Below are 55345 nucleotides of genomic sequence, written 5' to 3'. Positions count from 1 at the left end.
TTTCCTTAAAGGGAGAATTTGAAAAAAAATGCTGTAAATGCTGATACTGCTGAGCATCAGGATATTCAGCAGTATCAGCATCATTCAGTCGGTAGACAAGCAAATAAGGATAAAAAGTTCCACGGCGACGTGCATTCCATGCACGATGAAATTCATATTCGCTGCCGGAAAGAAAGGGAGAGCCATCTGGTTTTCGGTATTCTGTTTTTGGGAGAGGGGAGCCAAACCTATAGCGAAAAATTCCTACAAAAATTTCACAAGATTCTGGAACAGGCAGAAAAGCGTTTACGGATGTTTGTGGTGAGTAGTGCGCTTCAAGTGGAATTCCATAATTCCAGTCCCAGGCAATGACCTCAAGTTGTATAAAATTGCCAAAAACTGGATTTTGGTTCAACTCTTTGGCAAGTTCGTGAACAGAGGTTCTTTCATCTTTACAATCACCGGGCGAGGAGAGAAAAATGCGTATCGTTTTCATGTTACGTGTTTTAATATTTCTGCTTGTGCAATATAGAGGTATTTCTGTATATGATAAATTCCAAAATTGTCGTTATACTTTTTTAACCTTAGTTATTAAAGTCTTTCCTGTATAAAACGGAAAAATAATATGTTCAAATTGTAGAGAACAATCTGTAATGAAATTACCATCGTCTTTCAATTTATATTGAAGGAGAAGAATAAGAGCAGAGAGATTTATACTAAAGTTGATAGGACAGACTCAAAATAACTTGGGTAATTGTTAAGAATGTTTTTTGTTTTATCCATGTGGGAATTAAGTGCTTCCGAGAATGAATTGCCAATGAAACCATCCGTTTGCACGCCTAGAGATAATTCTTGAGAAATCACTCGATCAGCAAATCCTAATTCATAACAAGATATAGATAATATATCTGGCAATCCATATTTGAGTGATTTTTGAAAAATTGATAAAGACGAATTAAGGCGTGGATTGAACTCATTTTCCTCCGAAAGGAATTGAGATATAGCAGCAAGAATCAAGGAGCATTCAAATCCAAGTATACCCTCGCAAAAATTCATAATGTCTTCTTCTGTCAACGCGCGGCGTTGGCTTTTTCCCCACTGCTTACTCCCCTTTTTTGCTTTAACATATTTAAATATGGATTGATATGATTCTCCTGAAATCCACATTGCAGCAACCTGAGCGGCGAGAAGGTTTGGTTCTACAGAATGGAAAAAATTATTTTCTAACTGTGTCTTAAATAAATTCCATACATTCTCTAGCCATTGCTGATTTGATTCCAAAGTTAGTAATAATTCGCGTTTATTGCTTACCCATTCTTCTATCTCTTTAGCACTCTTGATTCCCAATAGTGTTTTTGAATAAATCGATTGTTTCTCTGAAGAAGGCTCTTCTTGATGTATGTGCTCTGCAATAGTAGTAAAAAGGGTTGTTATGGCTTGTTTTACTTGATCGGAAGCCAAGTGGTATGCAAGAGTTGATAGGGCAAGATTTTCAGCAGATGTTCTGAACTCATCAAATGAGCTGGAACCTCGATTTGCCATTAAATAACTTTCAATAGCAAAAATCAAACTTCGCCTCCATTTCAGCTCTCTCAGCAAAAATTGGGGGGTAATTTTATACTTTGGATTTGCTTTAACAATATGATCAGCCCAGATTTCCCAAACATTCTCATCAGACAATAACAATCTGGAAAGGGATTCTGGATCAAGCGTTATTTCAGCTTTACCATCATCATTTTTAATAGGAGATAACACTCCTAAAAGTGAGCTTGTTGTATCTTCGGAGCGTTCAGGTGAAAGCAGCTCTACCGACGAACGAAATTTCCAAGATGTTTGTCTTTTGTTACGCTCGTCAAATATTTCGGGGTCAGAAAAAATTACCAGACCTTCTGTGTGCATCCCAGAGCGCCCAGCACGGCCAACTAAATTTTGAAAATCTCGAACCCTTATTCTTTCTCCGCCCTGATGAAGGCTTGTAACAATAAGGTACCTGATGGGTAAATTGATGCCTTGCGCCAATGTTGAAGTACATACAACAAAATTGATTTTCCCACTTTGCATAGCAAACTCAATAGCTAGGCGTAATCCATGTGGAGTGGTGCGGTGATGAACAAAAATTCCAAGGAGAGCCGCTTTATTCAAACTGGATTGCTCTCCAAAATGAGCCGCTACAAGTTTATTCAATCGTGTTATTTCTTCATGATTTGCGGAAGTCGCTGGGCAAGAAAGAGTAAATCCACGTTCATATACTTCAACAGCGCGAACTGCCATATTCGATGCAGTATCTCTACGGCCGCAGAAAACAGCAACAGCCCCTTGAGAGGCCAAACGAATTCCAAGATATAACGCTATATCATTGGAATTTTTGTTTTCAGGAAAATAACGCTCGTTTTTTTCTCTTTCACGACGATTAAGTAAGTGCCTTTCTATGACACGAGGCACAAAATAATCGTACTGACTGTATTCGTTTGACTCAAAAAACATAAGTTGACCAAGTCTTTCGATCCAGCTCGCGAACGCTACAGCTCGTGAGGTCGGCAACAATCCTGTGCCATTAACTACTTTTGCGTTTTGTCCAATTAGCCAGTTAGCTATTGATTGTGCATTTTGTATGACAGCAGAAATTAATATGGTTTGTGATTCAAGAGGGAGAATATTTTTAATTTCTGTAAGAAGTAATTCATATGTGATTCCTCGACTTCCCGTATCAAATTGATGCCCTTCATCGTAAATCACCAATCCAATAGACGTTAAAATAGATGGTGTTTGCCGCAAAACGTACAGAAGTTTTTCTGGAGTCAATACTAATATGTATTGCGTGGAAGGAACTTCAGAGCCAAATAGCTCTGCGATTTGCTCTAGGAAATCAAGCTGCAAAGCATCCGAAAATTCATTAACTTTAATGTTATCTTCTCTAAAAGCTTGGCGTAACGATGTGCCAATTTCATGGCATAGTGCTCTAAAAGGAGCGACAACTACTGCCAATTTAGTACGCTCAGCGAGAAAACTGCTTCGAAGTATTATTTCTATGGAACGTGTTTTTCCTGCGCTGGTTGGCATTTGTATAATTCCGGATTCGCCGGAAAACAAGCCTGCTTTACCCAAGAGAATCTGAGATGGCCATAGCTCTTTTGGAAATTCTGGCCTACGGATAGCATTGGCCCACTTGTCTGCAGTAATGGCAGTAAATTTAGGTAGAGTTGTCCAAGCCGATGAGGAAATTCGTAAGCGAACGATAGCCACGATAACATCGACAAAAAGTAAATCACGTGAAGTTGCACCTTGATATGCTTGTTGTCTAAGTAGATCAAGCGCTGAGGCCAATTGAGGAAGATTTGAGCCATCATAAAAATGAAATGCGAGTAATCTGGCTACATTACCCAGCTTATCTTCGAAGAAAGGATGTGGATCATTTGGGTAACTTTCCCAGCGCCCCCTTAATACCCAATGCAATAATTTACCGGTAGGGATATCTTCTGGTTGATTTTCAATTTGTCTTGCAAGGACAAGGCTACTCCCTGGACGGCCTGCAAGATAATATGAAGATGCAGCTAGCACCTTCATTTCACGTTCTATGTTTGCAGAGAAACCTGATTGAATAAAGGCATCAAAAAAACTTGCTGAAAAACTAAGTTCCTCAATAGTATCGGCAGGTAATAGCATTTCCGCATTATGGGCATTACTAATAGCAGCAGCTGCATCGCCCAGCGTTCCTATGGTTAATAAAAACAGTTCTTGTGGTTCGGTATTTTCTGGAACTGAAAGATGTAATTCTTCTGGCAAACCAAATTCATACATCTTTCCTTTTGATCTGGTAATTCCAAACAAACGATGGCTGTTAGACTCACGCTTCATTAGCGGCACTTTCGTATAAAGCATGAACAAGCTTCATCAACTCAGTTCCTCGGACAACTAATATGTGTAAATTTTGTGCGTTTTGATGTCCGTTTGTTGTTGTACCGCTCTGTATAGCTTGTTCGTCATATGCTTCGTCAGATAAAAGAGCCGCAGCCCCAGACTTATAAACATAGGGATGGTCCGATTGATTTTGAAATCTTTGAACAGTGAGAGCCTCCCGATTTTTATTGGCATGCAACAATCGTCGTTTTATTGCATTTAGTGTGATTGCCCGTCTCAAGTAATCCTTCGAAGAGTCATCAATAGCGGCCTGAAGACAACCGCTATACTTTCCTCCAGATGCTTGTGCTTTCACCTCAAAAGCTAACAATGTATCTTCTGGTGAGTACGATTCTTTTAGAATCCTAAATCCTAAAATATCAACACCTTTTACAGATTCATCCCTGTTGGCTTTGTCTGCATACTTGCCTCTTGGCACCCAGTAATTCAGCACAAACTGCACATAATCCGCTATTAGTAATTCAGCGAAATCACCAGAACGAACTCCCGGTCCGGGGGCAATGCTTTTGTCAGGAAATACTATCTGAGTAAGATAGTCAGCACGCGAAAGCCCCGTTCCTTCTCGAAGGATGTCTATCTCTGAATCTGGGCAGTAGTGTTGTCGAAAGTGCGTAGCCCAAACATTTAGAAGCTCTGCTGTTTGCGGAGCAGTAAGCTCCCAAATCTCGATTGGCTGTCCATCAGATGACAAAATGGTATGAGTAGATTTTGAAAGGCAAGATAAATGTGGCGGGATGAAGAAGGTGGAATCTTGCATGGTTGCGAATAGTAAAGAATAGTCTAATGTTTTTTAACATGATTTTTCAATACAATCAAATACTTCTCTATGACTAATCGTTAATTGCGTTTCGAATATCCTCGAAGCCATGGAAGCATGCGCCATCGATTTGGTGAAAAAAGGGAAAAAGAACAATGAATAATTCCGAGCAGTAATGAACTCCCAGGCCCATATCCCTTATAGGCCTTTTTTATTCTCCAACACCTTGACCGAAAACAGCCGACACCCTATCCTGTAATTGTCCCTGTCATGCAGGGATCGGGTTTGACAGCCCGTGCGTTGGCGGAAGCCGCTTCAGGCGGTTTTTCCGTTTCTACACGGCCGTCCAATGGGCAGGCCGTGCGGGGCACTTTCGAGTGCGCCGGTCAACGCCCGGTCTGTCAACCCGTACGGTCCTGCCCGCCCTTAAAGTGGGTGGGAATCAGGAAGAGCCCTGCGGAGACGCCATGACACAACCGGACACCTCATTTTTCGATGCCGTTGAGAACCTGAGACAGGAGTTGTATCTCATCAAGCAGCAACTGCATTTTTTTGCGGGCCTGACAATCCATGAACATGCCCAGCCCCTTACTATCGATCCAGAGACATTCAGCGTCACTATGTCAAGGCTTGCAGAACAGGTAGAGGCGGCTATCATAAATACAGAAGCTCTTAAAGCTTATAAGGATAGCTAGAAGTTCTTGCCGGGTTATCTTTATTTTCTCGGTTAATATACGTACAACATGAAATAATTCCGCCAGAAAGCAAGCTGTATGAAAAAAGGCGTACTTACAAACAAACTACAGTCTGTTTTTATGGCATGTTTTGGTGTCGGAATAATTCTGTCTCTTTCAGGGGGGTGGACTGCTGCCAATAATCTTGATCGCAAAAACTATGAGCGCAAGAGCGAAAAACTCATTAATGCACACCTTGCCTGGATAAAGGTGTTGCAGGAAAAAGGCGATCTTATGATGTCTGTTTTTCTCAAGAAATAGATAAAAATAGCTGCTGATGGAATGTTTCCTAAATTGGAGTAGTCCAGATTTGATTGTACATATTATTTCATGAAAAAAAGTGTTGTTTTCTATATTATGCCGAGACGCAAAAATTCCGAGACCGATACTCAGTCAAAGCCATGGAGATACTGCGTAAATTGTCCGTGCTAAGGCAGGGCAACTAACATCGTTAGACGCAGCATTATGCCCAGTGATAGCATTTCGCAGCTCGTCTGCTACCTGTTACGGCCTTTCCGTTAATAAATTTACCTGCCTCACAGTTAACCAGTGAATCTGGCCTAGTAGGAGAAAGACGATTCAAGTCAACGCCAAGGCCTGCCCCATCACCACTCTCATTTCAAATCCTGCCCAAAAGTCATGACGACTCACTCGTGCCTCCTGTGACTGCTTGATACAATGGAACCAGCCCTCGATTAGGCACACAGCGTTTTCTTTCCAAAACCTGCCTTTGTTCTTTTTTCAAGAACAAAGGAACAACGACAATTTGTTCGCGTTCGTTTTCCGGACCAGTTTTTTTAGCGCGTTTGCGCAAGCCACCACTTTTTTTCTCTGATTTTTTCCTCTATATAAAAAACTTCTGCTTTAGAAACTCTATAAACCCCGAGGTGGGCGTCGAGATAGTATTCATCAGCATCTCATCCCTGCATCAAGTATCCAATCGTACCCTGATCATTTTTTCTATGCCCTTCCTTGAATGAGATCACCACATTTCGCATCAGACAGTGCTGGAGATGGCTTCTCCCATGGGGGTATCTCGTCATTTAGGACGAAAGATCCCATGACCGCACACGGGCTTCGGTCCGGCACTAATATTCCAGGGCACCCGCGCTGCCCTGACCGGCCCGAGAGGGCTGGACGCGCGGCGGATGGATTCCGTGATTTCCGTGTCTTTCCAGAACACCGGAGAGAAACCTGTATCCGCAAGGAACAGGCATGTCCCTGCATTGGCAAGAAAGGCGCCGGGACATGAATCTGGCGTATTTAAGAAGGGAGCCTGACCCCGCCATTTTTTTGCGTTCCAGGAGATTTTTATGTGGAAGAAAAACCTGACTGACATCCTCAGCAAGCATTCCTCAACTCGGCAGAATGGAAAGACGGCATCAGAACACACCCAGACCCTTTTCAAGGAAACGGTATTGGCCTCAATAAGGCGACTTCATGCGAGGGATACAAAGCCATCACCCCCACTAAACTGGTGACAAGCATATCCAGGCCATCGTGCATGAATGGTGGTATGTGCAGGAAGAGGCCATCAAGACCGTTGAGTGCGACCTTTCCCGCCTGAGCCGTTTTTTCGAAATGATGGAAAAGAAAGGTACCATCAAGCCGGTAAAGCATTGCCTGCTTAAGGTACCCGCAGAAAAGCTGATTGTCGCTATAGAGTTCAGAAGCGCGGGTTCTTAATTTTGTCTAGAATTTTGAAGTTACCGTCTTCATCAACCTTAAAAAGGTGCACCTCTTCAATTCTGGCAACTACTGTCCACCACTCAAGATAACTGCGTACATCCTGCTCGGAAATATTCGCAACCAGCCGATACAGATCCCTGCCTGCCTTCGTCAGACGGACACCGTAAAACTCAACCCCCCTCTCGGCCCTACAAAGCCCATGCCATAATTACCCATGCTCGTACGATACAACTGACTGCTGTCCAGGCTGTTGCGCTGATAATCGGATGTGATATCCACGGTGTGTGAAATCAACTGAGCATCTTCCAGCAATTTCAGGTCGGCTTGGCTGATTCCTTGCACAGGATCAATCTGACCTTCTGCCATCGCCACAAAATCGCCATTGACAACATGTTTCGTAAGCCTGTCGAATAAGATTGCCTCGGTTTCATCCACTGTCTTGAGAATATCCAGTGACCTAAGGCCAATACTCTTTGGGGTTTCAACTTCCGCGGCCAATAACTTGCCCCAGAATTCCTGCACATACTCCTCAGAAATAAATTGTGCCTCTTGTCGCCAACGGGACAGAAAGGTTTCTGAAACTGATCCGAGTTTGGTATCTATTTGTTTCCCCTGCATCTCCTGAAAAGCTGATTTCAGACACAACAGAAGGTTTTCGATTTCCTGCGTCACCTTGGCTGACAAGAGATTTCTGGCAGGGTTTTCAATGATGGTCTGGCTTCCGTCTTCATTTACGACCAGGAAGGACTCCCCGGCAAGGATACTCTCAGCGTCCCTCTGGGCCTGTGCCATGGTTAGAACAGCATGAGCATCTCTTTGTGCCTTTTCCTTGCCCATGAAGAAGTCAAAAAGCCACCCGATGCCGGATGAGGCTTTGTTCGCCAATTCTGTCACATTCAGTGCCAGTTTCACGATATTCGAAGCATCCTCACTCATGGTGTTTCCCTGAATTCCAATGAGAAGATTTTACCGTATGAACGCAATTACTTACCCGTCTCCCCAGTTATACCCGGCACTGTCCCACTGGTTCACGTTCGCCGGCACAGGATCAAGGCCGTCCTTCATGCGCGCATAGCTGTTCTGGCCAGACAGGAGATCCGGCTGTTGTACCGTACTTTTCTCATGCTTTTGGGTGGGACCAATACCGACACAAACAGGGATGCCCACATTCTGCCTTTTAACAACACCTGTCCAACTTGTGTATTGCATGTGATGACCTGAAGACGCGTTTCCGATGTTTGCCATGTTATAGCTGTATTGGCTCACAGTTTTTTCCTTTAGAAGCTTGAAAACATCTGAGCATGGTTTTTTGTTAGCACAAGTTGCTGTTTCAGATTAAAGTTGTGATTGTCTTGTACAATTGTTTCCAATTCGACAACATGGATCACTATGCTTGCATTGGACATAACTTTACCTGTGACACCCGATCACTTTTCATGTGATGAAATAGAGACGCTTTTTCGTGAGCGAACCCGTTATTTCAGTGATTCCTCAATCGTATTCCTGGTTCACAGTGAGAAGTTGGCTGCAGACAATCATCCAGAACAGGCAAAAATATTCTGGCTGATGGCCCAGGTACTCATGCACCCCAACAAGTACCGAAATACTCTGCAGAAAAAGCAGCTCAGAAAAATATACGTGCCTTATGAAGAGATTCCTGATGCTGACCTGGCATTTCTGGAATCTGTTGTCACTCAATTCACTGAGCCATTTCTTAAAGCAGTTACCTATGACTTCCTTTGGAATGGTTATGCACTGCGGGGAAGAATTTTTAGTGAAGTCGTTGAATTTGCCCGGCAAGCAGTGGCTTGTTATCTCGCTATTCCGCTAAACAGCGAAACTCTTGAAAAGCAGTACCTCTCTTTTTACGAGCATGTCCTTTACCTGTCAGCACGGTTGAAGTTGGATGAGGCGAATCGCCTAGCGCGTCTTGAGCTTTTATCGGCACTCAACAAGAGCACTGGCGATGTCATGGGCTTGCCATTATGGATTAATGCATTAATGCTTCAATATCCCCCGGAAATTGAAACTGGTTCACGTATTTCACGATACTTTGAAGTGGCACAGAAACTGCGCGAACTGGGACGGATGCAAAGTGAGGATGAGGTAGGTTTGAATCTTTCATCAGATTTTTTTCGGAATGCTGCCGTATGGTTTAAAAAATTAAAAAATACGGAAGAAGAAGTCAAATGTAAAGCCGAGCAGTTCAACTGCATTGTGAAACTGGCTGACAAAGTAGTCGATAGGACAAATAGCACTTCAGCTACGACTGGGATTCTAAGTGAAGCATTGTCATGCTTGGGCGAAATCCCCAAAGCTGATCGCCCACGATTTGGGCTGAATGCTGCTTATGAAATGATACGGAGACGCTATACTGAAGCTGAAGATTCAATTTTCGATGACCTGGCTGAGATCAGTGTTCCGGGCATGGACATTTCTGAAGTCTATGCGCATACCGTCAGACAAATTTCAGGGAAAACATTACAGGAAGCAATCCTTTATTTTCTGTCATACCCCATTCCCAAGGCCGCCGAATTTGAAGATGCAGCCATTGTGTCATTGATGAGTACAGCGGAAATATTATTCGGCACAAGAAGAATAGGACCTACGAGAAATACATTAGGAATAGTACCCCCTTATGATTCTCAGAATCCTACATCCGAACGCAGTCTCAAGGCCATCCATGCAAAGAGGTTGATGCATTACGAGAACCACCTGCATTCAATCGTATTAGCACATATCATGCCTGCGCTCGAAGTCCTGTTTTTGGAACATCAGCTCTCGGAACACGATTTCCGGAATCTTGTCATGCATTCAAGGTTTATACCCAGGGACCGGCTTCATGCGTTCGCAAGAGGACTAACGGCAGGATACTACTCAGATTTTATTGGCGCTTCTTCCATTCTCATCCCTCAACTCGAAAACGCGGTGCGGCTTTTTCTAAAGGTGAACAGGGTGGATACCAGAACATACGAAAACGGTATAACCATGGAAAAGGGATTAAGTGCAATGCTGGATGATCCCAGCATCGAACGAGTTTTTTCGCCTGATATCCTTTTTAATCTCAAATGTCTTTTTGGTGATACTCTTGGACCAAATATGCGAAATAACATCGCGCATGGTTTATTGAGTGACGATGAATTGAATTCTACTTTTTCTGCTTATTCGTGGTGGTTCATTCTCAGGCTTGTTTATCAAGGTATTATTTCTTGAATTGCTCATCAACATTCTCATTCTCCAGCTCAAACGGAACCCGCATCAGGAAATTCTTCAAGTATGCCCCCTGTAACCAGTCATCCACTTCGCTTTCATGCAGTACATCGGCCGAGGAATGGCGACCTGCTGTCATTGGCATCGGTTGTCAGGATCGTAAAGCGGTCACCATCTTTTTCCGTCTGTTTGAAAATCCCGGCCAACCATGTGAGCGGGATGCCATTTTCCCTGGAGTGATAGCGTTCCTTCTTGCGTGATTCGGGGTCGGTTTCCCCACTCATAGAAGCCCGTCGTCGGGATCGCAATGCGGTTCAGCATCACATCGTCCTTGAATATCCGCTTTTCAAAAACCGTTTCGGCCTCTGCGTTGATATTTACGCCCGATTTCCAGTAGAACGGGATGCCCCATGCCATCTCGTCCGGTTGCCTGTCCGTGTCTGAGAGCTTCACCACCTGTGCCTTGTTTGTCGCGAAAACCTCGTCTGTGTGGATATCGCTGCTTCCGGCAAGAAGTATCAGTTCCCTGATCTCGGGTAGGTCGGCATCGAGATCAAATCGTCAGCACATCATACTCTCCTTCATTTTTCACGCGTCTGTGCCGCCGGTAAAGCACCACCATAACCGATACGACAATGATAATCGCCACGGCCACAATGATCGGCTCCACTTTCTGGGATTACTATATCCCCGCTGTAATACCCGATGGCCGTCAGTGTCGTTGCCCATACCGCTACATAGATGGCGTCGACAACGACAAATGGCACTGCGATGTCCAGCTCATGCCCAAAAACATTCAACAGGCAATAGTGTGCCTAATGAAATGTCACGGCATAAACGCCTTTCATCATCGTTCGGAAAACGATTCGTGCGAAAGTCGTGCAACAAACCGTTAAACGAATCGTGCTGTAATGCATTGTTTTTAAATATATTTTCTTTTTCAAAGGAGCTGACAGCCGTCTTTTTTTCCTGTATAACATAATTGATGGACCATAAATGGCTTGCTGCTTGTGGTCATGGAGCGGGGGTCTGCAGGCCCTTTTTACCAACCTTTGTGCAGAGGGAAAAAATGAGAAACACCACAATGAAAGGTGCCAAAAGCATGAGAGGAGGCCATCATGGGCATCCTCGATGACTTCGGCACTGATCCGGATGACTTTGATCCGGACAAGAAAAAAACCGATCCATTTCGGATCGATACCGCCGACATGGCCAAGCAGCCTGCCAGCTATGGCACAGCACTTGGCAATGCCTTTGCGGCCAGTGCCGGGGGCGATGGAGGGGCATTGCCCTCCTTTTCGGTAACGGATGACACCTACACGCCGACGAAAGCGGCACCAGTGGCGGCAGTCGCTGAACCCCTTAAAATGGGCCAGGGTGCCGGTATGGAGGCTGTTCCCGGCATGCAAACTGCCAAACCCGCTGCAGGAACAGCAGCTACCGCGAAGATCGGCATGCCCGCCATCAAGATCCCGGAAGTTAAACCGGCAGCCAACCCGGTTGCGACAGCAGGTATCAATGCGGCTCCAGCTTCGGTAGACAATCATGCTGACACTGGTTTTGACAAAGTCCTCGGCTATCTCAACCGCACCGCGCAACCCGAGCAGATCGAAAGCGAGAATGCCGTCGCATTGGGACGAGAGATCGCAGATGAACGACAAACTGATCCACAAACCGTTCAGGCTGTTGCTCCCAAAAACGATGGGCAAACAGCAAACGTGAGTAACCCAGACCTCTTTCTCGCCCGTGTTAAATCCGAGCGGTCGCGTAACGATAGTGCCAATGCCCTTTACAGCCTCTTTAACGCCACATCCGAAGAAGCCCACGCCATGGCAGATGTCAGGAATGCTAGCTTCAACCCGGCCACCATTAACCAGTACAGTAATTGGGAAAAAGCGCATGCACGTGACACGGTTTCCACGGCACTGAACAACAGGGAAGCCATCCGCTTTGATCCAGACATGGCAAAAAAGCAGGCTTACCCTATCTTTGACCGAAACTACCAAACTGCCTCCTTTGACAGTGATGCCTTGAGCGGCATTCTCGAAGGCACCTTCTCCGGCAAAGAACTCAAAGGCCAGGTACGCGACCACATGCTAAGCGGTTCGCAAATCAGCTATAAGCAGGCCAAACAGGTTGCCGACGGCATGGCGGCACTGGACAAGACTGTCTATGGCAAGACCGTGAAAAACCTTGTTGCCAGCATCGGGATGGGACAGGTCAACTTCAGCCGTGACATGGTGCATACGGCGGCACAGGTTCTGTCAGCTGCTCCGCCACCGGAAATCGCCATGTTCCACTACCAGCAGATGTATAACGCCAACATCCACGATTTGTCCGGATGGGCAAAGGAGGTGGAAAACATGAACAGCTTTGCCGTCAATGCAGGCAACAACGTATCAGGTGCACTCGGCGAAACCGCCCACATGCTCCGTTCCCAGCGCTCGGATGATTACAACAACCTGAAGTACCTGACACTCGACCCGGCCCAATCGGCCCTACTAAGAGGGGACAAGATTGTGGGGGACATCTTTGAGAAATTCGTACCGGCGGTTGCCAGTATGGCCATTCCCGGCAAGGGCGTCCAGGCAGCCAACATGGGATTTTGGGCGCAGAACTTCCTGAAACTCGGCTGGGCCGCCAAGATGGGGTTTAACAGTGGCGCCTCGGCCAGGATGGAAGCCATCAGGCGCGATCCGAGCATGGTGGAGAGGAATCCCGAATGGCATAAGTACAAACGGGAATCCTTTTTACCGGAAGCGCAGGCAAGAGAGCGCTTCATTGAACTGGATTCATGGCAAAGCGGCGTGTGGTCCGGGATGCTGAGCATTGGAACCTACGTCGGATCAACCGGGTTCAGGCACGTCACGACTACCGGGGTGGAAAACCCGCTTTTGCAATGGACACAGCGGTTTATTTTGGGAGAAGCAAAGCATATGAGCCGAGAAGCCGTTGGTATTGAAATGCCTGATTATGATCAAACAGAGAAAGGAGGTGCGAAAATAAGAAATCGATAATCGTCATCAAAACTTTGGACATATATCTCCTGTCATGGTGCGCCCGCTCGGCCGAGTGGGCGCATTTCCGTTTCTCGGGTAAGATAGGCAGACTGATCCTTTTGACAACATCTGCCATGAAGACCACATCCATACTCTCCCTCCTTTCCGTCCTTGTCCTGTCCCTTCTGCTTTCTGTTAGCACAGTCTTTGCTGGTGGCTTTGAAGATGGCATGGCTCTCTATGAAAAAGAACAGTACAGCCAAGCGTTCCCGCTGATTGAAAAGGAAGCGAAGCGGGGTAATGCTGAAGCCCAGCGGCAGCTTGGCAAAATGTATGACCTGGGACAGGGCATCAATCAGGATTACAAAAAGGCTTTCGAGTGGTACAGCAAAAGTGCCAAAAATGGCAATACCCGGGCATTGTATAACCTGGCCATTCTTTATGATGATGGTCTTGGCGTAAAGAAAAACGCAGTTGAAGCGGTCAGACTATACACCCTTGCCGGTGAACAGGGAGTGGTAGAAGCCCAATATAACCTTGGGCGCACCTACCATGATGGCACAGACATCCCTCAGGATTATAAAAAGGCTTTTTACTGGTACCACATGGCAGCCGAGCAGGGAGACAGGGAAGCCCAGTTCGTGGTTGGTGCGCTGTACCGCCTGGGCAAAGGTACCGGCCAGGATTTTGAAAAGGCGCGTTACTGGTATGAAAAGTCCGCTGCGCAGGGGTATGACAAGGGTGAGTACGGGATCGGGGTCCTATACCATAAGGGCCTGGGGGTAAAAACCGACCTGGCGGAAGCTGCCAAGTGGTATAAAAAAGCGGCCGCCAAAGGCAATGTGGATTCGATGGTACTGCTAGGCGCAATCTATTCGACAGGCGGTGCCGGTCTGAAGCAAAGCTGGGATGAATCCTTCAAATGGTACAGCCTGGCGGCGGAGAGTGGCGACAAGCGCCAGGCTGCGTTAAGCCTTGGCATCATTTACCTGAACGGTTACGACAGGGATATCGACAATGAAAAGGCCAAATACTGGCTTACGGTAGCTACCGAAAACGGGGTGACAAAGGCAAATTACTGGCTGGGCCTGATGCACCAGTATGGCTTCGGTTATCCAAAAGATATCAATAAGGCGCGGGAGTGCTACCAAAAAGCGCTGGATGCTGGCGTGAAGGACGCGCAGAAAAAATTGAATGAGTTGAAATAAGAGGGTGATTTGCCGTCAACAAAAAATGGCTGGAAACACTATCCTCATATAGACCAACAAAAAAGCCAAGAAAACACTCCTGGCCTTTCACTTTCAAACGCTTGCAAATCCAATGCAATATCCCTGACCTTGCATCACTATGTCAGTGCAGGGTAGGGGTATAGGTGACATCCTCAAACTGCACGGGACGATTGTAAGACGTCCCTTCCTCAAACCGTCTCAGCGCCTCTTCTGCATCCGCGATATGCCGGTCTAGCAGGTAGTCTCCCGTCAGCCTTTTTAACCGGATAGCCCATTCAAGGAATTGCTTCACCTTAGGTACCTCATGCTCCTGCAGGGGAGCGGCAAGGAGTGGTGTGGGCAACTCAATCGCAAGACGGATCAAATCACCATACAGCTTCATGGCCTCGGTTTCATCCGGTGTTGCCATGACAGGTTCCTTTTTTTCGTTATCTCTATTCATTCTCATACCTTTCATTTTTGCAGACAGGAATCCATCCTGTTCTTCATCAATCAATGCGTCATGCTGTGACGCTTGAGCGCGGCTTCGGCATTTTCCAGAAATTCCTCCGCCGCCTGCTTTAGCCCTTCGGATTGCCTGAGCACCTGTAAATGAATATCCGCCTCCCGGAGAGCGTGAAGGATCATATTCGCTGTCTCCTCGGCAATATCCTTGGCATGCCTTATTCCCTCTTCCAACTGGTGGACCTGCTCCACAGTTAGCCTTTCACCGTCCAGCACGTTTGGCAGGAAAGACACAGCCGACACCAGCCCCACTATCGAGTCTTTCTCGATAGTGATACCGGGAGCATGTGTTACATTTTCATTAGCCATTGTTAAATCCTCTATATGTGATTAATTGTGGTCAGGCGGATCGGCATGTCGCAAGCATCCCGGTCCGCCGCTTTCCATGGAAAAAACAACCATGTCAAATCCAAATTAGCATACGAAATCCACTTGTCAAATCAACTTCCCGAACAGAACACCTGTTGTGCGTGTTGAATTCCCAAAAGACAAGAAACCTGTCGCTATCCCCATCCGAATCCTCCTCCAGACAGCAGGCGTTTCAGTTCCCGTATCACCGCCGGCATCCGTAACATGATTCCTGTAACCACGAGAAAGGAGGAACAGAAATTATGAAAAAAAATCACAAGATATTGCGTATAAAGGAGGTGCAGGCAAAGCTAAAAATCGGGCGTACGTTAATCTACGAACTGGACCGCCAGGGCATCCTCAAAAAGATCAACCTGACACCCCGGTGTGTCGGCTGGCTCGAAGAAGAAGTCAATGCATTCCTCGAACACAGGATACGCGAGCGTGACAGCAAAGGACGATAGGGTAGTAGAAACAAAAAAAGAGGCCTGGAATCAGGCCTCAGACTGCTGACAAACCCCATTTTTTTCGAAGTGGGGTTTTTTCATTGGCGCATTATCGGGAGATCAAAACAAAATTAAAATAGCAATCACATTTTCCATTAAGCCCCCTTGGCCGAAATATCCCAATGACAAGGCCGAATCTTCCCGGGAAATGGCGCAAAAAAGCAAGGCTTGCTGCCTCAAGCAGGCGTGCCATCTTCTTCATGTTCTGACACGCTGCCGCTAAAAGCGCCTGCCCCTTCACTTTCGATAAACCACGGTAACGCGCATAACGGTGACCGTGCAACTCTTTCGCATCCGCAAAACTGCGCTCTACCGTTTCCTGTCGCCGACGGTAAATCGCCTTGCCCTTTGCCGTCAGGCGATTGTCATGAACCTGTTCCTTGAAGCCCTGCCAAATATGCCGGGTGATCAGTTTTATCTGGTTGCGGCTCTGGGTACACTGCATAAGAAAGGCGCAGTCCGTACATTGCCCTTGTTGAGAGGCATATTCCCGGTACCCTGAACGGTTGGTCGTACGGTAAGGTAAAAGCTTTCCATTGGGACAGAGATAACAGTCTCCTTGAGGGTCATAGCTGTACTGCCGCTTGTAAAAGTAGCCCGCCTTGTGATTCGGACGACGGTAACCGATAACGCCGTATATGCCTCGCTCTATGAGTCCCTTGGCTATGTGTGGTGTGTCATAACCTGCATCCAAGCCTACGGCCTGTATCTCAAATCCAAAACGTGACTGCATCCTGTCAAGACGCTTCAGGTAAGGAACACTGTCATGGACATTTCCCGGCGTCACATGGGTGTCTGTGATCAGGGCGTACTTGCCGTCAACGGTGCGGTGGTCCAGGTAGTAAAAACCTTTGGGCTTGCCATCACGAACAAGGTAGCCAGCATCAGGGTCTGCCGGGCTGACTTTGATTTCTTTTTGTGAGGGCGGTTCGTCGTCTCTGTCTGAAAGGGGATTTTTGCCATGGGAATAACGGTCGGCTTCTATGGCGCTGTTGAGTTCTGCAAGGTAGGCAACGGGCTTTTGCTCAACAAGGTGACGTTCGTGACGGTTCTTGTTGGCCGAGGCTTTGAGGTGTGTGCTGTCACTGTAAAAAACGCGACCGCCTATTAATCCATGACGGATGCACTGCTCAACAATCTCGTCAAAAATGACTTGTTCTATGTCTGTGCCAGCAAAGCGACGACGGCGGTTCTGGGAAAGGGTGCTGGCGTCTGGAACACGGTCTGTCAGGCGTAAGCCTAAAAACCAGCGGTAGGCTACGTTAACCTGAATCTCACGCTCTATCTGGCGCTCTGATCTTATCCCGAATAGGTACCCAATGAAGAGCATCTTGAATAAAACTACGGGATCAAGGGCGGGCCTGCCATTGTCCGCACTGTAAAGATGGGCGGTGTGCTCTCTGATAAAGTCAAAATGGATGTGGCGGTCTATCAGTCTTAATAGATGGTCTTTGGGAACCAGTTCTTCAAGGGTGACCATCTCCAATTCGTGTTGCTGCGGTGTCGGTGTCTTTAGCATCAGAGCCTGCCTTTTATGCGGATATCTATAAGCAATTCCATTAAAGCAAAATCCCAGGCTTAACGCCAGGGACTTTGCAATACTTTGTCAGCAGTCTGAGGCCTGGAATCAGGCCTCTTTTTTTGTTTCCTTTCAGGTTGCTACCGTGATAACCAGGCCAACGAAAGTGCAAAAAAGCATGGCCCAGATTTTGCGCTTTCGCGCACTTGCTTATTATTTAAGCGTACAAAAACGCCGAATTCACTACCCCAGTTTCGGCATTTTTGTACACTTTCTTCATATTTTAGCTGCACAAAAACGCCGAATTTACTGGCCCAGTTTCGGCGTTTATGTGCGCTCGTCTCTTACAAATGACGTTTCTGGCAAAGCCCGGCCATGAAATAAAGTGTTTTCCTTGTCGCCTGCCAAATCCATGATTTCAAACGTAAAAGACGCCCATGGAAGAGGGCAACTCGCTCCTGTAGATTTTCCTGTTGGTCCCTTTCCTCTGCAACCCGGATAAGCCACTGCTGCCGCTTTTCCGTCTCCCAGTCAAATCCCTTGAAATGTGTCTGTTTCATTTTTTCCTTGCTATCTATATTCCTCATCCAAGCTAACATGGAAAATCCGGGATGCAAGTCAACCTGCCGCCCTTCAAAACCTCGCCGGAATACCACGGCATTCGCCGGCATAACCTCTTATGGGCGTACTACACTGGATACCGCCACTACTCGGCATGCAGCGACCTCGTTCAGCAGAAAAGAAACCTTTGCCCAGTCATACCTGAGCAGAGTTTTTACCGCTTGCCGACACTCGGCATATTTTTTATTTCACCAAGGAGGCTATTAAAAAAACGCACAAGTAAAAAAATCAATCAACACAGAGTTTTCCTGATAAGCCCTATTCATCAGCGTTACCAGGCAAAACACCAATCCAAACCGCTCCCAATTTCACTTTGTATCGTGAAAAGGCGGTTTTTTTAATGATCTGGCATGAAAAAAGTGAGGGGATAGCGCCCGCCAGGACAACCGGTGTGAACTAGCATACCGGCGCCAGGAGACTCACGGCTGCTATGGCAGTGCATCAATCATCAAGGGCATCCTCGCTGCCCTTACTGCTCCGGTGGAGCAGGCGCGAGGCGGAAGGGCTCCGTTATTTTTCAGGTCTTCCTTACGTGGGAAGAGACCTCTTACCGAGAGGTAGAGGCGCGCTGCTCGTAGTAGCAAGAAGGCACAGCAGATGCGAATCTATTATATTTAAGCAGGGTGCCTGACCCCGCCGTGAAAAATTACCCCGGGACTGTTCAGCAGTGCCGGGGTAAGGCGAGAAGTGTTTTAGGTGTTGGGGAGGGATTTTCCGGAGAGAAAATCAATCATTCAGCAGTTGTTTCAGACTCTTGTAGCTTTCTGTGAAAGGCGTGACCATTTTTTTTATCTCACCTCCTGCTAGTAGCTTGATGTCACCTAGATAGTGTCTACATGAGATATAAGAGATAAAACTCCCTCTGTTTGCCAGATGGCAGATGTTATGAAGCGATGATCATTATAGGAAGACCACCCTTTAACAGGAGATTCCATGAGACCAGCGTACAGACGCCACGACATATCCGACCAGGCCTGGGCTTTACTTGAGCCCCACCTTCCAGGACAGCCTGGTCAATGGGGCAGGATAGCCAAAGATAACCGCACCTTCATTAATGCTGTATTCTGGATATTACGCACAGGCGCCCCCTGGCGTGATCTTTTGCCGGAGTACGGAAAATGGGGGAGCGTTCACCAGCGCTTCATCCGCTGGCGCGACAAGGGCATATGGGAGCGCCTGCTGGAAATCCTGATAGATGAGCCTGATTTTGAATGGCTTCTGATAGATGCAAGTCACATCAAGATTCACCCGCACGCGGCGGGGGCAAGAGGAGGCAACCAGGGCATGGGGCGCACAAAAGGGGGCTCAACTCAAAAATACATCTGGCCGTGGATGCGAATGGTATGCCGGTCAGATGTCTTGTCACATCGGGTACCGTTGCAGATTGTACGCAGGCTTCACGGTTAATGGATGGGATATCCCCTCGCCATCTGGTGGCGGATCGGGGTTATGATTCAAACGCCATTCTTGACCATGCAAAATCCCGCAACATCATACCCGTCATACCCCCGAAAAGAAATCGCAAGGAGAAAAGAAGCTACGATCGGCAGATTTATCAGAAGCGTCACCTGGTGGAAAATGTCTTTCTTTATCTCAAACGCTGGCGGGGTATTGCCACAAGATACGCAAAAAATCTCGCGACATTTGCTGCCGCTGTGCAGGTGCGCTGTATCGCCCTTTGGTTGAATGCGTTAACCATACTCAAGTAGACGCTATCTAGGTAGGAAAGGTCGCTGAAGGTGCTGTCTGCCATGAGTAATACCTGCAGTAGTGCCAGCGATTCAGGTGAGATGATAAGCAGTGGAAAATTAGCGTAACAGATATTCCTTTCGAGCTTGTTCTGGTTCGTGGAGAGCAGTGAGTTGCGAAGGTTTTTTGCCTCCCTTTCCATTTCTCCCAGCAGGTTCATCATCCTGTTCATAACCATGCTATCAAGGCTTTTAGCGTAAGCCTGCTCTGACATGAGATAGAAATCCGCAGCCAGGTTTTTTTTGATTTGTGCTGATGCTACATCTGGAAATTCAATAGAATGTGCAATACGCAGGTTCAGGACCCGGTTCAGGTACTTGATGGTTTTGCCATTTGAGGTACGAGCAAGGAAGAGACGCATAACAGTCAGGTCGTTTTTGCTTAGTTTCTTCATGTATTTTCCCTGTTATGAAAAAACTCAGGGTACGTCCTGACGTATCGGGAAAATTTTTGAATCAGGCACTTTTTGCTGGAGGATTTGCTGCAACTTACTTCATTCCGGCCAACGCAGAATATGTTCCTTGACTCTCTTCATGAAAGCCGCTCTAGTGCATGTGTGCGGAGCGATGCGTACAAAGTTTAGACAAACCTCTGGAGAAGGTTGAGAGCACAGTATGATTCCATCATTTACCTCGTATTACTTATACGGCGGAGTTTTTATTTAAAATGGAATGGGTTAATACAAAAAGTATTGATAATGTTTCGCTACAGTAAGATTTTGAATGAATTGACGATATGAAAGATACGGAGAAGAAATTGCTTTCTCAAAGCGATACCCAGCGTAACGGGATATTGCATACGATGACGATGGAAGGGTTGGAAGATGTTAAGGCCGACCGGTATATGACGAGCGAAGAGATGCAAAAATCCATGGCGAACTGTATCGCAAATCGCAAGGGAGATAAAAAGTTAAAGTGATGTTTGGTTATCTGGTGAATAATGTGAGCAAAACATGAAGGAGGAAATAATTGTTGGTGGGAGCTATGAAGGAAAATACAACGGTAGAAAATGTCGACAACTTATCCGGTCACTGAAAAGACCAAGGGGAGTGACACTCTGACAAAGTACCTCTCCCCTGAAGGATAAGGTCTGTTTATTTTTTTGCAGTTTGGGGATAAGCTTCATAGAAGCTTATCCCTTCTTTTCGGGTATATACCATGAAAACAGTAAAGCAAATACTTTGTGGCTGTCTCATCTTCCTTGCTGCATGCAGCGCTTTTGCGGGTAACAAGGAAGAGGGCAAAGCCCTGTACGACCAGAAGAAATATACCGAAGCATTAACACTTTTCCTCAAGGCAGATGCCTCCAGGGATGCTTGGGTGCAAAACCGTCTTGGCGTGATGTACCTTCGGGGCAAAGGGGTTGAAAAAGACCCCAAGGTGGCTTTTGACTGGTTTCAAAAGTCTGCCGCCCAGAACTATCCTGATGCGTTCAGCAATCTCGGCAGGATGTATGAAAGCGGGGATTATCTCGGACAGGATTACAGCAAAGCCCTTGCGTATTATGAAAAGGGAGAGCAGATGGGCTCGTCCCAGGCAGTGATTAATCTTGGTTTCATCTATGACAAGGGAATCGGCGTCAAACCCGATCAGAAGAAATCGCTCGACTATTATGTCAAGGCGGCAGGGATGGGCAATGCCTCTGCACTGTGCAATCTTGGCCTGAAGTATATGGAGGGCGACGGCGTACAGAAAAACTATGAAAGTGCAAGGAAACTCTTTGATACTGGATCAGATCATGGCAATGCCTGTTGTCTGAATGGCCTTGCTGACTTGTATTCCAATGGATTAGGGGTGAAGCGTGATCTTCCGGGGGCATTCAAGCTTTATGAGAAAGCGGCGCAAATAGGCAGTGAGGATGCGCAGCGCAATCTCGCAGTGGCTTACGAGCATGGTCTAGGTGTGAAGAAAAATGCCGTTGAGGCTTTCCGGTGGTATCAGGAAGCCGCTGAAAACGGCAGCCCAACCGCCATGGAGCGTATGGCGCGAGTCTATTTCCACGGCCAGTTTGGCCAGAAGAAAGATGAGACCAAAGCTAAAATATGGCTGGAAAGAGCGGAGAAACAACGGTACGCGGATCGTTTGCCTCCTCCCGATGCCGGCAATATCCTCATCATGCGCATGTTTGAGGAACAATAGAAGTAAACCCATGCTCTGACTTCTTGGAGTGCAGAACGCATTTCTCTATCATGATAATTTTATAAACAGCATTAGTCTGACTCTAAAGAAATATAAATGTTGGTATATTTGTTGGTATGTCAGTGTGTTTGATTTTAGATAGGCAATATTTTATGAGCGTTTCATCATGTTATTCGGTAGTCGCCGCCACCAGAACATCATCCGGAGACATCCGGTAAAGTACAAAAACCCGTATAAAACATAGCGTTTATACGGGTTTTTTGTTTTTCTTCGTTCGGTGATGTTCGTTGACATTCAGAATTATTGTTAGAACTCATTTCATAAATCGGCATGAATACCCTCGTTATTCAAGCCATTGATTTGCTTATAAAAACGGTAAATTGTGTGGATGAAAAGACGACGCGCAGAACAACTTACAGACGAACAATGGGCACTTCTGGAGCCTTTGATCCCGAAATCCGAGAGCCATCGTACCGGTCGAGGCCGTCCGGAAGTACACACAGACCGGGACGTATTGAACGGCGTTCTCCGGGTATTGCGAACAGGCGCTGCCTAGGGGGATCTTCCTGATCGATTTCCTTCAGGATCAACGTGTTTCAGGCGTTTTTCCCGGTGGGTCAAACAAGGCGTATTACGCCATATACTGGAAGCGCTGGCACAGGACCTTGAAGAACGCGGTGGAATTGATTTATCCGAATGCTTTATAGACGGCACCTTCACAGTGGCGAAAAAAGGGGGCTCAAAGTGGGAAAGACCAGGCGGGGCAAGGGTACGAAGCTCATGGTTATTGCAGACGCTCATGGTTTTCCACTCGCCGTGCACACGGATTCTGCTTGGCCACATGAAGTCACCCTTGTCGAAAAAACGCTCGATGAAGTTCTCACCCGTGGACGAGTTGAGCGACTTGTGGGGGATCGTGCCTATGATAGTGATCCGCTCGATCAAAGACTCGCTTTTCGCAGGGTCGAAATGATTGCGCCTCACAGGAAGAACCGCAAGCGCCCTGCCACCCAGGATGGCCGCGGGATGTTTCCTGATATGTGTGGTGTTTTTGTTCATCGGTTGCAGAGAGTCTACCGGGTTGTCCTGGCCGCAGGAGACCGCTTCGCCTGAGAACACGCCAAGGCCTTCTCCAACTCTCTCCTACGAAGACCGGCAGATGATGCGGCGCTATCTGGTGCAGGGGTTACATGACGGGATTATTGCCATGGCTGTGATGCAGGCACAGATTGATCCTGACCATGATGGGCTTTTCCTGTTGAAGCAGGGTCAGGTGCCATCGACCGCGAAGGCGAAGAATCTGTCCTCGCCAATGGCGATATATTCTCCCCAGTTTTCAATGGTTTCGACAACAGCTTCTCCAGTGGATTCGGTTTTGCCGAAGTTATAGGTAACGCTGTTTCTGTTTCTTTTGAGGATGGTAATGGTGTTGGTGCCGTTTCCACTACAGGCGCCATAGACGATTTCACCAGAATATCTCATGCCTTCCCTGAATTGTTTTTCCATTAAAAACGCCTTTGCTTCAAAAATATGCTGGACTGAAATGGGCGAGAGATAATTCTCTCCCACACGCTTCATCTACAAGATTTTTCACCCGTTTTTCAGTGAAAACCGCCATTAAATCAAAGTATAGCGTATTTTTTCTCATGCGCAAGAACATCAAAGGCAGCGGATTTATACGGTACCCTGTGGGCCAGGGTACTACGAGGAGGGGCGCCAACCGGTATATTTTTCAGTGGGCTATCCGAGAGGCGCTGTTATCTGAAAAACCGTGAAAACATGATGTTTAACACGGTTTTTTGTTTGCTGTTATGTTTAGGAAGATTGTTTGATCGGGATCAGATATCCTGAAAAATGAGCTATGCGGGAAAGGATGAATCGGAAACGGCGTGGCAGAGGGTGAGGCGTCCCTGAAGGAGCCTGTTTTTCAGGCAGGAGAGCGCTTTATGGTGGATATGAACAGGAAACCCGTAAAACAGGATATTTATGCGGGTTTTTGCATGATGAGCCACTACCAGGTCAGGCTGGTGTTATCTGATCTGATCAGGTCGGATGTGTCTGTATTTTGAATGATTTCTCGCGGCCTTTTGTTTCTTCTGCCTTGAACGGACGGTATGTGGCTGACCGGACGCGTGCGGTTCGTGTATCGGAGCGGACCACCCGGCTGGTCGGCCAGGGGGGCGTTCCAGTCGTGGTCTTCATCGAAGAGGGGCGCAAACATGCAAACCAGAATGCCTGTCAGCATGGCCGTGTTTTTTGCTTTATCGACAATAGGTGAGTCCATTGTTTTTCTCGAAGAAATATTTCTTATGGGAAGGTATAGCAGGTATTGGAAAAATCTGCCGGGGGCTTGCCCAAATCCGGTTTTTTCAATTGCTTTCGGGGCATGTGACAGTTGAATGCTTGCCGAAATGCTATCAAAAGCGATGTGAGCGTCAAACGTATCTATTGTATGGGTGTTTCAACCCATTCAAAGTCTTCGTCATCAACAGCAATATGGAACTGATAGCCTTCGGCATCTTCAGATAAGACGGTTTTTATGCCCTGATAGGTATTATTTTCCGATAGTAAGTCCAGCTTTGCAGACTTTCTCGCTTTCATCAGTCTGCTGAAAAATTCCTGGTTGACTTCAATCAGGACGATTTCTTCACCGGATTGCTGAAGATGGTGTATTTCCTGGTCAAAGTCTTTTATCTCGTGGTCTGTCATGGTTTTTCTCAGGTATTACATTTTCTGTGTTTTTACGGCAAAAAACGATAGGGCTTTAAGGCTGGTCCAACCACAACACCAATAGCATTGAGCCACTCTGATGAAGGTTATCACAGGCTCAGCGCTTTCGCATGGTGTTACCTTTGCGAACAGGGTCATTGCGGTTCTGCTTTCTCCTTGTGCCGGAATAGTCAATTCGCGTATTGGGGCTGGTGTGGTTTTTACCGGTATTGTCCATATTTTTTCTGTGTTGCGCGTGCCAGCGCTGGTACGACTGTCGTTAATAGGTGCTGCTGTATTGTTTCTGGCAGTATCTTTGGCGCACACATGGGGAAGGTGTATGGCAGAGGCCGCTAACACGGAAAAAATCACTAAAATTCTTTTCATGTGTGCTCCTTTTCATACCTGCTTTCCCTTGTATGAGAGAGAAAATCCGGATTGGTTTCCTTTTTTTCTTTTCATTTCTGCTTTCGGAAAAGGGAAAAGGTAACATTTCAAAATAAGGGTCAATGTCTCAAAAAACAACACTTTAAGCATATATTGGCATGTTATTATGCTAATCTTTTATGGTACAAAATCTCTTTATTCCTCATGGGGAGTCGCAATAATGAATAACAATAATGACGGCAAGCAAAATCCTGAAACAACTTCAATGGACCAGGTGCGAGAGCTGCTGTTTGGCGCACAACTGAAGGATATGGAGACGCGTTTCCAGAGACAGGAAGCGCGTTTTCAACGTGAAATCAGTGATGCCCGGGAGGCGCTCAAGAACCGGCTGGACTCGCTTGAAAATTTCATGCGCAGTGAGACATCATCACTCCTGCATCGTATCAATACCGAGACATCCGAGCGTGATGCGGCATTGAAGGTGGAAGAGAAAGAGCGCATTGAGGCATTTAATAACCTGACGAAAAGTATTGCGGCTGCAGAAGAAGCCTTTGAGCGCAGGGTGGCTGCCCTGTCAAATACGCTGGATAATACCGAACAGGAAATCCGCAAGCTGATGCTGACAGAGACGGGTAACCTGAATAACAAGATCGACGAAAAATACGAGAATGCGCTCAGGGTTATCTCTGAGACGGCTTCCCAGATTCGTCATGACATGGTTTACCGCTCTTCGCTGTCCAGCATGTTTACGGAGATGGTGGTCAAGCTCAGCGGACAATGGTCTTCTGATGTGGCGAGGATGATGGGGGACGAATCCCGGCATTCTCATGAAAATATTGTTGAGCATTCATTGAGCGACGAGGGCAGGTCTGATGCCTGAGGAACATGTGTTCCATGTTGACAACTCTGAAGCCCAGCCATCCACTCCACAGCCTGAAGACAGGATTGTAGAAAAGGTTATTGTGCTTGATGCGGCTGCCCGTTCGTCTGCGGCGGACAGGGCTGTGCCTGCTTCTTTCCGCACAGAGGAGGAAATGCGGCGGCTTCGCTCGCTGCTGCTTCAGGATGAAATAGACAAGATCAGGGATCTTGAGCACCGGCTCAATGATCACACGACCAAGGCGCACGAGGTCAGCGATGTGATTGCCGAGGCGGTGGTGATGCGTTCCGGCAAGGATGCCATGCTCAACAAAGCTTTTGAGCCCATTGTGGAAACATCGCTCAAGGAATCCCTGAGAAAAAACCCCAACGATTTCATTAATGTTTTTTTTCCGCTGATCGGTTCGACGATCCGCCGCTCCATTTCAGAATCCTTTAATAGCATGCTGGGCAGCTTGAGCAAGAGCATGGAGCTGTCACTTTCGCTGAAAGGGGTTCAGTGGCGTTTGGAAGGGTGGCGTACGGGAAAATCATTCAGTGAAATCGTCATGCTTCACACCCTGGTATATAGGGTGGATCAGGTTTTCCTGATTCACAGTGAGACAGGGCTGGTTTTGTCCCATGTCGTCAATGAAGGGGTGACCAGCCGGGATGCCGATATGGTGTCAGGCATGCTCACCGCCATCCAGGATTTTGCCCGTGATTGCTTTAACAGCGAAGGGGATAACAGTTCGCTTAATTCCCTCAAGATGGATGAATACACCATTTATCTGGTGCAAAGCCCTCTGGCGTATCTGGCCTGCGTGGTACGGGGAACGCCGCCTGTTGATTTCCTTGATCGCCTGAATGAAAATCTGGAGCTGAGCCTGGCTGAATGCACGGATTTTTTTGCTGATTTTAAAGGGGATGCTGCACCGTTTCAGGTGGCCAAAAAATATCTGAATGACTGCCTGTCGCAAAAATTTGTTGATGATGACAAGCCTGTCCCGGTATGGGCAAAATGGTCGTCAATCGGTGTGGCCTGTCTTTTTGTCCTTCTTCTTTTTGCCAAGTGGTATCACTCCTACCGGATGGATAACGGGGTGGAAATCCTGCGCAAGGAGCCAGGGTTGCTTGTGGTGGATGTGAAGGATAACTGGGGCTTTTCCCCTTGGAAGGTGGTTTGCCTGCAAGATGAGCTGGCCCGCCCGATGGAACAGATTCTGGGTGAAAATGGTTATGACCCGGATGATATTGATATTCACAGCATTCCTTTTGTTTCTCATGAGCCGGAAGTTATCAGGATGCGGGTGGCCAAGAAAATCCTTCCTCCGGAAGGGGTTGAGGTGGGATACAAGGATGGCGTTCTCTTTTTATCCGGTACGGCGGATATGAACTGGATTCTCCAGGCAAGGCAGACAGCCCTTGCAACACCTGGCGTTCTCAGCGTGGATACGTCGGAGCTTCATGATCCCCGTGTTGCGGAACTTACCGGACTTATTAATGCCATTGAGACTGCTACGGTGCGTTTTCCCATCGGTAGTGATACCCCCATTGCCGGGGATCAGCGCGCTTTCAACAAGGTCATATCCGACCTGGTGGCGCTGGATCGCCTGGTAAAACAGATGGGGCTTTCTGTCAATCTGACCATATATGGCCAGGCAGATGCGACGGGTTCTGACAGGCGGAATTATGAAATCAGCCAGGCACGTGCAAGATCAATCGCATCGAAACTGTATGCGCAGCAGGCCAGTATTTCCATTGTGCTTTATGGTATTGGCGCTGATCTTTCACATGGGGATGGTGAAAAAAGGACTGGCGGGGAAAATCTCGATAAACGGAAAATTGATCTGAAGGTGCGCCTTGTCAGAATGGCGGATGCAGACCAGTTGCCGGTGATTAAAAAGTAATTTTTTATCTGTTGTTATGTTGTCTAAAAGATAAGCTTGCTTTATAGTCATAAAAAAAAGACAATTTTATGTGTTTTTTTATGAAGCTGAAAGCGGCTTTTTACGGGCCTCTGACGGTGTGAGTTAACACGAACCATTTTTTCTTTATGTTGTCCTGAAACAGAATGTTAAGCAAAAAAGTCTGCATGCTGGGTTCTTTTTCTGTTGGCAAGACCTCTCTTGTCGAACAGTTTCTTCACTCTATTTTTTCTGACAAATACCTTTCGACGGTAGGTGTCAAAATCAGCAAAAAAACTGTCAATATTGATGGTACCGACATGTCTCTGGTTTTATGGGACATGGAGGGAAAAGACGATTACGTCGATATCAAGATGTCTCATCTCCGCGGCACCATGGGATTTTTTGTCGTTGCCGATTTAACCCGTCTTGATACCTTTGACGCTGCACTCAAGATCAGGCGGGTTGCACTTGATGTGCTGGGTGAGAATACGCCTCATATGCTGCTTCTGAATAAAAGTGATCGTCCTACCTGGGAAGTGAATGATGAACGTATAGAGGCTGCACAGGCTGCTGGCATCAAGGTTTTGCGTACAAGTGCCAGAACAGGAACGGCTGTTAATGAGGCTTTCGAAACCCTTGCGAAAGATATGCTGGCAAAGACGTAAATGAAAGGTCTTGATTTTATCCATTCGATTCTTGCTGAGATCGATATCGTGGTGCTGAAGCGGCTGGCGTCGGGAAAGTACACGCTGCTCGGCAAGGTCCCGGGCTTTTATCGCGAGCTGTACCCGGACGACGAGAATGGGCCATGCGTTGAACCATGGAAGCATTCGGATATGCTGGCCTTTTTCCTTGAGGATGCAGAGATTTTTTTCAGCAAGAATACAGAAGGGCAGTATTCTTCCAGCATCTGGCAGGAAGAGGGTGTGGATGGTGACAAGGCGCTGTTTGCACAGGCGATGGTCACTTCGGAAGGCCGGGCAATTATTTTGCGTCTTTTTCACGAAGAATATATCGAGCGGGTCAAGATCCTCCAAAAGGCGAGAGAAAACCTTCTGGAAAGAAGGGAACTGAAGCGTGATCTGCAGCTGTACAAGAAAATTTCCCGCTATGATGCCCTGACGTCTCTTTATAACCATGCCACTTTTATAGAGATTTTGCAGGCTGAGGCGATGAATGCCAGAAACACGGGGGCAAGCCTGTCGCTTCTGATCATGGATATTGATGATTTCAAGCGGGTCAACGACACGTTTGGCCATCTGGCTGGCGATGCGGTGCTGGCGTCTTTCGGTAAAATCCTGCAATCACACTTGCGCACAGGGGATATCGCAGCACGGTATGGCGGGGAAGAGTTTGTTATTCTGGCGACAAATACGTCACAGGATCAGGCTTTCCGCATGGCAGAAAATCTGCGCAAACGTATTGAGGACTTCAAATTTCCCTATACCGAACGCACGACAGTCAGTATCGGCTGTACAGCTTATCAGCCGCCCGAGGATATCAGGAATTTTATACAGCGGGCTGATTTTGCCATGTATGATGCTAAACGTGACGGCAAAAACAACATCAAGATACGATAGAGATCTGCCTCACCTTTTTCTCAATGCAGGTTATGATGCAGGTTTTTCAGGTCGCTGACGATTTCATCAATGCTGAAAGCCAGCCCTTTCTTTTTATTCAGAATCGACTCTGCTATTTCCAGCAGCCGCTCCTCAGAAGCGTCGCCGCTGATGACTTCATACGGGTAGCTAGGGTCAGGCCTCATTAAATTGCCTGCTGCAAAGCTGCTGTGTCCCCAATGGCGGCGTTGCATCGAAAAATGGGAACTTGATGGTGGGCTGCTACGCCTGCGTCCCCATTTCCCGCTGCGCCTGGCCCTTTGAGCCAAAACGGCTTTTCGCAAACGGAAAATTAATGAGGTCTGCTCCTAAGGTAATCGATATGATAAAGTAATTGATGGGTTCGCGCATGCGATTTCCCGCAGCAGGGAAGGTTGAACCCATCTCGATATGACATTGCTCCCAAGGCAGCACTCCCCATCCTAAGGTCAAATGCTTTGCGCTTTCATGAGAAGGGACAAACAACGATGGATTACTCTACCGTTGTTTTTTAAGGGTATTTTTTTATTGCAGGTATTTTTCCTGCATGCGGCTGATGTTTACCTGAAGCACCTTTTGCAGATAATTGTCCATACTGCCGTAGTGATTCCGGATGGTATCGATGGCAGCCTGAAGGTATTCCCGTTTTACTGCCAGAAGCGGGGCGTAGGCAGGTTTTTGTTTGAGGATGTCAGCATATTTTTCATGGATATAGCTGGCGGATTGCAGATAATCTTTCATGATGGTTGTGTCATCTACACCAAGGGAGTAGAGAACAAGTGCTGCTCCCACGCCTGTCCGGTCTTTGCCTGCGGCACAGTGAAAAGCCAGAGGCGCTGAGTCATCAGCTTGCAGAATGCGGAAAAATTCCGTGTACTGGGCAATGGCCTCCTTGTCTGTCACCAGCTCACGGTAGATACGGATCATGAGATTTTCATCGATTTTGGCGTCATCCACATCACTGAGTTTGCCAGGGGTGATGGGCAGGAAGTAGTATCGCCGGATATTTTCCGGGAGCCTGTCGGGCTTGTCCTGCTGTTCCTTGATTGATCGAAAGTCGATGAGGGTAACAAGCGGGATAGCTGAAAGGGTGCGCATGTCTTTTTCTGACAGGGAGGAGGGCTCATCGGTGCGAAAGAGTTTTCCATGGATGACTTTTTTGCCGTTAGCGGCGTTGTATCCCCCCAGGTCACGGGTGTTCCAGGTGGTTTCCAGCACAATACGCTCTCCCGGAGCGGGGCTTTTGGTGTATCCATGCGGGGTAAGGCACAGGGCCAGGAGGGCCAGGAGGCAGGAAAGGAGGTATTTTGTGTTGCTCATGTCAGTATTCACAATCAGGTTTGTCCTGGTGAAATAGTACACCATGATACGAGGTGTTACGGGCCGTAACATTGCTTGTCAATGCAGGGTGATTACGGTAAATTGACAGTGTTTTCGGCCTTGTTTCCTGTCTTTTACGGCATTCTGATCGATGCGGGATGCGTCTGGTGTCATATGGCTAACCTTATCTGTATTCCATGTTGAGAGCAATTTTTCTCTTTTCCATGATGTTGCTTCTGGCAGGGTGCGCTTCACGCGTGCCGACTGATACTATCCGCTCATCGCTTTCCACCGGTTATGTCAGTGATCTGCGGGAGAAGATGGAGAAAAATCACGATTCTTTTGGCGAGTTTGTTACAGCGCTCAATCTGGCGCGCCTTTTACAGATTGAGGGCCGATGGAAGGATTCCATCCAGCGGTATGATGAGGCGCTGACCATACTGGAAGAGTATGAGTCAAGGGCAATCATCAATGTACGGGAAATCGCGGCAACAGCCGGTACCTTTCTCCTGGCACGGGGAACAAAGCAATACTACGGCACGGGATACGAGCGCTCACTGCTTCATACATTCAATTCGATGAATTACCTCATGCTGGGCGATTTCACCGGAGCAGCTGTTGAAATGCGAAAAATGGACAAACGGCAGGAATACTGGCTGCAGGAATCTGAATCCCGGATTGAAAAAAATATGAAGGAAACAATGGATCTGCCTGTCCAGTACAGCATGCGTGACATGCTTGAGGATGAGGCGGTTCGCAAGCTGATGAATAATTATCAGGATCCCTTTTCCTATGCGCTGAGTTCGATTGTATTTCGTATTACTGGAGATATACAGGCTTCAGGCGTGAATCTGCGGCGGGCGGTTGCACTGGACAGCAATGCGGGAGAGCTTTTCCGCCATGCCTGGCCACAGCCGGAGGCAGCACCACCTAGAAAAGGAAAAACAGCAAAAAAAGAAGAGGAAGAGCGTATTGTTATTCCACAGCTCGTTCCTCTCAGAGTGACTTCGGTCGGCTCGGATGCGCCGGCTCTCGGGCAGGCAGCGACGCAGGGGCCGGAACGGCAGGAAGTAACGGTTATTGCCTTGAGCGGGGTTGCGCCTTCTCTGAAGATTGAGCACATACGGGTCAGTTTCCCGAGAATCGGCTATATCCTGCTTGATTTGCCTTCCTATACCCGGCCTGTCCCCGGACTTGTTCCTCATGCCGCTGTTTCTCATGCTGCTCCCATGGTTTTTTATCCGCTGCTTCGTACGGACAGGCTGGCTTACCGTACGCTGCAGGATGAGGTGAATCTTGAAATGGGATCAGCCGTCAGCCGGGCGGCTGTCAGGGCAGGCATATCCGCATCGGTTTATGCCGGGGCAAGGTCAAATGAAGATACACGGGATTATGCCGAGGTAGCCAGTACGCTGACAATGATCCTGCTGGACCTCTGGACATATTCCATGTCGGATTCGGCCCGTAACTGGGAGACGCTTCCCAATGAAGGATATATCGCAATGGCAACGGTTCCGAATGGCAGTACCATTACTGTCGGAGAGGGGAAAAACCAGCAGAACCTACCCTTGCCGAACGATATACGGGGGGTTATTATTATGATGACCTATTTCTCTAACTCTCACATGAAGATGGATTATGTCACGTATTAGAATTCTTCTCATTTTGTTCTGTATTGGCCTTTTGGCTTCCTGCGGCCGGTCCACACATGAGTACCTTGACAATGATGATGTCAGGATCAAATCCATCAAGCATGTGGAAGATGGTGATTTTCTCGTTGTCACTGCCGTGCTGGTCAATGATGATGACGATGAGATCAACCATAGTGTGTATCGCATGCTGTGGTTTGATGACGATGGCATGCTGCTCGAGCAGTCTTCCTGGCGGCCTGTGATCGTGAAGGGCAAGGCGCCTGTCTATATCAAGGAACGCTCAACTATACCGGGTGCGAAAGAATACACCCTGATTATTTCCAATGATGCGAGCTAGACAATGAAAAAGTTACTCCGTTATTCCTCTCTTTCTGGTTTTGTTGCACTGGCGGTGCTGCTTTCGGCCTGTAGCGGCCCGCAGACAGGCCGTGTCAGTGGCGATGGCGAAGTGGTGTATGAAGATGCGCAGGCCGCAGAGACTGTCACAACCAAGTGGGGTTCTACCGACCTGCAATCAACAGCCGAAAGTATGGCCCAGTCTCTTTTGGCGTCGAAGTGGATTGCACAGGCTTCCAGCCCGCCGAAAGTCCGTTTGCGTGATGTGAAAAATTACACGGATGAGCATATCGATACCAAGGGCATTACGGACAAAATCCGTATCAAGCTGCTCAATTCGGGACAGGTTCGCTTTCTTACCGACAAGGGTAATATGGATGATGTCTTTGACGAGCGTGACCTGAATGAAATGGCGACCAAGCGCAAGGAAAACAAGCTGATGATGGATGCGGACTACATTGTTACCGGTTCAGTGCGTTCTATCAGGAAGCGCACGAAAAGTGTTGGTGATGTGTATTTCCAGATCACGCTTGAGCTGACTGATCCGCAAAGTGGCGAGATCAAGTGGGCCGATGAAAAAGAAATCCGCAAGCGCACAACCAAGCCGAGTATCGGCTGGTAAGACGGCAAGAGGCTGATATGAGGGCAACCCTGGGACGGCTGTTCTGTTTTTGCATGCTGGGGGCGCTTGCGCCGTCTTTTGCGGCGGCAGCGTCAGTACCTGATGGCGCCACGATCCGGGTAAATGCCTTCACTTTCCCGCAGGCCGCTTATACCGGTGCAGAAGAGGAGTCATTACAGCTTTCAGCCGAGTTTCGCAATGAGCTGGTCTCTGCGTTGCAGCAGGCTGGCCTGGTTCCTGCAGTGCCCTCGAGGGTGAAAGACGAAGAGGCAGAAGCGGCGCCGGAAAAACAGGAAAAAGCCGAACCGGCGAAAACCCCAAAAAAAGAACGCTCAGCAGAGGAAACCATTGCTGATGAAGAAGCTGATCTTTTCACAGATAAGTACACCGATGAAGAGGATGGCATTATCGATGATGGCGCTGCGGAAAAAGATGAACTGATGGCGGTGGTCGAAGCGGCGGAAAGGGCTGAAAAAGCGCAGGAAGACAATGACCCTGATCAGGAGGAAGGCGGGGCAGAAAAGCCCGGGATAAAACCTTCCGGCAAGTCCGGCGCGTATGTCATAACCGGCACGGTCACCCAGTATGAGGAACAGGTAGGCGCGCCTGTCAGTACAGGAAGGACAAAGCGTTCCCGTGCAGAGGTAACGCTCATTTGTATCTATCAGGTCAAAAATCCTGCTGGCAAGGTGATCATTTCTGACAAGACATCCGCGTCTTCTTCCCGGATTGTTGCAGAAACAGTGGATATTCATGTGGCGTTGCAAAACCTGAAAAAGAAAGCATTTTTTGACGCCAGCCACAATATTGCCGAGCGCGTGTCAGGCAAGACACGGGTCAGGGCCAAAGACGATGCCGAGCCGGGCAGCGAGGATGATGAATATGCTGATTCCCCTGGCAAGCGCCTGAAGTCCGGCTCCAAATCCAAACAAAGGATGAAGTGGACGATCAATTAGCCGCTGTCAGCGCGTAAAAACGCGCCAGGAACCATTCTTTTGCGAGGGCTGGCGCCCAGGGGGTGATTTTCTCTTTCATTGCTTCTACGCCCTCAAGATAGCTCCATTGCAGATCAACATGCGGCATCAGGTCGCGCTGTTCGGTGGCGAGCAGGATCAGGTCTGCCTGCTTGACTTCGTGTGGCATGGGGCAGGCAATGCCATATTGCCGGCAGATGGCGCTTTCAATATTTTTTTCAATCCGGCGAAATTCGGGAAACATGTCTTTCAATGGCTTGGTCATATCACCGACAAAGGCTTCTGTCGCATCGTGCAGCAGGCCGGCAAGCTGCATCTCACGCGGGAGCAGGCTGCTGACCAGGACACTGTGCTGCGCAACGGAATAAAATTCGGCAGTATGCCCCGTAAAGCGGCACAGGTGGGACAGGGCATGCGCAATGGTCTCAATCTCGAAGTGATAGGCATCCGGATTGATGAATGAAAAATAGTCACCCGAACTGGTGAGAATTTCTGACTTCACCAGCATGTATTCGGTAAGCGTTTTTTCCTGGTACATGGCGCAATAGGTATACTGTAAATATTTACAGTATACACTTCTTTTGAGTTAAAGGAAAGTTTTCTCATCCATTATCAGGTAATCTCCCGCAAACACTGCTGGTAATGGGTTGCTGCCTGAGTAAAGGCAGGGGGATGTTGTGAGTTTTCGTTTGCGCTGAAGTGAAAAGGTCAGATCTTTTGTACGCGATATACCGCATAGAGGCGATAGGGTCTGGGTTCGGCCCGGTCAAAGCCGCCTTCATTCAGGACACGGATAGCGACATCGAGTGTGGGGAAAAGACAGTATTCATTTACCGCGATGTTTTCAGCAAGATGGTTACAGGAAAGCGGTGAACAGCCAACGGGAAAAACTTTTTTCTGAAAAACAGCAACATCATAGCCTAGCAAGACGGTGGATTGGGGGGTATATCTTCCTCCAGTGTCTGGTAGAAAAACGAATGCTTTAAAAGCGATTCCATGGCGGCTTTGTCCAGCCGCTCTTCCAAGCGAAACGGTGCTTCCAACTGGTTGATGTGGTAATTCGTATACTGCTCTTTCAGGAAGAATATTTGTGCATGATTTGCCTCATAAATGAAGCCGCAACCAAAGTTGTAGTGTTCACATACTTCGGTGAGGATATGGCCGATGGTCTCTTTTTCCTGGTCAGACGAACTTAACCACTCGAAAATTCTGGCGAGTGGTTTATGGTGTTCTTCATGATTCAGTTGTACCCTGCTCATACCATGTTGGACAACGGCCAGTCATCGCTGCAAGGCAGCGGCAAAATTTGGTATTGCGGCGGCTTGTACAGTCAGCAGATGGGAGCGTCTTTACCGTCAAGGCGGTATCATAGCCCTTCAAAGTAACCGAAAAGGACGGCCCCGATTGTCAGAGAAGAAAGCAAACCCCGTCAATACCATGACAGCTCTCTTCCTGAATTCAAAACCATCCAGGAAGCGCTTGAGTATCTTCGCGCGGAGAATGCCTATCTGAAAAAGCTGCAAGCCCTGATTCAGGAACAAAAGAAATTAACGCAGCCAGTAAAGCGCAAATAATATCTGAATTAAGGCATTATTTCACCAGCACAAAGGGCGATATGGTTATCGCCGCATCATACTGGCATTGCGTCAGGAAAACTGCCATCTTAATCACAAAACCGTTCGCAGGCTCATGCGCGAACAACGGCTTGCATCCACCCTCAGGCGCAAATAATATCAGTCCTGCAAAGGCGTATAGGGAAGAGTCACTCCGGATCTCCTGAAACGGGATTTTACGGCTGACAAACCGAATCAGAAAGGGGTGACAGAGGTGAGTCAATTCAATGTCAGAGGTAAAAAGCGGTATCTTTCACCGATTCTTGATCTGTATAACAGAGCGATCAGGGCTGGCAATACCAGAGGCGATTTATCAGGAAAAACTGCGACAGCACCATCTTGAACCCAGTATGTCTCGCAAAGGAAACTGCCTGGATAATGCAGTAATGGAAAGTTTCTTTGGCATTCTGAAATCTGAAGGCTGCTGCTCTTCGGATTTTACTGATATACAACAACTGAAATCCGCAATAAATGCGTATATCCATTACTGCAACAATGAACGGATAAAACTGAATTTAAATGGCCTGAGTCCTGGGCAATACCGTACTCAGGCCATTTCAATAACCGCAGGAAATGTCCGATATTAAGCGTTCACTTCATGAAGCGCGGTTTTTTTGAAGGAATAAACGCGTTATCTTGGTGCGTATGTTGCGCAGTTTGCTTTTTGGCTGATCAGGCTGACCATGATTTCATCGGCCATACATTCATAATCCGTATTGAATTTACAGCCGGAGACCTTGCATGCGCCTACGCCGCCTGTGCGGCCTACTGATGTTGCATGGGCTGACATGTCAGGCACATTGAAAAAAGTATCGCAGCCCGGATTGGTGCCATTACCAACCGTAATGGCTTTGGCGTGGCAGCCATCCATTGCGTTGAAGCCGCATGCCGATACCGAACATTCCTTGATGAGGGGCATGATGATCGTAATATGTTTCATGACGTACTCCTTTTGAGAGAAGGTGAGAGAGTAAAAGTCAGGTATTACTTATTGCTGTTTTTCCTTTCTGAGCGTTTTCAGTGTCCGGGCCCAGTCGACAAGCTGATCCAGCATGGAGCCCAGTGTTTTTTCATGACGGGGAGCCGGCTTGAACGCATTGTTTTCAAAATCAGTAAAGAGGGAGAGGGTTAACTGATTCCGAATGCTGGCCGTCTGGAATTGCGCCATGATCTGGCGCAGGTGTTCTACGGCGCGTATTGCGCCGTTTGCGCCATAACCCACATAAGCAGCCACCTTGTTTTTCCATTCCATGGCAAGAAAATCAATGGCATTTTTCAATGCTGCTGATGTTGAGTGATTATATTCAGGGGTGACGAAAACAAAGCCATCAAAAGGATTGATTTTTTCAGACCATATTTTCGTATGTTCCCTGGTGTATTGCTGCATCTGTGCAGGATGAGGTTCATCCAGAAGGGGAAGGTTGTAGTCGAGCAGGTCAATCAGCTCGAATTGGGCGTCCGTGCGCCTTGAGGCGATCTCATAGGCCCATTTGGCCACGGCTTCGCCATTTCGTCCGGGACGGGTGCTTCCCATAATGATGGCAATCCGGATCATCGCTTCTCCTCATAAAGAAATGCACATCAGACAGGCTGATAAAGTTATTTTAGAACATTATCGCTTTGACGAGTTCCTGTTTTTGCAATTATATTGATATGAGTACAGTAAAAAAGTGTCTGAAAAGTGAAAGCCGGTATGTGAAAGGAGAGGGCAATGCGAATGAGAATCATCACGTGTTTACGTAATCTGATTTTGGGGCTGACGCTTGTCACGACAGGATTTATCCCTGTCGCGATGGCTGAAGCGCCCATGGCAAAAAAGCAGGTGCCTGGCTATTACCGGATGATGCATGGCCAGTTTGAGGTAACTGTCCTGTTTGACGGCGCTTTTGATGTGGGCATCTCGCTTATGTCAAATGCCACACAGACAGAACTGCAGCAGCTTTTAGCGCGTAATTATATTGATGGCGACAAGGTACAGACGGCAACCAATGTCTATCTGATCAATACCGGCAAGAATCTGGTATTGATTGATGTCGGGTGCGGGACGCTTTTTGGTCCGAAGATGGGAAAAATCATGGATAACCTGAAAGCAGCCGGGTATGCGCCGGAACAGGTGGATACGATTCTTTTGACCCATATGCATCCGGATCACGTGGGTGGCCTGGTTGATGCAAACGGCAACATGCTTTTCCCGAATGCCAAAGTCTATGCCAATCAGGTGGAAAGCGATTTCTGGCTGTCAGACAAAAATGCCGGTGAAGCAAAAAATGACCAGATGAAAAACGCATTCAAGAACGCCAAGGCATCAACAGCGCCTTATCGTGCGGCAAAAAAATGGCATACTTTCCAGCATAAGGATGAAGTTGTTCCTGGTATAAGGGCTGTTTCCACTGCCGGTCACACACCCGGGCATACGATGTTCCGTATCAAATCGGATGAGCAGCGCTTTTTCATCCTGGGCGACCTGGTCATCAGCCATACGGTGCAGTTTACCCGTCCTGATGTGACGCTGGCGTTTGATATCAATCCGGAACAGTCTGTTATTACCCGGTACAAGGTCTTCAACCTGGCAGCCAAGTACAAGTGGATGGTGGCCGGTGCCCACTTGCCTTATCCGGGAATCGGCCAGATCCGTTCAAATGGTGATGGCACGTATGGCTGGATTCCGGTTCAGATGGTTCCGGAATAATTTTCTCCGTCCGTTATGATCCATCCGGCATATCCTTTTTCAGGGATATGCCGGTTTTTTCTGTCTGAAATATTATGCTGCCTGGGCGACGGATTTACGGAAACGGAACTGGGCGGCAACAAAGAAGACAAGCCCGATAAATCCCATGATCAGCAGGTCTTTCCAGATGATGATGAAACCGGCGCCGCGATACAGAATGGACTGTGCCAGCCGGACAAAATAGGTGATCGGCACGAACATCATCAGGTTACGCATTGCTGCGGGCATGCTTTCCTGGGGGGTAACGCCGCCGGACAGCATCTGCATGGGGATGATGGTGAGAAAAATCAGCAGCCCAAGCTGCGGCATGGAGCGCGCGATGGTGCCGAGAAAAATACCTATCGAGCCGGCGGAAAAGAGATAAACGGCGGCTACCGAGATAAAGAGCGGGATGGAGCCGGCAATCGGGACTTTCAGCACGGTCTTGATCATGACCGTCAGTGCAAAAGTAGCCGCAATCAGGACGGCCAGGCCGTTTGCCCAGATCTTGGATGCCATGATTTCGATGGGAACAAGCGGCATGGCCAGCAGATGTTCAATCGTGCCGTGTTCCCGCTCACGGATATAGGCGGCACCCACCAGGATGATGGTCAGCATGTTGATATTGTTGATCGTCTCCATGACGCCGCCAAACCAGAAGCCGGTCAGGTTGGGATTGAACTTGACCCGTGTGACGAGGTTGATGGGCGGTGCGGCGGTTTCGTAGGAACGATTTAAAAACTCATTGATTTCCGTTGTGAAGATACTCTGGATGTAGCCGGCACCGATAAAGGCCTGGCTCATGACCGTGGCATCGATATTGATCTGGATGGTGGGGTTGCGCCGGGCATGCAGGTCTTTTTCAAAGCTGGGCGGGATGATAATGGTGAACGAATAATATCCCCTGTCCAGGGCACGGTCGACTTCATAAAGGCCCAGCACATCGGGCTTTTTGAAATAAGGTTGTGTCAGTGCGTAGACGAAGCGGTGAGAAATCTGTGACTGGTCCTGGTCAACAATGGCAACAGGGGCGTTTCGCAGTTCCTGCGAAACGCCCTTGGATGCACTGTAAACGCCCCCGGTAAAGGCCCAGATGATCAGCAACAGCAGCACCTTGTCCGCAGCCAAACTTCGCAATTCCTTGATGCCCAGATGGTAGATGTTAAGGAAGTGGGTTTTCATGGCAGCCTCATTTTTCCTGGTTGGGTAGCAGCAGGTAGGCGATAAAGGTATTGATCGGGAAGAAAAGCGCCAGCGTAAGAATCGGCTCTATCAGGTCGGGCAAATGAAGTGCCTTGGTAAACACCCCGCGGCTGAGCACCAGGAAATAAGAAGCCGGAAAGCACTGCCCGATCCAGTATGCGCCCCCTTCCAGTGAGCCAACCGGTGTTGTCAGTCCTGAAAACTGGGTGGTCGGCAGCATGGTGAGAATGGCGGTGCCAAAAAGTGCGGATATCTGGGTGGGGGTGAAGGTTGAAATAACGAGTCCCACACCGGTTGTTGCCGTAACATACAGGAGGGCGCCCACCGTCAGTGCAAGAAAGCTGCCCTTGATGGGTACCTTGAAAAGAAAGACAGCCATGCCGATAAGGATGAAATAGCTGAACATGGCGATAACGATATAGGGCAGCTGCTTGCCCAGTAAAAATTCGAGCTTTGTTGTTGGCGTAACGTAAAAATTGGTGATTGATCCGAGTTCTTTTTCCCGCACGACACCCAATGCAACCAGTACGGATGGGATGAGAATCAGAAGGAGCGGGATAACGGCCGGTACCATTGCATAGATGCTTTTGAAATCCTGGTTGTACCGGTAGCGCAGCTCCAGTTGTGCGGGCAGGGCAGCCGGAGAAAGGCCTGTCGTTTCACGGGAAAGCTCGGCGAGGTATTCCTGGTGCATGCCGATAACATACCCGCGGGTGGTTTCCCCGCGGTAGGGCATGGAACCATCCACCCAGGCGCCGATTTCCGGATGGCGGTTTTGCAGCAGATCCCGGCCGTAGCCCGGCGGGATTTCAATGGCGACAGTCAGTTCGCCGGTTTTCATGCGATGCTCCAGTTCTTCCGCACTCTTGATGGGGGGCTGCTGGATGAAATAGCGCGATCCGGAGAGATTGTCGACGTAATCCCGCGATTGCGGAGACTGGTCCTGGTCGTATACGGCAAATTTCAGATCTTCCACGTCCATCGAAATACCGCTTCCCAGTACAAACATCAACAGCGCAGAGCCAAGCAGGGCAAAAATGAGCCGGATGGGGTCACGTTTCAGTTCCAGGCTTTCCCGGAAGGCATATCCCAGCATGCGCTGCAGGCTGAAAAAAGCGCTTGTTACCGGTGCTGCCGTTTCCGGCTGAATGTCCGTGTTCTCAAAAGAGGTGGATTCATCCTTGCCGGCGGCATCTTCCAGATAGGCGATAAAGGCTTCTTCCAGTGTGGCGGCATACCGCTTTTCCTGCAATTCTTTCGGCGTGCCGCTATCAAGCACAATACCGGCGTGCATGAGTGACATACGGTCACATCGCTCAGCTTCATTCATGAAGTGTGTCGAGATGAAAATGGTGACATCCTGTTCACGCGACATCTGGATCAGGTAGCGCCAGAATTCGTCACGCGCAATGGGGTCAACGCCTGATGTGGGTTCATCCAGGATCAGGAGTTTTGGTTCATGTACAACGGAAACGGCCAGCGAAAGACGCTGCCTGATGCCCAGGGGGAGGCCTTCAGCCGGTGAGTCGACATAAGGTCTCAGCCCGAAACGCTCAATGAGTTCTTCAATGCGGGGCTTTTTCCTGTCAGCCGGAAGATGAAAGAGTTCGGCATGCAGATCCAGATTCTGCTGGACGGTCAGTTCGCCATAGAGGGAGAAGGATTGCGACATGTAACCGACATCCCTTCGGCTTTCCAGGTTGTTTGCATCAACGACCTTGCCGAAGATCTTCGAGCTGCCCTCTGTTGGTGGAAGCAGGCCGGTGAGCATTTTCATGGTGGTGGTCTTGCCACAGCCGTTTGATCCCAGAAAGCCGAATATCTCTCCCTTGGAAATTTTGAAACTGACATTGTCAACGGCGGTAAAGTCACCAAAGCGCTGGGTAAGGCCATCGGCTTCAATCGCCCAGTCTTCATCCTTTGTTTCCAGTAGCGGGATAACCAGTTCCTGGTAGTCCTGTGAGCGGGAGTCCGGAAGAAAGTGGATAAATGCCTTTTCCAGGGTATCGGCACCGGCTTCTGCTTTCATTTCATCGGCCGTACCGGTAGCGATGACTTTGCCGCCATACATGGCTGCCAGCCAGTCAAACTGTTCTGCCTCTTCCATGTAGGCCGTGGCAACCAGCACACTCATGTGGTCGCGGCGTTTGCGGATGGCGTTGATCAGTTCCCAGAACTGGCGGCGCGAGAGAGGATCAACACCGGTTGTGGGCTCATCCAGAATCAGCAGATCAGGGTCGTGCACCAGAGAGCAGCACAGCCCCAGTTTTTGTTTCATGCCGCCTGAAAGTTTGCCGGCAGGACGATCCTTGAATGGTCCCAGGCCGGTGGCCTGTGTCAGTTCATTGATGCGGGCAATACGTTCTTCTTTTTTGTGCCCGAAGAGACGGGCGAAAAAATCAATATTTTCGGAAACGGACAGGGTCGGGTAGAGGTTTTTCCCCAGTCCCTGCGGCATGTAGGCAATACGGGGAAGGAGAAGGTTTCTGTCGCGCTGGTTGCTGATATTCGTATCCAGTACGACGACACGGCCATCCTGGATTTTGCGTGCTCCCGAGATAAGCGCTAAAAGAGATGATTTGCCGACACCGTCAGGGCCGATCAGGCCCACCATGCAGCCGCCGGGTATCTCCAGCGTGACATTGTCCAGCGCTGTCACTTCCTTGTAGTGCAGGCTGACATTTTCAAGCCGGGCTGCAGTGGAGTCAGCCATGGCTTACCTTGATGGTTGAGGAAGTGTAGCCGGCCACGTGGTGCCGGGCTTGATTTTGACCCAGCCGATACCGGGCATACCCGGTTTTGCAACATTGCTGTTTTTTTCCAGCCAGTCCCGATTGACCTTGACCTTGACCCGGAACATGAATTTGACCCGTTCTTCCTGGGTTTCGACTTCCTTCGGGGTGAACTGGTTTTTGGGGGCGACAAAGGCGATATGGGCGGGAATCTGCACATCCGGCAGAGCGTCCAGCACAATGCGTGCCTCGTCACCCATAACCACTTTGCCGGCTTCTTCCGTATTCAGGTAGACGTACATGTAGACGTCGGAAAGATCGATCATGGCCAGCACGCGGCCACCGGCAGAAATGACTTCACCCGGCTCCGCAAGCCGGTAAAGGACACGTCCGTCAACAGGGACACGCAAAATGGTGTCATCCACGCTTACCTTGAGTGCATCCACATTGGCTGCTGCCGCTTCAACAGCGGCATCTGCCTCGGCAACACGGTTTTTTGCACCGGCAAGGGTGGAGTTGGCTGTCTGGAGGGTGGTACGGTCCTTGTCCAGTTGCGCTTCCGAGATGAAGTTTTTCTTGATCAGCTCTTCTGTCCGTTTGTAGGTGGCAACGGCCAGTTTTTGTTCGCTTATGGCACTCTTGAGACTTTCCCTGGTTTCACGTGCGGATTCACGTGCACTGATCAGGTTGGCTTCTGCTGCGCGCAATTGGGCCTTGACGTCTTCGCCATCCAAAAGAGCGCCGATTTCTCCTTCCTTGAGATCAGCACCTTCGCGAAAACGCACCTCGATGAGTTTCCCCTGTATTTTGGATGCAATCGCCGTTTCGGTTGCTTCCAGGCGGCCATTACCATATGCCAGTCCATCAGGAACTGCAGGCGGCTTCAGGAAATACCACGCAACAATGCCTGAAATAACGACAGCAGCTGCGATGATGATGACCCTTGTCAGACGCTTTCCTGAAAGTTTGAGAGGCATGTTTACACTCCTGGTTCACCCGGTTTTCTGATTAAGCCATATTCTGCATGAGCTTGTCAAAGTATAAAAATATAATATCTCCGGCTTTTTCCGTCAGGTTTAAGGTGTCATAATCATGGGTATCGTTTTTTTGGGGTAGCTGTTTGACCATACTCAACCGGAGTATGGTTACGCAAAGTGAATATGGAACTGGTCTGTCCTGCCGGCACATTGCCTGCGCTGAAACAATCTGTCGATCATGGCGCTGACTGTGTTTATCTCGGGTTTCGGGATGCCACGAATGCCCGGAATTTTGCCGGGCTGAACTTTGATGAAAAATCCCTCTCGGAAGGCATCAGCTATGCACATGAGCGAAACAGGAAAGTGCTGCTGGCATTAAACACCTACCCGAAGCCGGATACATGGGATGTCTGGAAAAAAGCCGTGGATCGTGCCGCCGCAGCCGGGATTGATGCGATGATTGTTGCCGACCCGGCACTCATGCAGTATGCGGCTGAAAACCATCCCGATCTACGGCTCCATTTGTCTGTACAGGGGTCTGCCACCAATTACGAGGCGATCAATTTTTACCGTGAGCGTTTTGGTATTACCCGCGCGGTTTTGCCCAGGGTGCTTTCTGTTGAGCAGGTCGCACAGGTGGTGAAAAATACCGAGGTGGAAATCGAGGTGTTCGGATTTGGCAGCCTGTGTGTCATGGTGGAAGGCCGATGCGCCTTATCGTCTTATGTGACGGGGGAGGCACCCAATAACAGCGGGGTCTGTTCACCGGCAAAAGCTGTCAGGTGGCAGCCCACACCACAGGGACTGGAGTCAAGACTGAACGGTGTTCTGATTGACCGGTATGCCGATGGTGAAAATGCCAGCTATCCGACATTGTGTAAAGGGCGTTTTGAAGTCAATGACGAGTGTTACTACGCGATTGAAGAGCCGGCAAGCTTGAATACGCTGGCACTGCTCCCTGTCTTAAAGGAGATTGGCGTATCGGCGATCAAGATTGAAGGCCGACAGCGCAGCCCGGCCTATGTGGGGCAGGTTACCCGTGTCTGGCGCGAGGCCATCGACAGGTGCAATAGCGCCGGGGAGCGTTATGCCGTCAACCCGGCATGGACAGCGGAGCTGGACAAGGTGGCAGAAGGCCTGCAGCATACGCTCGGCGCCTATCACCGTTCCTGGAAATAACGGTGGCGGGAGAATCATCATGAAACTGGCGCTGGCACCCATTGCTTATTACTGGCCGAAAGAAGCGGTATACCGGTTTTATGATGCCATGCAGGATGCGCCGGTCGATATCATCTATCTGGGCGAAACGGTCTGTGCCAAACGTCATGAGCTCCGTTATGACGACTGGCTTCAAATCGCAAACCGTTTGTGCGATGCGGGTAAAGAGGTGGTTCTGTCGACACAGGTCCTGCTGGAGTCTGATACCCACTTGAATACCATGCGAAAGATTGCGCAAAACGGGGTTTTCCCTGTTGAAGCCAATGATATGGGCGCAGTGCGCCTGCTTTGTGGCGGTAGCCCGTTTGTTGCAGGCATTCACCTGAATATTTACAACCCGCCAGCACTGAAGCTGATGTCGGAAATGGGTGCCCGGCGGTGGGTAATGCCTCTGGAAATGAATAAAACGGACCTGGCCGGTATGCTGATGTCCAGGCCGGAGGGAATGGAAGTTGAAGTGTTTGGATACGGGCGTATGCCGCTTGCGTTTTCTGCCCGCTGTTTTACGGCCAGATATTATAATCTGCCCAAGGATGATTGCCGGTTTCACTGTCTTTCCCATCCGGACGGATTGCTTCTCAAGACGCGGGAAAAACAGGATTTCCTGGTGTTAAACGGTATCCAGACCCAGTCAGAGCGGGTATATTGCCTGCTGACCGACTTGCCGGTCCTTGAGGAAATGGGAGTGGATATTGTCCGTATCAGTCCGCAATGGGAAAACACCGCTGATGTTATCCGGATATATGCGGATGTGTTGTCCGGAAGCCTGTCATTGCCCAAAGCGGAGGCCGCGCTGGAAAAAGTCATGCCCGCCTCTCCCTGTAATGGATACTGGTACGCCATGCCCGGTATGCACTGTATCCGGGAGGACGTTCTGTGAGAAAATATTCAGGGCGTGTTAATACGCCCTAATGAAAGGAGAGTCCGGATGATATTGACGCGCTTTGTTGTACCTGCACTGCTAAGCCGGGTGGTTTCCCGGGTCCCGTCGTATCCCGGATCACTTATCTTTGCTTCAGCGATCAATCCGATCCTCAAGGGCAGTATGACAGAGGAAATGCAGGCAATGCTGGCCGGAAAGCTTCTGCGCCTTTCCGTGACGGATATGGGGCTGCACTTCAATTTTCTGTGGACAAGCGGCGGCTTTGTCGCCGGATGGCACGTGGAGGTGCCTGATCTCATTATCAGCGCCAGCGCCCGTGATTTTCTCCTGATGGCATCCCGCAGGGAAGATCCGGATACGCTTTTTTTCAGCCGCAGGCTGGTAATGGAAGGGGATACCGAGTTGGGGGTATTGCTTAAAAATACCGTCGATGCGCTTGAACTGGACATTCCGGCGCTGATAAAAACAGCGCCGGTCAGAGCCTTGTCGGCCCTCTTTCGCAAAGGTTGAAACAGCGATTGCTGTTATCTGGGGCTGAGTCTAGACCTTCTTCAGGAATTCCGCCCTGAGTACGAGCGTACCTTTTCCTTCACGAACCTCGATTTCCTCTTCCTTGTTGGTCAGGCGGATATTCTTGTAGGTTTTTCCGCGTTTTAAGACGGTGGAAGAGCCTTTGAGCTTGAGATCCTTGATGACCTGTACGGAATCACCATCGTTAAGTTCGGTGCCATTACTGTCTCTTGTTGCCATTTCCTCTCCTGATCGGTCGGTTATCAAAATGCAGACTGTACCATATCAAAATAAGAAAGATCGGGCAAATTCCATGCCGATTGTAGGGGAAACGCAGACAATGCCGGAAATTGCCATGGCGTGTCGTGTTTGAACAGAAAGTCCGCTTTTTCTCAAAGCCTGTTTTTTTCGCTGGCGTAAGGTGATATCTCATGAAAAGGGAGGAATGTTTCATGGGAGAGGCTTTTGCTGCTGTTGGACTGACACTGAAAAAAACGCTGACACTGGTGGCGCTGGTAGACCCGCTTTTGGCCATACCGCTTTTCGTTGCGGCCACAAATGGTTATGACACCGGGTTCAGATACCGATACAGCCGTCAGCTTGGTTTGACGGTTGCGGTTTCTCTGCTGGCAGGCGGTCTTTTCGGGCTGCATTTTCTCAACTTCATGGGGGTTTCGCTTGGCGCGATACAGATAGGAGGCGGCGCCATCATGTTTGTCGTGGCCCTTGCCATGGTGGTCGCCAAAAATGAGTCAGTCAAATACACGCGGGATGAGTCGGAAGATGCGGCATCAGGCCCTTCCATTGTACCTTTGGGCATCCCCCTGCTCGCCGGTCCCGCGGCGCTTTCCTATGTCATGGCGACATCCCGCGTTACAACACTTGAAGATATCCTTCCTGTTTTCCTGCCGCCTGTCGTTGTCGGGCTTACGACCTGGATCTGTTTCCGGGTAGCGAGCCGGGGAGGGGGCATGCTGCCTTCATCCGTGCTCAAGGTGATTGAGCGGCTTGCCGGTTTTTTTCTGACTGCCGTGGCTGTCGAGATGATGGGAAGCGGCCTGAAAGCCATGTTTCCCAGCCTGACTGCCTGACACTACCCACAAAAAAAAGCATGTCCGAAAACATGCTTTTTTTATCCGAATGGAAAAATCGGCTTACGAATTTTTCCAGTTCTCGATTTTTTCTGACGCTTTATTCATGGTATCTTCCGTTTTGCCAGCCAGCTTTTCTGCGGCTTCTTTTGTCGAATCCGCGGCTCTGTCAAAAGCATTTTTGGCTTTATCGCCCATATTTTCTACAGCATCAGATGCTTTTTCAAGCCATTCCTTTGACTGCACACCGATATTGGTCATGGCGTCTTTGGCATTGGCTTTGGTGTTTTCCATTTCCTGATTCATTTTTTCCTCCGAATCGACGGTTGTGAATATTAGGATCAGTGGCTTCTTTTTGACCCCTTGTAGTCGCTGTATTTTGTGCCTTTAAAGATTTTCACACCAGACCAGGAACCGGTATCGGAAATATCAGACTCTTTTGGTGAGGTTGCGGTATAGTCACTGGCCACGGCAGCGTTTTGGCTCATCAGGGCCGCTGCTTTATTGGCCGCCACATCATTATCCGCATCAACAGAAATGATGGTGTTGCCGGCTTCAAGCACTTTGGCATATTCATCCAGAATCCGGGAATGGCTGTCGCCGTCCGTCATGCCATGGAAGAAATTATCCAGGTTGCCCTTGATATTGCCATACAGGTCACAAGTGCTTTCATCTGTTGTTGCCGGCCCCAGGTCATTGGCCGTTTTTGAACGGATATGAATCTGATCGGCAGAGTAGCCGTCCTTGACGAGTTCGTTAATAGCGTGTTTGGCGATTTCAGGTGACTGGTATACACCGACAACCATGCTGTAAGAAAGATTGTTCATATCGATTTATCTCCATTCATTAAGTGATGCGATGGTAAGGATGTGACTTTTTTAAGACCATCCGGGCATCAGCTTGTTCCGGAGATAGCGGCTTTGAGATGTGCAAGTACGCAATCTTTGACAAATCTAAACAATTCGCGCCCGGTAACGGGCGCGTATAAGGAGAATGTCACCGGGTTTCATGGTTTTCCCGCTTCGTCTTCCACCTTGTCAAAGATATTTGTAAAAACAAGTGATTCCGGGATGCCTGAGGTTGCCGCATCCAGGTGCTTTTGTTCCGCATCGCGAGGTGCCGGGGTTTTTTCAGGGGATTTTTCCGACGGTTTTTCACGTCCCTTGCTGCGGTAGATGTCGCTCATGAAATCCGAAATTTTTTTGGCCTGGTCTCCATCGCGGGTATCGACCGAGACAACGACATTTCCTGTTTTCGTGGCACGGGCATAGGCTTCCCGGATTTTTTCTTCATCCGCATCATCGAAAAGGGAGTGAAAAAAATGATTCAGCTCATCAAATACCGATTCCTGTACCGGTACCTGCCCTGGAATGTCCCTGTGTTCGCCGACATGGCTTAATGTGATCTGGTCGCGCGGTATTCCTTTTTGCGTTAACAGGTCGGCCACATTGTCCGCATGGTCACGGGATTCAAATACGCCGACAATTCGCGTTTGCATTACGGGTTCGTTTTTCATTTTTCTCTCCTGACATCACAGCCTGATGATAATGAGGTATATCGTAGAAGCATAAAAAATAACGGGATTGATGAATATCCGTTACGCCGGGAATGGGATTACGTATAATCTGTATTCAGGTGATCTATCGCAAGACCGGCAACCAAAGGAGAACGTGATGAAAGATGAGCTGAAATTCATGGTGGGACGTTATCATGCCAAACCCATGGTTATTGAAACGGATGACAGACAGTTTCAGGGCGTTGTTTTGCTGTATGAAGGGGATGACCATCATTCGGAGCGGCATGTGGTTCCTGTTGTTTCCGGTACCTACAAGGAGGCGCTGGAAGAAGCCAAGGCGTTGGCGCACAAGGTCATCGAAAAACATGCGCTGGATGATGCGAAAAATCGGGCATAGGCTGAGCCTAGGCCGTCAGTGACTGTATTGTTGACCGGATTTTTGCTACACGGGAATTGAGATCGGGGGTTTTTGCCGTAATCCGCAGTTTTTCGGGGCCGTTCAGTCGGATATTCTTGTCTTTCTGGATCAGCTCAATGATTTTCAGCGCATCTATCGGCGGATTGGGCATGAACTGCAACGAAATGGCTTCGGCATGGGCGTCGATTTTGGTAATCCCTGCCGTTTTTGCAAGGATACGCAGGCGATGGGTATCAATCAGGGCCTGTGCCTCATCCGGCAGTTTGCCGAAACGGTCAATCATTTCCTCCTGCAGGTCGCTTATTTCTTCCGGGGTTTCGCTGCTGGCCAGACGCTTGTACAGGGACAGGCGTTCGTTGACGCCTGCACAGTAGTCAGATGGCAAAAGCGCCGGGGTATGGAGATTGATTTCGGTTGTTGTTCTGAAAGAGGCGTCAAAATCAGGTTCTTCGCCTTTTTTCATGGCACGTACGGCTTCTTTCAGCATGTCGGAGTACAGCTGAAAGCCGATTTCCTGAATTTCACCGGATTGTTCATCTCCCAGCACTTCACCTGCACCGCGTATTTCCAGATCGTGCATGGCCAGAAAAAAGCCACTGCCGAGGTCTTCCATCTGACGGATGGCGTCAAGCCGCCTTTGCGCCGGTTTGGAAAGTGTCATCGTGTCATGCACCATCAGGTAGGCATAAGCCTGGTGGTGTGAGCGTCCGATTCTTCCCCGAAGCTGGTGAAGCTGGGCGAGTCCGAATTTGTCAGCCCGGTGCATGAGCATGGTGTTGGCATTGGGCACGTCAATGCCGGTTTCAATGATGGTGGTGCACAAAAGGATGTTGTATCGCTGGGCGACGAAATCCCGCATGACCTTTTCCAGGTCGCGTTCGTGCATCTGGCCGTGCGCCACGCCGATCCGGGCTTCCGGCAGGAGTTTTTCCAGCATGGCCCGGCGGTTTTCGATGGTTTCCACTTCGTTATGCAGGAAGTACACCTGTCCGCCGCGCTTGAGTTCGCGTTGGCAGGCTTCGCGGATGACGGAGTCATTTTCGCTGCGGACAAAGGTCTTGATGGCCAGCCTTTTTTGCGGTGCGGTCGCGATGATGGAGAAGCTTCGCAGGCCTTCCAGTGCCATGCCGAGTGTCCGGGGAATGGGGGTGGCCGTGAGTGTCAGCACATCCACATCGGTTCGCAGGGTTTTCAATGCTTCTTTCTGGCGCACGCCAAAACGGTGTTCTTCATCAATGATGACCAGTCCGAGACGGGCAAAGTGCACATCCTTTGAAAGCAGCTTGTGCGTGCCGATAACAATATCCACGGTGCCGTCTGCCAGTGCCTTGATGGTCTGGGTTACCTGTTTGGCGGTCTTGAAGCGGGAAAGCTCGGCAATACGTATCGGCCAGTCGGCAAAGCGATCCGCAAAGGTCTGGGCATGCTGTTCAGCCAAAAGCGTTGTGGGCGCAAGGATAGCGACCTGTTTGCCGCCCATGACGGCGATGAAGGCGGCGCGGAGCGCTACCTCGGTTTTGCCAAAGCCGACATCGCCGCAGATGAGACGGTCCATCGGTTTGTCCGATGTCATGTCTTCGATGACCGCCTGGATTGCCGCTGACTGATCCGGTGTTTCCTCGAAGTCGAAGCTGTCTGCAAATACTTCATAATCCCGCATCGTCAGCGGGAAGGCATGTCCTTTTCGCATGGCCCTTTTCGCATAAAGGTCAAGCAGTTCTGCGGCGGTGTCGTGGACTTTCCTGGCTGCCTGCTGTCGGGCTTTTTCCCATTGCCCTGATCCCAGCGTGTGCAGTGGCGCATCATCGGGGGAGGTGCCGGCATAGCGGGAAATGACGTGCAGTTGGGAAACGGGAACGTATAGCGCTGTATTCTGGGCATAATGCAGGAGCAGAAATTCGGTTTCACCCTGCCCAAGATCCATGCTCACCAGGCCACGGTACCGGCCGATGCCGTGGTTGGCATGGACAACCGGATCGCCGATTTTGAGTTCTGACAGATCGCGCACCATGTGCTCGATCTGGATGGCGCCTTCCTGGCGTTTTCTGCCCGCCCGCCTGCCGGAATTGGCATATAGCTCGGTTTCGGTGATGAGGTTCAAATCGCCCAGCACATGGCCAAGCGAAAAGCCGCTCTGGATGGGAGAAATACCAAACATCAGCGGCTCATCCGAGGTAACGAAATCCACGTAGCTGCTGCATGGTGCCACGGGCAGGTTGTACTCATTGAAAAGCTGCTGCATGGTTTCCCGGCGTCCGGCAGATTCCGCGCAGATCAGTGTGCGTTTGCCGCTTTTACCCAGCCAGGCTCGCAGATTGCTCAACGGGTCATCCGCCCGGCGATTGATGGTGATATCCGGTATGGGGGATGAGAGTTCAGAGGGCGCATCATCTGTCTGGAGTACCCAGCGTGCATGCGGTTTTGCCAGAACGAAGAAATCCTCGCTTTTGAGAAAAAGCTGCTCTGGCGGCAGTACAGGACGCTCACGATCGGCACGCAGGAAAGCGTAGCGCGAGAGCGTGTCTGTCCAGAAACGCTCAATAGCGTCGTCAACATTGCCAACCAGCGTAAATACCGCATCGTCCGGCAGGTAATGGAAAAGAGTGGCGGTTTCTTCAAAGAAGAGGGGCAGGTAGTATTCGATACCGGCCGAGGTGATACCGGATGCAATGTCCCGGTAGATGACGGAAAGGGTGGGGTCTCCCTCAAAGACTTCACGCCAGCGGCTTCGGAAAAAAGCCCGTGCTTCTTCATCCGTGGGGAACTCCCGCCCGGGAAGAATGCGCATTTCGGGGACGGGATAAAGAGAACGCTGGGAGTCTGCGTCAAACGTCTTGATCGTTTCAATCGTGTCGCCGAAAAGATCCAGGCGGTACGGCAGGCTCGATCCCATCGGAAAAAGATCAATCAGGCCGCCACGTACCGAATATTCACCCGGTGACATGACCTGGGAGACATGGTGGTATCCGGCCAGTGTCAGCTGGGAGCGCAGCTGGGCTTCATCTATTCTTTCATCCTGCCTGAAAAAGAAGGTATAGGCCGCGAGAAAAGCGGGAGGGGCAAGCTTGAGGAGTGCGGTTGTAGCAGGCACGATCAGGACGTCACACCGGCCATTCTGGATTTCATAGAGTGTGGCAAGACGCTGTGATACCAGGTCCTGGTGAGGGGAAAAGGTATCGTAGGGAAGGGTTTCCCAATCCGGCAGGAGATGGCAGCGAAGGGGGTTTTCCGGGTCTTTGTGAAACCAGGGAATTTCTTCCAGGATGCGGCGTGCATCGGACGCATGAGCGGTCACAACAACCAGCATGCGGTTTTGCCCCTTGAGCTCGGCGGCGGCCAGTGTAATAGCAAGCGAATCTGCCGATCCATGCAGAACTGGCAGGGCATAACGCTGACCGGGGCGGGGGAGGAATTTCTTGAAATCGGCTGGCATTAATAAAACAAAAAAGACGAATTTGGCCCAAAGACCAGTTCGTCCTATATGAAAGTCCAATCAATTGTGTCATTATAATCCAACACGGAATTTGTCGTTGCTGTCTTTTCGCAAGTCACAATCGAGTTCTTTTATATGCCGGACAAACAAGCAGCATCCAATGCTTCGCGATATTATGTGCTGATTCCCGCCGCAGGTGTCGGTCAGCGTATGGGAGTGCCTATACCCAAACAATACCTGCAGCTTGCCGGCAAACCGGTTCTCCAGCATGTCATTGAAGTTTTCAGCGCCTGTCCCGAAATCGAACATGTGTATGTGGTTTTGAGCCTGACAGATGCCTGGATTGATGAATATATTGTTTCAAAAAAGATCAATTCACGAACCAACAAGGTGACTTTTTTGCGTTGCGGTGGCGAGACCCGCCGTGATTCTGTTCTTAATGGTCTGGAAGCGATTTCTTCCCGGCTTTCCCTTAAAGACTGGATACTGGTTCATGATGCGGCAAGGCCCGGCCTGACCCCGGAACTGGTCAAATATCTGGTTGATGAAGTCGGTGACCATCCGGTAGGCGGGATTCTGGCATTGCCGGTCGTGGATACGGTGAAACGGATAGACAAGTCGCGTGTTGAAACGATATCAAGAGAAGGACTCTGGCTGGCCCAGACTCCCCAGATGTTTCGTTATGGTGCACTGGTACAGGCCATACAGCAGAACCCGGATGTCACGGATGATGCCGGTGCGATTGAGGCGATGGGTTTTATGCCTAAACTGGTGGAGGGGCATTTGAGCAACAGTAAGATCACCCGACCGGCTGATATGAGCCTAGTCGAGATGTTCCTGAAAGCCAGGGCCGCCAGAAAACGTGCCCGCAAGAACAGAACAGATAAAAAACAAGGAAAGTCTTGATGAAGAAACTGCCATATCGCATTGGCCAGGGATATGACTGTCATGCGCTTGTTGCAGACCGGGAACTGATTATCGGCGGGGTCAATATCCCCCACAGGATGGGGCTGATGGGCCATTCTGATGCGGATGTCCTGCTGCATGCGGTGACCGATGCCCTGATGGGCGCAGCCGCCCTGGGAGATATCGGCACACATTTTCCTGACACTGATGCGCGGTTCAAGGGTGCGGATTCAAGGGTTTTGTTGCGTGCTACAGCTGATCTGGTCCGGTCAGCCGGTTATGCCATTGCGAATATTGATGCGACGATCATTGCGCAGGCGCCGAAAATGGCTCCGCATATCCCGAAAATGCGTGAGCATATTGCACAGGATCTGGGCCTGTCTATTGAACAGGTCAACATCAAGGCCAAGACGAATGAGAAGCTGGGCTATCTAGGCCGCGAAGAAGGCATTGCTGCTGAAGCGGTTGCGCTTGTTATGGCTGATGAAGGATAGCAACCTTTTGGCATTACAGGCCCTAATTTTCAAAAAGGTCTGCGCCTTTTGGCATGACAAATTTGAAGGTATCCGCTTTCAGAGCCGGATTTTTTTCAAACTTCGTAAACTTGATCAATGAAAGCTGTCCCATGGCATCATGCAGCTCCATGGCAACAGGCACATTGTTTTGCATGCCGATGTTGATACGCTGAAAAGTATTTTCCTTGTCTTTTGGCGTTGCCTCCATCCATTCCAACCCGTCACGCGTTCCGTTTTCTGCCAGCCTGAAGTTCTTTTCAATGTCGGTGCTGCCAAAAAGGATGGCTGCCGGGCTCGCGCCCAGTGCAGATCCGAGCTTTTTGGTGGTGACCTGATTCAAGTCCTTGTCATAGATGTAAAGCGTCTTTCCATCAGCCTGGAGAACCTGTTCATAAGGTTTTTTATAGGTCCAGATGAATTTCCCCGGTTTGGAAAAGAGAAATGTTCCCATAGCTGGCGTACCCATGCGCAGCTTTCCTTCGGCTTCCTGCTTGACCTGAACCTGTGCAAATTCGCCGCGGGCTGATTTTGTGTTGGCCAGGAAATTTTTGAACTGTTCAATGCCGGATGCACCGGCCAGGAGCGGAAAGCTGATGAATGCAGCAAGCACAGCGAATTGCTTCAATCGGGAAAGTCTCATTGTTTGATTTTTTTTCATGGTATGATGCCCTGTTTTCCGTGGTTAATCCTGAGGTTGTACGGGAACAAGGATCTCCCGGTTGCCATTGCTTTGCATGGGGGATACGACGCCGCTTTGTTCCATTTGTTCAAGAAGACGTGCCGCCCGGTTGTAACCGATGCGCAAGTGACGCTGAACCAGGGAAATCGATGCCCTGCGGTTTTTCAGCACGACGGCAACCGCCTGGTCGTAAAGGGCATCCGACTCACCGCCACCTTCACCAAACGCGGCCACATTGTTGTCTTCCAATGTACCGCCTTCCAGTATACCTTCGACATAATCCGGCTCACCATGTTCCCTCAGGTGATTGACAACACGCTGGACTTCTTCATCTGAAACAAATGCACCATGCGCACGGATCGGCAGTCCGGTGCCCGGTGGCAGGTAAAGCATGTCACCCAGGCCCAGCAGTGCTTCTGCGCCCATCTGGTCCAAAATGGTCCGGGAATCGATTTTGCTGCTGACCTGAAAAGCAATACGGGTCGGGATGTTGGCCTTGATCAGGCCGGTAATCACGTCAACAGATGGCCGCTGGGTTGCCAGGATAAGGTGGATACCTGCGGCGCGGGCTTTCTGGGCGATGCGTGCAATGAGTTCTTCCACCTTTTTGCCGACAACCATCATCAGGTCTGCCAGCTCATCAATGATGATGACGATATTCGGGAGGCTTTCCAGCGG

At 49.1% G+C, this 55345-nt stretch carries 61 protein-coding genes and 1 pseudogene (2 of these 62 only partly in view); 31 read left to right on the top strand and 31 right to left on the bottom strand.

Annotation, left to right across the window (positions count from 1 at the left end; all coding sequences use genetic code 11):
* The 3 genes from NB640_RS01510 to NB640_RS01500 form a co-directional block, all read right to left on the bottom strand.
* Positions 1 to 475: the 5' end (the start) of an ATP-binding protein gene (locus NB640_RS01510; protein ID WP_269309382.1), read on the bottom strand. 3872 nt of this gene lie to the left of the window's left edge; only the first 475 of its 4347 coding nucleotides appear in the window; it begins with the start codon at positions 473 to 475; its stop codon lies off the left edge, out of view.
* A 215-nt stretch (positions 476 to 690) separates the two neighbouring features.
* Positions 691 to 3858 (bottom strand): DEAD/DEAH box helicase, encoded by a 3168-nt coding sequence (locus tag NB640_RS01505; RefSeq protein ID WP_269309381.1) that lies wholly within the window; start codon positions 3856 to 3858, stop codon positions 691 to 693.
* A complete protein-coding gene (locus NB640_RS01500; protein WP_269309380.1) occupies positions 3824 to 4654 on the bottom strand; it encodes a virulence associated protein in 831 nt (276 codons plus the stop codon). Before NB640_RS01500 ends, NB640_RS01505 begins: the two co-directional genes overlap by 35 nt.
* Positions 4655 to 5121: 467 nt before the next feature.
* Here NB640_RS01500 and NB640_RS01495 point away from each other — a divergent pair, with 467 nt between their 5' ends.
* From NB640_RS01495 to NB640_RS01485, 3 genes are all read left to right on the top strand, one after another.
* Positions 5122 to 5349, top strand: a complete 228-nt coding sequence (locus NB640_RS01495; RefSeq protein WP_269309379.1) for a hypothetical protein — start codon at positions 5122 to 5124, stop codon at positions 5347 to 5349.
* A gap of 78 nt (positions 5350 to 5427) precedes the next feature.
* A complete protein-coding gene (locus NB640_RS01490) occupies positions 5428 to 5649 on the top strand; it encodes a hypothetical protein (protein WP_269309378.1) in 222 nt (73 codons plus the stop codon).
* Between the two features lie 1239 nt (positions 5650 to 6888).
* Positions 6889 to 7074 (top strand): hypothetical protein, encoded by a 186-nt coding sequence (locus NB640_RS01485; RefSeq protein ID WP_269309377.1) that lies wholly within the window; start codon positions 6889 to 6891, stop codon positions 7072 to 7074.
* A 153-nt stretch (positions 7075 to 7227) separates the two neighbouring features.
* Here NB640_RS01485 and NB640_RS01480 read toward each other — a convergent pair whose 3' ends face one another.
* Complete coding sequence (locus tag NB640_RS01480; protein ID WP_269309376.1) at positions 7228 to 8013, bottom strand: DUF2806 domain-containing protein; 786 nt, start codon at positions 8011 to 8013, stop codon at positions 7228 to 7230.
* A 51-nt stretch (positions 8014 to 8064) separates the two neighbouring features.
* Positions 8065 to 8286 carry a hypothetical protein gene (locus NB640_RS01475; protein WP_269309375.1) on the bottom strand — a complete coding sequence of 74 codons (222 nt, stop codon included), beginning with the start codon at positions 8284 to 8286 and terminating at the stop codon, positions 8065 to 8067.
* Positions 8287 to 8466: 180 nt separating this feature from the next.
* Between NB640_RS01475 and NB640_RS01470 the strand changes: the two genes are divergently transcribed.
* Positions 8467 to 10290, top strand: coding sequence for a DUF4209 domain-containing protein (locus NB640_RS01470; RefSeq protein WP_269309374.1), 1824 nt, complete (start codon positions 8467 to 8469; stop codon positions 10288 to 10290).
* Here NB640_RS01470 and NB640_RS01465 read toward each other — a convergent pair.
* Complete coding sequence (locus NB640_RS01465) at positions 10280 to 10432, bottom strand: hypothetical protein (RefSeq protein ID WP_269309373.1); 153 nt, start codon at positions 10430 to 10432, stop codon at positions 10280 to 10282. The genes NB640_RS01470 and NB640_RS01465 overlap by 11 nt on opposite strands.
* Positions 10433 to 10455: 23 nt before the next feature.
* On the bottom strand, positions 10456 to 10782 hold the full coding sequence (locus NB640_RS01460; protein WP_332880248.1) for an SOS response-associated peptidase family protein: 327 nt from the start codon (positions 10780 to 10782) through the stop codon (positions 10456 to 10458).
* Positions 10783 to 11405: 623 nt separating this feature from the next.
* Between NB640_RS01460 and NB640_RS01455 the strand changes: the two genes are divergently transcribed.
* Entirely contained in the window at positions 11406 to 13304 is a 1899-nt protein-coding gene (locus NB640_RS01455) for a hypothetical protein (RefSeq protein ID WP_269309371.1), read from the top strand.
* A gap of 116 nt (positions 13305 to 13420) precedes the next feature.
* Positions 13421 to 14494, top strand: a complete 1074-nt coding sequence (locus NB640_RS01450) for a tetratricopeptide repeat protein (protein ID WP_269309370.1) — start codon at positions 13421 to 13423, stop codon at positions 14492 to 14494.
* Positions 14495 to 14636: 142 nt separating this feature from the next.
* Here NB640_RS01450 and NB640_RS01445 read toward each other — a convergent pair whose 3' ends face one another.
* Positions 14637 to 14963 (bottom strand): hypothetical protein, encoded by a 327-nt coding sequence (locus NB640_RS01445; protein WP_269309369.1) that lies wholly within the window; start codon positions 14961 to 14963, stop codon positions 14637 to 14639.
* A gap of 44 nt (positions 14964 to 15007) precedes the next feature.
* Positions 15008 to 15328 carry a hypothetical protein gene (locus NB640_RS01440; protein ID WP_269309368.1) on the bottom strand — a complete coding sequence of 107 codons (321 nt, stop codon included), beginning with the start codon at positions 15326 to 15328 and terminating at the stop codon, positions 15008 to 15010.
* A 302-nt stretch (positions 15329 to 15630) separates the two neighbouring features.
* Here NB640_RS01440 and NB640_RS01435 point away from each other — a divergent pair, with 302 nt between their 5' ends.
* A complete protein-coding gene (locus NB640_RS01435; protein WP_269309367.1) occupies positions 15631 to 15831 on the top strand; it encodes a helix-turn-helix transcriptional regulator in 201 nt (66 codons plus the stop codon).
* Positions 15832 to 15922: 91 nt separating this feature from the next.
* On the opposite strand, the gene NB640_RS01430 is transcribed toward NB640_RS01435, so the two are convergent.
* Entirely contained in the window at positions 15923 to 17392 is a 1470-nt protein-coding gene (locus NB640_RS01430) for an IS1182 family transposase (protein ID WP_269308711.1), read from the bottom strand.
* Between the two features lie 344 nt (positions 17393 to 17736).
* Complete coding sequence (locus NB640_RS01425; RefSeq protein WP_269309366.1) at positions 17737 to 18063, bottom strand: hypothetical protein; 327 nt, start codon at positions 18061 to 18063, stop codon at positions 17737 to 17739.
* Positions 18064 to 18946: 883 nt separating this feature from the next.
* Between NB640_RS01425 and NB640_RS01420 the strand changes: the two genes are divergently transcribed.
* The 5 genes from NB640_RS01420 to NB640_RS01400 all read left to right on the top strand — a co-directional run bounded on the left by NB640_RS01420 (position 18947) and on the right by NB640_RS01400 (position 23013).
* A protein-coding gene (locus NB640_RS01420; RefSeq protein ID WP_408637931.1) for an IS5 family transposase occupies positions 18947 to 19722 on the top strand; the annotation gives its coding sequence in 2 pieces (ribosomal slippage) (positions 18947 to 19319 and positions 19319 to 19722; 777 coding nt in all).
* A gap of 775 nt (positions 19723 to 20497) precedes the next feature.
* Entirely contained in the window at positions 20498 to 20680 is a 183-nt protein-coding gene (locus NB640_RS01415; protein ID WP_269309364.1) for a hypothetical protein, read from the top strand.
* A gap of 239 nt (positions 20681 to 20919) precedes the next feature.
* On the top strand, positions 20920 to 21900 hold the full coding sequence (locus NB640_RS01410) for a tetratricopeptide repeat protein (RefSeq protein ID WP_269309363.1): 981 nt from the start codon (positions 20920 to 20922) through the stop codon (positions 21898 to 21900).
* Positions 21901 to 22288: 388 nt separating this feature from the next.
* On the top strand, positions 22289 to 22456 hold the full coding sequence (locus NB640_RS01405; protein WP_408637934.1) for a transposase: 168 nt from the start codon (positions 22289 to 22291) through the stop codon (positions 22454 to 22456).
* A gap of 140 nt (positions 22457 to 22596) precedes the next feature.
* Positions 22597 to 23013, top strand: coding sequence for a transposase (locus tag NB640_RS01400; RefSeq protein ID WP_269309361.1), 417 nt, complete (start codon positions 22597 to 22599; stop codon positions 23011 to 23013).
* A 156-nt stretch (positions 23014 to 23169) separates the two neighbouring features.
* Here the strand turns inward: NB640_RS01400 and NB640_RS01395 are convergent, their stop codons facing one another.
* Complete coding sequence (locus tag NB640_RS01395) at positions 23170 to 23382, bottom strand: hypothetical protein (RefSeq protein ID WP_269309360.1); 213 nt, start codon at positions 23380 to 23382, stop codon at positions 23170 to 23172.
* Positions 23383 to 23789: 407 nt separating this feature from the next.
* Between NB640_RS01395 and NB640_RS01390 the strand changes: the two genes are divergently transcribed.
* Complete coding sequence (locus NB640_RS01390; RefSeq protein ID WP_269309358.1) at positions 23790 to 23969, top strand: hypothetical protein; 180 nt, start codon at positions 23790 to 23792, stop codon at positions 23967 to 23969.
* Between the two features lie 47 nt (positions 23970 to 24016).
* Entirely contained in the window at positions 24017 to 24178 is a 162-nt protein-coding gene (locus tag NB640_RS01385; protein ID WP_269309357.1) for a hypothetical protein, read from the top strand.
* A 167-nt stretch (positions 24179 to 24345) separates the two neighbouring features.
* On the opposite strand, the gene NB640_RS01380 is transcribed toward NB640_RS01385, so the two are convergent.
* The gene (locus NB640_RS01380; protein ID WP_269309356.1) at positions 24346 to 24609 is read right to left on the bottom strand and encodes a hypothetical protein; all 264 of its coding nucleotides are present in this window, start codon (positions 24607 to 24609) and stop codon (positions 24346 to 24348) included.
* Positions 24610 to 24624: 15 nt separating this feature from the next.
* Positions 24625 to 24996 (bottom strand): hypothetical protein, encoded by a 372-nt coding sequence (locus NB640_RS01375; protein WP_269309355.1) that lies wholly within the window; start codon positions 24994 to 24996, stop codon positions 24625 to 24627.
* A gap of 220 nt (positions 24997 to 25216) precedes the next feature.
* Between NB640_RS01375 and NB640_RS01370 the strand changes: the two genes are divergently transcribed.
* The 4 genes from NB640_RS01370 to NB640_RS01355 all read left to right on the top strand — a co-directional run bounded on the left by NB640_RS01370 (position 25217) and on the right by NB640_RS01355 (position 29344).
* Complete coding sequence (locus tag NB640_RS01370; RefSeq protein ID WP_269309353.1) at positions 25217 to 25876, top strand: hypothetical protein; 660 nt, start codon at positions 25217 to 25219, stop codon at positions 25874 to 25876.
* Positions 25869 to 27764, top strand: a complete 1896-nt coding sequence (locus NB640_RS01365; protein ID WP_269309352.1) for an OmpA family protein — start codon at positions 25869 to 25871, stop codon at positions 27762 to 27764. Before NB640_RS01370 ends, NB640_RS01365 begins: the two co-directional genes overlap by 8 nt.
* A 164-nt stretch (positions 27765 to 27928) precedes the next feature.
* Entirely contained in the window at positions 27929 to 28429 is a 501-nt protein-coding gene (locus NB640_RS01360; RefSeq protein WP_269309351.1) for a Rab family GTPase, read from the top strand.
* Complete coding sequence (locus tag NB640_RS01355) at positions 28430 to 29344, top strand: GGDEF domain-containing protein (RefSeq protein ID WP_269309350.1); 915 nt, start codon at positions 28430 to 28432, stop codon at positions 29342 to 29344.
* Between the two features lie 20 nt (positions 29345 to 29364).
* On the opposite strand, the gene NB640_RS01350 is transcribed toward NB640_RS01355, so the two are convergent.
* Complete coding sequence (locus tag NB640_RS01350; RefSeq protein WP_269309349.1) at positions 29365 to 29529, bottom strand: hypothetical protein; 165 nt, start codon at positions 29527 to 29529, stop codon at positions 29365 to 29367.
* Between the two features lie 358 nt (positions 29530 to 29887).
* Positions 29888 to 30682 (bottom strand): tyrosine-protein phosphatase, encoded by a 795-nt coding sequence (locus NB640_RS01345; RefSeq protein WP_269309348.1) that lies wholly within the window; start codon positions 30680 to 30682, stop codon positions 29888 to 29890.
* Between the two features lie 197 nt (positions 30683 to 30879).
* Between NB640_RS01345 and NB640_RS01340 the strand changes: the two genes are divergently transcribed.
* From NB640_RS01340 to NB640_RS01325, 4 genes are read left to right on the top strand one after another with little or no spacing between them, the layout of a single operon-like run.
* Positions 30880 to 32334, top strand: a complete 1455-nt coding sequence (locus NB640_RS01340) for a hypothetical protein (protein WP_269309347.1) — start codon at positions 30880 to 30882, stop codon at positions 32332 to 32334.
* The gene (locus tag NB640_RS01335; protein WP_269309346.1) at positions 32321 to 32671 is read left to right on the top strand and encodes a DUF1425 domain-containing protein; all 351 of its coding nucleotides are present in this window, start codon (positions 32321 to 32323) and stop codon (positions 32669 to 32671) included. The genes NB640_RS01340 and NB640_RS01335 overlap by 14 nt, the downstream gene beginning before the upstream one ends.
* 3 nt (positions 32672 to 32674) lie before the next feature.
* Positions 32675 to 33292 (top strand): penicillin-binding protein activator LpoB, encoded by a 618-nt coding sequence (gene lpoB / locus NB640_RS01330; protein ID WP_269309345.1) that lies wholly within the window; start codon positions 32675 to 32677, stop codon positions 33290 to 33292.
* Positions 33293 to 33309: 17 nt separating this feature from the next.
* Positions 33310 to 34248, top strand: a complete 939-nt coding sequence (locus NB640_RS01325; protein ID WP_269309344.1) for a hypothetical protein — start codon at positions 33310 to 33312, stop codon at positions 34246 to 34248.
* On the opposite strand, the gene NB640_RS01320 is transcribed toward NB640_RS01325, so the two are convergent.
* From NB640_RS01320 to NB640_RS01310, 3 genes are all read right to left on the bottom strand, one after another.
* Positions 34241 to 34804, bottom strand: a complete 564-nt coding sequence (locus tag NB640_RS01320) for a YfbR-like 5'-deoxynucleotidase (protein ID WP_269309343.1) — start codon at positions 34802 to 34804, stop codon at positions 34241 to 34243. The two genes, NB640_RS01325 and NB640_RS01320, sit on opposite strands and share 8 nt — an antisense overlap.
* A gap of 170 nt (positions 34805 to 34974) precedes the next feature.
* Positions 34975 to 35193, bottom strand: coding sequence for a hypothetical protein (locus tag NB640_RS01315; RefSeq protein ID WP_269309342.1), 219 nt, complete (start codon positions 35191 to 35193; stop codon positions 34975 to 34977).
* Complete coding sequence (locus tag NB640_RS01310; RefSeq protein WP_269310472.1) at positions 35187 to 35525, bottom strand: hypothetical protein; 339 nt, start codon at positions 35523 to 35525, stop codon at positions 35187 to 35189. The genes NB640_RS01315 and NB640_RS01310 overlap by 7 nt, the downstream gene beginning before the upstream one ends.
* A 7-nt stretch (positions 35526 to 35532) precedes the next feature.
* Between NB640_RS01310 and NB640_RS01305 the strand changes: the two are divergent.
* Positions 35533 to 36466 (top strand): annotated as a pseudogene (locus NB640_RS01305) (IS3 family transposase); the annotation flags it as partial.
* 44 nt (positions 36467 to 36510) lie between these two features.
* On the opposite strand, the gene NB640_RS01300 reads toward NB640_RS01305, so the two are convergent.
* A complete protein-coding gene (locus tag NB640_RS01300) occupies positions 36511 to 36819 on the bottom strand; it encodes a DUF1540 domain-containing protein (RefSeq protein ID WP_269309341.1) in 309 nt (102 codons plus the stop codon).
* Positions 36820 to 36867: 48 nt separating this feature from the next.
* A complete protein-coding gene (locus NB640_RS01295) occupies positions 36868 to 37434 on the bottom strand; it encodes an NADPH-dependent FMN reductase (RefSeq protein WP_269309340.1) in 567 nt (188 codons plus the stop codon).
* Positions 37435 to 37596: 162 nt separating this feature from the next.
* Between NB640_RS01295 and NB640_RS01290 the strand changes: the two genes are divergently transcribed.
* Complete coding sequence (locus NB640_RS01290) at positions 37597 to 38568, top strand: MBL fold metallo-hydrolase (protein ID WP_269309339.1); 972 nt, start codon at positions 37597 to 37599, stop codon at positions 38566 to 38568.
* Positions 38569 to 38640: 72 nt separating this feature from the next.
* Here NB640_RS01290 and NB640_RS01285 read toward each other — a convergent pair whose 3' ends face one another.
* From NB640_RS01285 to NB640_RS01275, 3 genes are read right to left on the bottom strand one after another with little or no spacing between them, the layout of a single operon-like run.
* Entirely contained in the window at positions 38641 to 39768 is a 1128-nt protein-coding gene (locus NB640_RS01285) for an ABC transporter permease (RefSeq protein ID WP_269309338.1), read from the bottom strand.
* Between the two features lie 7 nt (positions 39769 to 39775).
* Positions 39776 to 42502: a ribosome-associated ATPase/putative transporter RbbA gene (gene rbbA, locus NB640_RS01280; RefSeq protein WP_269309337.1), complete on the bottom strand. Its 2727-nt coding sequence runs from the start codon at positions 42500 to 42502 to the stop codon at positions 39776 to 39778.
* Positions 42503 to 42505: 3 nt separating this feature from the next.
* On the bottom strand, positions 42506 to 43498 hold the full coding sequence (locus NB640_RS01275; protein ID WP_269309336.1) for an HlyD family secretion protein: 993 nt from the start codon (positions 43496 to 43498) through the stop codon (positions 42506 to 42508).
* Between the two features lie 183 nt (positions 43499 to 43681).
* Between NB640_RS01275 and ubiU the strand changes: the two genes are divergently transcribed.
* Genes ubiU through ubiT form a run of 3 tightly spaced genes read left to right on the top strand, consistent with a single transcriptional unit; the run spans position 43682 to position 46109 of the window.
* A complete protein-coding gene (gene ubiU, locus NB640_RS01270; RefSeq protein ID WP_269309335.1) occupies positions 43682 to 44677 on the top strand; it encodes a ubiquinone anaerobic biosynthesis protein UbiU in 996 nt (331 codons plus the stop codon).
* A gap of 19 nt (positions 44678 to 44696) precedes the next feature.
* Complete coding sequence (ubiV, locus tag NB640_RS01265) at positions 44697 to 45596, top strand: ubiquinone anaerobic biosynthesis protein UbiV (RefSeq protein WP_269309334.1); 900 nt, start codon at positions 44697 to 44699, stop codon at positions 45594 to 45596.
* Between the two features lie 48 nt (positions 45597 to 45644).
* Positions 45645 to 46109, top strand: coding sequence for a ubiquinone anaerobic biosynthesis accessory factor UbiT (gene ubiT, locus NB640_RS01260; RefSeq protein WP_269309333.1), 465 nt, complete (start codon positions 45645 to 45647; stop codon positions 46107 to 46109).
* Between the two features lie 30 nt (positions 46110 to 46139).
* Here the strand turns inward: ubiT and NB640_RS01255 are convergent, their stop codons facing one another.
* A complete protein-coding gene (locus tag NB640_RS01255) occupies positions 46140 to 46349 on the bottom strand; it encodes an alkylphosphonate utilization protein (protein WP_269309332.1) in 210 nt (69 codons plus the stop codon).
* 191 nt (positions 46350 to 46540) lie between these two features.
* Between NB640_RS01255 and NB640_RS01250 the strand changes: the two genes are divergently transcribed.
* A complete protein-coding gene (locus NB640_RS01250; protein WP_269309331.1) occupies positions 46541 to 47200 on the top strand; it encodes a MarC family protein in 660 nt (219 codons plus the stop codon).
* Positions 47201 to 47263: 63 nt separating this feature from the next.
* Here NB640_RS01250 and NB640_RS01245 read toward each other — a convergent pair whose 3' ends face one another.
* The 3 genes from NB640_RS01245 to NB640_RS01235 all read right to left on the bottom strand — a co-directional run bounded on the left by NB640_RS01245 (position 47264) and on the right by NB640_RS01235 (position 48716).
* Entirely contained in the window at positions 47264 to 47506 is a 243-nt protein-coding gene (locus tag NB640_RS01245; protein ID WP_269309330.1) for a hypothetical protein, read from the bottom strand.
* Between the two features lie 35 nt (positions 47507 to 47541).
* A complete protein-coding gene (locus NB640_RS01240) occupies positions 47542 to 48027 on the bottom strand; it encodes a hypothetical protein (protein WP_269309329.1) in 486 nt (161 codons plus the stop codon).
* Between the two features lie 179 nt (positions 48028 to 48206).
* The gene (locus NB640_RS01235) at positions 48207 to 48716 is read right to left on the bottom strand and encodes a hypothetical protein (RefSeq protein WP_269309328.1); all 510 of its coding nucleotides are present in this window, start codon (positions 48714 to 48716) and stop codon (positions 48207 to 48209) included.
* Positions 48717 to 48873: 157 nt separating this feature from the next.
* On the opposite strand from NB640_RS01235, the gene NB640_RS01230 reads away from it, so the two are divergent.
* Positions 48874 to 49113, top strand: a complete 240-nt coding sequence (locus NB640_RS01230; RefSeq protein ID WP_269309327.1) for a hypothetical protein — start codon at positions 48874 to 48876, stop codon at positions 49111 to 49113.
* A 7-nt stretch (positions 49114 to 49120) separates the two neighbouring features.
* Here the strand turns inward: NB640_RS01230 and mfd are convergent, their stop codons facing one another.
* Positions 49121 to 52567, bottom strand: a complete 3447-nt coding sequence (mfd, locus tag NB640_RS01225) for a transcription-repair coupling factor (protein ID WP_269309326.1) — start codon at positions 52565 to 52567, stop codon at positions 49121 to 49123.
* 135 nt (positions 52568 to 52702) lie between these two features.
* Here mfd and ispD point away from each other — a divergent pair, with 135 nt between their 5' ends.
* Both ispD and ispF read left to right on the top strand, forming a co-directional pair.
* On the top strand, positions 52703 to 53473 hold the full coding sequence (ispD, locus tag NB640_RS01220; protein ID WP_269309325.1) for a 2-C-methyl-D-erythritol 4-phosphate cytidylyltransferase: 771 nt from the start codon (positions 52703 to 52705) through the stop codon (positions 53471 to 53473).
* Positions 53473 to 53967 carry a 2-C-methyl-D-erythritol 2,4-cyclodiphosphate synthase gene (ispF, locus tag NB640_RS01215; protein WP_269309324.1) on the top strand — a complete coding sequence of 165 codons (495 nt, stop codon included), beginning with the start codon at positions 53473 to 53475 and terminating at the stop codon, positions 53965 to 53967. Before ispD ends, ispF begins: the two co-directional genes overlap by 1 nt.
* A 22-nt stretch (positions 53968 to 53989) precedes the next feature.
* Here the strand turns inward: ispF and lolA are convergent, their stop codons facing one another.
* The gene (gene lolA / locus NB640_RS01210) at positions 53990 to 54646 is read right to left on the bottom strand and encodes an outer membrane lipoprotein chaperone LolA (protein WP_269309323.1); all 657 of its coding nucleotides are present in this window, start codon (positions 54644 to 54646) and stop codon (positions 53990 to 53992) included.
* Positions 54647 to 54670: 24 nt separating this feature from the next.
* Positions 54671 to 55345, bottom strand: partial view of a DNA translocase FtsK gene (locus NB640_RS01205; RefSeq protein ID WP_269309322.1) — the end only. It continues 1647 nt past the right edge of the window; only the last 675 of its 2322 coding nucleotides appear in the window; its start codon lies off the right edge, out of view — the gene reads right to left on this strand; it ends in the stop codon at positions 54671 to 54673.

Origin of the sequence: Oxalobacter vibrioformis, from assembly GCF_027118995.1 — a bacterium.
Classification (GTDB): domain Bacteria; phylum Pseudomonadota; class Gammaproteobacteria; order Burkholderiales; family Burkholderiaceae_D; genus Oxalobacter; species Oxalobacter vibrioformis.
This window is presented reverse-complemented; position numbering and strand designations above follow the sequence as displayed.

Excerpts from the sequence above, each read along its gene's own strand:
- NB640_RS01505 (WP_269309381.1), bottom strand. The coding sequence starts at position 3,858 with ATGCTTTATACGAAAGTGCCGCTAATGAAGCGTGAGTCTAACAGCCAT.
- NB640_RS01500 (WP_269309380.1), bottom strand. The coding sequence starts at position 4,654 with ATGCAAGATTCCACCTTCTTCATCCCGCCACATTTATCTTGCCTTTCA.
- NB640_RS01495 (WP_269309379.1), top strand. The coding sequence starts at position 5,122 with ATGACACAACCGGACACCTCATTTTTCGATGCCGTTGAGAACCTGAGA.
- NB640_RS01490 (WP_269309378.1), top strand. The coding sequence starts at position 5,428 with ATGAAAAAAGGCGTACTTACAAACAAACTACAGTCTGTTTTTATGGCA.
- NB640_RS01480 (WP_269309376.1), bottom strand. The coding sequence starts at position 8,013 with ATGAGTGAGGATGCTTCGAATATCGTGAAACTGGCACTGAATGTGACA.
- NB640_RS01475 (WP_269309375.1), bottom strand. The coding sequence starts at position 8,286 with ATGCAATACACAAGTTGGACAGGTGTTGTTAAAAGGCAGAATGTGGGC.
- NB640_RS01470 (WP_269309374.1), top strand. The coding sequence starts at position 8,467 with ATGCTTGCATTGGACATAACTTTACCTGTGACACCCGATCACTTTTCA.
- NB640_RS01465 (WP_269309373.1), bottom strand. The coding sequence starts at position 10,432 with ATGCCAATGACAGCAGGTCGCCATTCCTCGGCCGATGTACTGCATGAA.
- NB640_RS01455 (WP_269309371.1), top strand. The coding sequence starts at position 11,406 with ATGGGCATCCTCGATGACTTCGGCACTGATCCGGATGACTTTGATCCG.
- NB640_RS01450 (WP_269309370.1), top strand. The coding sequence starts at position 13,421 with ATGAAGACCACATCCATACTCTCCCTCCTTTCCGTCCTTGTCCTGTCC.
- NB640_RS01445 (WP_269309369.1), bottom strand. The coding sequence starts at position 14,963 with ATGAGAATGAATAGAGATAACGAAAAAAAGGAACCTGTCATGGCAACA.
- NB640_RS01440 (WP_269309368.1), bottom strand. The coding sequence starts at position 15,328 with ATGGCTAATGAAAATGTAACACATGCTCCCGGTATCACTATCGAGAAA.
- NB640_RS01435 (WP_269309367.1), top strand. The coding sequence starts at position 15,631 with ATGAAAAAAAATCACAAGATATTGCGTATAAAGGAGGTGCAGGCAAAG.
- NB640_RS01430 (WP_269308711.1), bottom strand. The coding sequence starts at position 17,392 with ATGCTAAAGACACCGACACCGCAGCAACACGAATTGGAGATGGTCACC.
- NB640_RS01425 (WP_269309366.1), bottom strand. The coding sequence starts at position 18,063 with ATGCCGGCGAATGCCGTGGTATTCCGGCGAGGTTTTGAAGGGCGGCAG.
- NB640_RS01415 (WP_269309364.1), top strand. The coding sequence starts at position 20,498 with ATGAAAGATACGGAGAAGAAATTGCTTTCTCAAAGCGATACCCAGCGT.
- NB640_RS01410 (WP_269309363.1), top strand. The coding sequence starts at position 20,920 with ATGAAAACAGTAAAGCAAATACTTTGTGGCTGTCTCATCTTCCTTGCT.
- NB640_RS01405 (WP_408637934.1), top strand. The coding sequence starts at position 22,289 with ATGAAAAGACGACGCGCAGAACAACTTACAGACGAACAATGGGCACTT.
- NB640_RS01400 (WP_269309361.1), top strand. The coding sequence starts at position 22,597 with ATGCTTTATAGACGGCACCTTCACAGTGGCGAAAAAAGGGGGCTCAAA.
- NB640_RS01395 (WP_269309360.1), bottom strand. The coding sequence starts at position 23,382 with ATGAGATATTCTGGTGAAATCGTCTATGGCGCCTGTAGTGGAAACGGC.
- NB640_RS01380 (WP_269309356.1), bottom strand. The coding sequence starts at position 24,609 with ATGACAGACCACGAGATAAAAGACTTTGACCAGGAAATACACCATCTT.
- NB640_RS01375 (WP_269309355.1), bottom strand. The coding sequence starts at position 24,996 with ATGAAAAGAATTTTAGTGATTTTTTCCGTGTTAGCGGCCTCTGCCATA.
- NB640_RS01370 (WP_269309353.1), top strand. The coding sequence starts at position 25,217 with ATGAATAACAATAATGACGGCAAGCAAAATCCTGAAACAACTTCAATG.
- NB640_RS01365 (WP_269309352.1), top strand. The coding sequence starts at position 25,869 with ATGCCTGAGGAACATGTGTTCCATGTTGACAACTCTGAAGCCCAGCCA.
- NB640_RS01360 (WP_269309351.1), top strand. The coding sequence starts at position 27,929 with ATGTTAAGCAAAAAAGTCTGCATGCTGGGTTCTTTTTCTGTTGGCAAG.
- NB640_RS01355 (WP_269309350.1), top strand. The coding sequence starts at position 28,430 with ATGAAAGGTCTTGATTTTATCCATTCGATTCTTGCTGAGATCGATATC.
- NB640_RS01350 (WP_269309349.1), bottom strand. The coding sequence starts at position 29,529 with ATGAGGCCTGACCCTAGCTACCCGTATGAAGTCATCAGCGGCGACGCT.
- NB640_RS01345 (WP_269309348.1), bottom strand. The coding sequence starts at position 30,682 with ATGAGCAACACAAAATACCTCCTTTCCTGCCTCCTGGCCCTCCTGGCC.
- NB640_RS01340 (WP_269309347.1), top strand. The coding sequence starts at position 30,880 with ATGTTGAGAGCAATTTTTCTCTTTTCCATGATGTTGCTTCTGGCAGGG.
- NB640_RS01335 (WP_269309346.1), top strand. The coding sequence starts at position 32,321 with ATGTCACGTATTAGAATTCTTCTCATTTTGTTCTGTATTGGCCTTTTG.
- lpoB (WP_269309345.1), top strand. The coding sequence starts at position 32,675 with ATGAAAAAGTTACTCCGTTATTCCTCTCTTTCTGGTTTTGTTGCACTG.
- NB640_RS01325 (WP_269309344.1), top strand. The coding sequence starts at position 33,310 with ATGAGGGCAACCCTGGGACGGCTGTTCTGTTTTTGCATGCTGGGGGCG.
- NB640_RS01320 (WP_269309343.1), bottom strand. The coding sequence starts at position 34,804 with ATGTACCAGGAAAAAACGCTTACCGAATACATGCTGGTGAAGTCAGAA.
- NB640_RS01310 (WP_269310472.1), bottom strand. The coding sequence starts at position 35,525 with ATGAGCAGGGTACAACTGAATCATGAAGAACACCATAAACCACTCGCC.
- NB640_RS01300 (WP_269309341.1), bottom strand. The coding sequence starts at position 36,819 with ATGAAACATATTACGATCATCATGCCCCTCATCAAGGAATGTTCGGTA.
- NB640_RS01295 (WP_269309340.1), bottom strand. The coding sequence starts at position 37,434 with ATGATCCGGATTGCCATCATTATGGGAAGCACCCGTCCCGGACGAAAT.
- NB640_RS01290 (WP_269309339.1), top strand. The coding sequence starts at position 37,597 with ATGAGAATCATCACGTGTTTACGTAATCTGATTTTGGGGCTGACGCTT.
- NB640_RS01285 (WP_269309338.1), bottom strand. The coding sequence starts at position 39,768 with ATGAAAACCCACTTCCTTAACATCTACCATCTGGGCATCAAGGAATTG.
- rbbA (WP_269309337.1), bottom strand. The coding sequence starts at position 42,502 with ATGGCTGACTCCACTGCAGCCCGGCTTGAAAATGTCAGCCTGCACTAC.
- NB640_RS01275 (WP_269309336.1), bottom strand. The coding sequence starts at position 43,498 with ATGCCTCTCAAACTTTCAGGAAAGCGTCTGACAAGGGTCATCATCATC.
- ubiU (WP_269309335.1), top strand. The coding sequence starts at position 43,682 with ATGGAACTGGTCTGTCCTGCCGGCACATTGCCTGCGCTGAAACAATCT.
- ubiV (WP_269309334.1), top strand. The coding sequence starts at position 44,697 with ATGAAACTGGCGCTGGCACCCATTGCTTATTACTGGCCGAAAGAAGCG.
- ubiT (WP_269309333.1), top strand. The coding sequence starts at position 45,645 with ATGATATTGACGCGCTTTGTTGTACCTGCACTGCTAAGCCGGGTGGTT.
- NB640_RS01255 (WP_269309332.1), bottom strand. The coding sequence starts at position 46,349 with ATGGCAACAAGAGACAGTAATGGCACCGAACTTAACGATGGTGATTCC.
- NB640_RS01250 (WP_269309331.1), top strand. The coding sequence starts at position 46,541 with ATGAAAAGGGAGGAATGTTTCATGGGAGAGGCTTTTGCTGCTGTTGGA.
- NB640_RS01245 (WP_269309330.1), bottom strand. The coding sequence starts at position 47,506 with ATGAATCAGGAAATGGAAAACACCAAAGCCAATGCCAAAGACGCCATG.
- NB640_RS01240 (WP_269309329.1), bottom strand. The coding sequence starts at position 48,027 with ATGAACAATCTTTCTTACAGCATGGTTGTCGGTGTATACCAGTCACCT.
- NB640_RS01235 (WP_269309328.1), bottom strand. The coding sequence starts at position 48,716 with ATGAAAAACGAACCCGTAATGCAAACGCGAATTGTCGGCGTATTTGAA.
- NB640_RS01230 (WP_269309327.1), top strand. The coding sequence starts at position 48,874 with ATGAAAGATGAGCTGAAATTCATGGTGGGACGTTATCATGCCAAACCC.
- mfd (WP_269309326.1), bottom strand. The coding sequence starts at position 52,567 with ATGCCAGCCGATTTCAAGAAATTCCTCCCCCGCCCCGGTCAGCGTTAT.
- ispD (WP_269309325.1), top strand. The coding sequence starts at position 52,703 with ATGCCGGACAAACAAGCAGCATCCAATGCTTCGCGATATTATGTGCTG.
- ispF (WP_269309324.1), top strand. The coding sequence starts at position 53,473 with ATGAAGAAACTGCCATATCGCATTGGCCAGGGATATGACTGTCATGCG.
- lolA (WP_269309323.1), bottom strand. The coding sequence starts at position 54,646 with ATGAAAAAAAATCAAACAATGAGACTTTCCCGATTGAAGCAATTCGCT.